The following is a 57,544-nucleotide window of genomic DNA, read 5'->3' as shown; positions in this document are numbered from 1 at the left end:
CTTCATGCCGGGCACGGCGAAGACGGTGTACATCAACCTGCTGGCGGCGCGCTCCCGTTCCCTGCTGACCTTCGACTACAACGGGCCGGTGACCCTTGGCGCCCCCATCGGCGGTGGCCGCTTCCACGACACCCTGTCCGCGCCCGGCGCGGGTGACATCGTCATCAAGGGGACGAAGGGCAACGACGTCACCTTCGCGGCCGTCCAGTACTACGACGGCTCCACGACCGTCGAGAAGGGCGCCGTGCTCCGCCTCGGCAGCGGCAAGGCGGGGGGCGACGGCGGGCTCTACACCGGGGGCGGTCTCTACAAGGTCGTGAACAACGGCTCGCTGATCCTCGGCAACACGGCCAAGCCCCTGACCCTGCCCCGGATCAGCGGCAGCGGCTCCCTCACCCAGGCGGGCAGGGCGACGACGACACTGACCGGAAGCGCGGTGACGTACACGGGGACGACGACGGTCCGCAAGGGCACGCTCGCCCTGCGGGGCGGAGCAACTCTGGCCCGCAGCAGGGGGATCCGGCTCACCTCGACGGCCGCACGGCTGGACGCGGGCACGGCAGGCCTTCGCGTGGTCTCCTCGCTGTCCGGCAAGGGCGCGGTGAAGGGAGCGGTCACCAACGAGGGTGTGGTCGCGGGCGGACTCACCGTTTCCGGCGGCTACAAGCAGACCTCGAAGGGTGAACTGGTCCTGGGAAACGGCCCGTTGAAGGTGACGGGCCCGGTACGGCTGGCCGGTGAGCTCGACTTCTCGGCAGTCGGCACCGACCCCGGCCGCGGGATCACCGTGCTGGAGAACAAGGGCACGTCGAAGACCACGGGCGCCTTCAAGGGCCTGAAGGAGGGCACGCGGCTCAAGCTCGCCGACACGACGTACCGGATCACCTATCGGGGCGGCGACGGCAACGACGTCGCACTGACCGCGGTCACGGCGAGCGCCTCGCCGAGCGTCCGTGCCGATACCGCGTCGCAGGCTCCGGCAGCGGCACCTCGCACGACGGGAGCGGAGACGGAGGGGCTGGGCTGGTGGCCGTACATCCTGGCGCTGGGTCTGCTCGGCGGGCTGGTGGTCCCGCCGACCGTGCGCAGGCGCGGCAAGCGACGTGAGAGCGGACGGCACGCGGCGCACTGATCGGCGCCGGGGCTCTGCGGCGCCCTTCAGCAGGCCCACATGCCGGTCCCGGTGTTCGCGTACCGGACGGCTGCGGCTCAGTCCCGTCCCTTCGGCTAGCGTCGAGGCATGACCAGCGACACCCCGGAAGTCCCCGACGCCCTCGCCCGCCCCCTCGCCGACATCCTCGCGGCGGGCCCTGTCGTCCTCGACGGCGGGATGTCCAACCAGCTGGAGTCCGCCGGGCACGATCTGAGCGACGAGCTGTGGTCGGCGCGGCTGCTCGCGGAGCGGCCCGAGGCGATCACCGAGGCGCATCTCGCCTACTACGAGGCGGGCGCGGACGTGGCGATCACGTCCAGCTACCAGGCCACCTTCGAGGGGTTCGCCAAGCGCGGGATCGAGCGCGAGCGGGCGGCGGAACTGCTCGCCCTCAGCGTCGGGCTGGCGCGCGAGGCGACGCGGCAGGCGTGGGCGAAGGGGGTCCGGCGGCCGCTGTATGTGGCGGCCTCGGTCGGGCCGTACGGCGCGATGCTCGCGGACGGCTCGGAGTACCGGGGCCGGTACGGCCTGAGCGTGGCCGAGCTGGAGGCCTTCCACCGGCCCCGGCTCGAGGTGCTCGCGGCGGCCGGACCCGACGTCCTGGCCCTGGAGACGATCCCCGACAGCGATGAGGCGCAGGCGCTGCTGCGCGCGATCCGTGGTCTCGGTGTCCCGGCCTGGCTCTCCTACTCCGTCGCCGGCGACCGCACCCGGGCCGGTCAGCCCCTGGAGGAGGCGTTCGCCCTGGCCGCCGAGGTGGACGAGGTCATGGCGGTCGGCGTCAACTGCTGTGTCCCGGAGGACGTGGACCACGCGGTCGAGACGGCCGCGCGGGTCACCGGCAAGCCGGTCGTGGTGTACCCCAACAGCGGCGAGTCCTGGAATGCCGGCACGCGCGCGTGGGAGGGCAGCTCGTCGTTCGCGCCGGAGGAGGTGCGCGGCTGGCAGGCGGCCGGGGCACGGCTGGTCGGAGGGTGCTGCCGGGTGGGGCCGGGGGCGATCTCGGGGATCGCGGGGGCTCTGCGTTAGCTGGTGCGGTGCGCCTTTCGCCGTAGGGGTTCAGGAATCTTGCGGGTGCGGCCGCCGTTGTGGTTGCTCGCGCAGTTCCCCGCGCCCCTAGGGCGCTGCGCGCCCACCTCTTAACCCCGCCCCTCTGCCCCTGCTAGCCTCCGCTCGGGAACCGGTTTCCGTCCGTGTTGCCGCTGTTCCCAGGGGGCGAGGCAGGGATGACCAGGAAGAGTGAGGACGCGAGCCGGAGCACGATCCGGGATGTCGCCGCGCGGGCCGGGGTGTCCGCGTCGACCGTGTCGCGGGTGCTCGGCGGGGTGTATCCGGTGAGCGCGGCGACACGCACGCGCGTGATGCGGGCCGTGCGCGAGATGGACTACGTCGCCGACGCGCGCGCGAAGGCGATCGCGGGCGTCGGCACGCCCACGCTCGCGTTCGTGCTCGAGGACATCACCGGCCCGTCGTTCGCCCTGATGGCCCACGGCGTGGAACGCGAGGCGAACCGGCTGGGCCATCTGTGTCTGGTGTGCAGCACGGAGGGCGACGTCGAGCACGAACTGGAGTTCGTGGAGATGATGCGGGCCCAGCGCGCCGCCGCCGTGATCCTGGTGGGCGGCGCCGCCGACACCGTGGAGTACCGCGAACGCACCCGCCGTATGGCCGACTCGCTCTCCTCCGCCGGCTCCCGCCTGGTGTTGTGCGGACGGCCGCCGCTCGGCCCCGGGGCCCCGGTCACGGTCATCGAGTACGACAACGAGGGCGGCGCCTACGCGCTCGTCGCCCACGTCCTGTCCCAGGGCCACCGGCGGGTCCTGTTCCTCGGCGGCAAGGCGGACCACACCACCGCACAGGGCCGTGAGCGCGGCTATCTCGCCGCCCACCGCGGGCGCGGCCTCGACCCCGATCCCGCGCTGGTCCTGAACGGCGACTTCACCCGCGACTCCGGTCACCGCCTGATGCGCCGGGCCCTGAAGGAGGGCCTGGAGTTCACAGCCGTGGTCGCCGCGACGGACATGGTCGCGGCGGGCGCCCTGACCGCCCTGCACGAAGCCGGTCTCGACGTCCCCGGTGACGTCTCCCTGGCCGGCTACGACGACATCCCCTTCGCCCGGGACCTCCACCCGGCGCTCACCACCGTCCACGTCCCCTACGAGGAACTGGGCCGACTCGCCGTACGCACCGCGCTCGGCCGTACGGCGGAGGACCCGGCCGAGCACCTTCTGCTCGGCACCCATGTGGTGGTCCGGGACTCGGTCACGGCGACCGGCACCTGAGAGAGGGGGGCCCGCGCGCTCAGTGCCGCCGCGCCAGTCCGGTGCGTCGCAGCCGCCGTACGACCGACCGGAGCTCCGCGGTCCGCGCCGGCCAGCCCTCCGCCGGTTCCTTCACAGGGGCCGTCTCCGGCGTGGTCGTGTCCGCCGTCCACACCGCGAAATCGTGGTCCCGAGGGCCGGACTCCACGTACGGATCGCCCTTGCCGAAGATCTGGACGGGGTGGGTGGCGTCCCAGGGCCGCCAGCCGGGGTCGCCGTCGGCGGCGAAGCGCACCCACGCCCCGTGCATGGCGTCGGCGAGCTCGGTCGGGGCGCCCTCGCCGGCGAGCTTGGCGGACTCGGGAGCGGCGCCGGTGTCGAAGACGAAGCCCAGTTCGAGGGCGTGGCAGGCACCGAGGTCCGGGCGGTGGGAGGGCCAGGCGAACTCGTAGACGTACGACGACCCCGGGCGGGCCTCGGCGAGGCGGTGCAGGGGGATGCGCAGCAGGTGGTCGGTGACCATCTGGCCGACGATGTCGGCGGTACCGGCGTCGGGATGCAGCGCGCGGTAGCCGCGGACCACCTCGGAGCCGCAGTGGCAGCGGGCCATGGCACCGGCGAGGGCGACCGGGCCGAGCCGGTCGACGCGCTCCAGGAGGCCGCCGGGAACGAGCCAGAGGCGGTACTCGTCGCTGGTCCAGCCCAGCATCAGCTCGACCCCGCGCGCCGCCGAGCCCTCGACCAGCGCCTCCAGCGGATCACGCGGCACGAGGTCGTCGTCGACCACGATCCCGAAGGCGGGGCCGCCCAGGACCGGGCTGCTCAGGCGGCCCACCTCGGCCTGGGTGCGCAGCAGCAGCTCACGGTCGACCTCGGCGAAGGCCGCGGCGGTGGCGGGGACCTTCAGCCGGGTGGCCATCCGGCGCACCATCCGCCGTACCTTGTCGCGGTCGCTCGCCTCGGGCGGCCCGCTCTGCAGCACCGCGCGCCGGAACAGGCCCTGGGCCTGCGGGGCGGCCAGCAGGGCACCGATGCTGATCGCACCGGCCGACTGCCCCGCCACGGTGATACGGCCGGGGTCGCCGCCGAAGGCCGCGATCGACTCGTGCACCCAGCGCAGGGCGGCGAGCTGGTCGCGCAGGCCGGGGTTGGCGGGGGCGTCCGGGAAGAGGCCGTAGCCCTCCACACCGAGCCGGTAGTTGACCGAGACGAACACGACGCCGTCCCGGGCGAAGGCGAGCCCGTCGTACACGGGCACTGCGGAGGATCCCCTGGTCAGGGCCCCACCGTGCAGCCACACCAGAACCGGGAGCCGGGCCCCCGGGCCCGGCTCCGGCGTCCACACGTTGAGGTTGAGGCAGTCGTCGCCCGGCACGAACGGGTCGGACAGGTACTGCGCGAAGGCGTCGGAGTACGGCGGTTTCGGCGCCGTCGGCCCGAAGTCGGCCGCCTCGCGCACACCGTCCCAGGGCTCGGGCGGCACGGGGGGCCGGAAGCGGCGGGGGCCGAAGGGCGGGGCCGCGTAGGGGATGCCCCGAAAGACCGCGACCCCGTGCTCGCGCCGACCGCGTACGGCTCCGTACGGCGTGCTGACCACGGGGTCTGTCTGGACTGCTGTCATACGTCCACCAGCCTCCTCACCGCGCTACTGCACCGTGAACAACAGAGCACCACATTTCGGCTCGGTATTCCGGTGCAGAGCGCGGTGAGGCCGCTACTTGGCGTACATCAGGGTGCCGAAGCCCAGCTGGTCGAAGCCGCCGCTGGTGGTGCCGTAGTCGCCGCCACCCCCCTCGGGGGCGACGAGGTCGTAGTACATCTGCGAGATGTACTTGTCGTCGAGGCCCAGGCGCCGGTTGTAGTGGAAGTGGAGCATCGCCCAGACCGGGCGGATCTGGCCCCTGGAGGCGGAGGAGACCACGGTCTGGGACGAGGCGGCGCAGTTCTGCCCGGTGCCCCAGTTGTAGGTGGTGAAGGGGACGTCCTGGCCGAGGTTGTACTTCGCGACGTACTGGGCGCCCTTCATGAAGCGGCGGCTGTCGTACGAGTAGAGGTCGTCGCCCTGGTTCCAGGCCATCTCGCAGATGGCGCCCATCTGGCCCATGCCCATGACGGTGTGCCCCTGGTCGCGGCCGGACTCCTGCCACTGGCCCAGCGCGTAGCCGGCTGAGTCGGTGTACAGGTACGGCACCGCGTGGGCGATCGAGCCGTTGCCCGCGCCGGACTTGAAGTAGGTGACCGCCTGGTCGTACTTGGCGCTGTCCTGGTTGAGGATCCCGATGGCCAGGACCGAGGCCATGTTGCACAGGTCCCAGTTGGCCCAGTAGTTGGTGATGCAGGCGTCGTTGTGGTTGGTCAGGAAGCTGTTGTTGAGCGGGTAGAAGACCTTGGCGAGCATGTCCTGGGCGGCGGCGAGGTCGAAGCCGCTGTAGCCGCGCATCAGTTCGCAGGCGTTGGCGAACTGCCAGCCGTAGATGCCGGCCGCGAGGAACCGGTCCGCGTTGCCGGTGACCGAAGTGAGCGTCTTCGACCAGGCGTTGAGGATGTTCGCGGCGCAGACTGCGTTGGCCTCGGTGCCGCCGACCTGCCAGCGCAGCGCGTTCTGGTAGGCGGCCGCGATGTCGTTGAAGAGCAGGGAGTAGTTCTCGCCGGTGCCGCCGCGGATGATGGTCGCCGTGGCCCGGTTGGTCCAGGTGGACTGGGAGTGGGAGTTGGCGACCAGCTTGTTCCAGCCGGACAGCCAGGGGTCGGTGCCCGCGGCGACCCTGACCTTGGCCCGGTTGATGTCGCCGGCGCTGTGCAGCATGCCGGGGTGGGTCCAGGTCGAGGGCGCCGCGTCGGCCGTGGTGGCCATGCTCGTGGCGAGGGCGCCGCCACCCAGGGCGAGGGCGGCGCCGAGACCGCCCGCGGTCCTCAGCAGACCGCGGCGGCTCAACTCGGTGTGCGGGAGGTGCTGGTGGGGGGAAGTGCGGCTCATTCGGTGCATCTCCGTTCCGTGGGGGGAATCAGATGGGAGTGATGCTCACCTCGTCGAACTCGGAGGTGACGAGGGCCAGCGGACTGCGGGAGCAGGCCACCAGGCCGACGTGGAAGGGGGCGTCACCGAAGCCGGGGATCTCACCGGAGGCGAGGTCGGTCCAGGTGACGCCGTCGTCGCCGGAGAAGGATGCGGTGAAGACGGTCCCGGTGCGCTTCAACCGCAGCAGTGCGGGGAGTCGGACGGCGCCGCTGCCGGAGAAGGCGGAGGCGCCGGCGACGGTTTTGCGCAGCATCAGCTGCGCAGTGGTGCCGCCGGTGACGATCACTCCGGCCGCCTGGTCGAACGGTGACAGCGACTTCGCCATCAGCAGCCCGACGCGGTCGGCGGTGGCTCCGGTGCGGGAGACCAGCCGGGCGGTGACCTCGCAGTCACCGGTGACGGGCCGCCGTACGAACTGTCCTGTCATTCCCTGGTTGTTGACGGTCAGGTCCACACCCGCGCCGCGCACCACGAAGGTCCCGTCCTCGTGGGCGGTGCTGCCGGGGGTGAGGATCGCGGCCACGCCCAGCGTTCCGAAGGCGCGGTCGTCGAGGACCACGTCGCCGAGGTCGCCGTACGTCCAGGGGGCCGGCGGGGGTGTGCCGACGGTGAGGGTGAGGGTTCCGGTGCCGTCGCCCGCCGCGTTCCCTGCGGTGGTGGTGACGGTGAACTCGCCGGTCTCGCGCGGGGTTCCGTGGATCAGGCCGGTGCGCCTGTCGACGCGAAGACCGTCGGGGAGACCGGTGGCGGTGAACCGTACGGGCTCGTGGGAGGCCCGCAGAAGGTGCCGGAAGGAGACTCCCTTGTTCGTGAACGCCTTGGTCGCGGAGGTGAGTTCGGGCTGGGAGGGGGTCGGCATCACCGCGGAGGAGGGTGCCGAGAGCGGGCCGCGCCCGGCCGTGTTCGTCTTCGCAACGGCGTAGTGGTACGCCGTCCCCGGCTTGCCGGTGGCGTCCGCGTACTGGATGCGGGTGCCGGAGCCGACCGGGCCGACGCCGGTCGCGAGGGTGACGTACGGGCCGTCGGAGTCCGTGGCGCGCAGGACCTTGTAGCGGGCGGAGAGGTCCGGGTCCGTCCAGGCCAGCTCGACGGCGTCGGCGCCGGTCGTCGCCCGCAGGTCCCCTGCCGTGCGGGCGGGCTCGGGAACGGACCAGACCTCGCCTGCGGAGGTGGAGACCACGGTGACGTTGTCGAAGGCGCCGGTGCCGGTCTCGGCGTAGTCCGCGTCGACTCCGAGGCAGGAGGTGAGGAGGAGGCCCGCGTACGCGGTGCGACCCAACTCGACCTCGGTGGAGCCGACTTCGGTCCAGCGGATGCCGTCCGGGGAGATCGCCCCGGTGCAGCGGCGGCCCTTGCGGGTCACCCGCACCCAGTAGGGCGTGCGCAGCCGGTAGCCGTCGCCCGCGCCCTCGACGTACGGGGCCTCCAGCGGTGTCGCCGACTCGGGCAGGGCACCGAGGCTGGAGATCGGGAAGGAGGCGCTCGTGGTGATCGCCGTCTGCTGCGAGGGCGGGACCGGTGTGCTGCCGGTCGCGGAGACATCCGCTCCCCGGGCGGGCCGTACGGTCCACACTCCGCTCCAGGTGTGCAGCGGCAGTCCCTGGATCACCATGGCCGCGTGGGCCGCGTCCGTGTCGAGTGAGTCGCGGAGGCTGACGCCGATCTTGGAGTACTGCGAGCTCAGCGGCCACACGATCCGCGCGGTGACCGAGCCGTCGCCGCGCAGCGGCAGATGGACGAGCCGATGGGTGTCGGCGCTGCCGCTCGCCTCGAGCACGAACCGCTCACCGTCGAAGACGGCCGAACCGGGGATCCTGACATCCCCGATGTCCTGGGTCGACCAGGGCTCGGGGAGACCGGCGGTGGCGGAGACGGGGGCCGAATCACCGCTGTGGCCCTGGGAGTTGGTGGCGCTGACGGTGTAGTGGTACGTCCGTCCCGCGCGCACCCGGTCGTCGGTGTACGCCGGCTTGCCGATGCCGGTGGCGAGCTTCTCGTACGGCCCTTCGGGGCGTGTGGCGCGACGGACGGTGTAACCGGTGGCCCAGGTGGACGGCAGCCAGTTCACGGTGACGTGGGTGCGGTCGCCCGCCGCCGTGACCCCCGCGGGTGGGGCCGGCACGCTCTGCGCGGGTGCCGTGGTTCCCGCGTAGGCGAAGGTCCCCCAGCTCGGCAGGTCGTCGTTGCTGCCCTCGACGACCCGGGCGCCGCCGGTGCCGCGGAAGACGGCCGCCTCGGTGTACGGGGTGTCGAGGCCGCGGACACCGGCGTAGTGGGCGTAGGCCATCTCGTAGACCGGCGGGAGGGTGCCGCGGCCGGTCGCTGAGACGGTCGTCTTGATGTACTTGCCGGTGCGGTCGAGGTCGGGGGTGAAGGGGACGTCGCCCCCGAGGTTGTAGCGGGCCGCGTACTCGAAGTTGGCGAGGATCCGGTTGTTGTCGTAGCCCCACAGGTCGACGCCCTGGTTCCAGGCGACCTGGGCGATGTCCCCGGTCAGGCCGACGGCGAGCTGTTCGTGGCCCTGGTCGCGGCCGGCCTCCTGGCCCTGGCCCGCGTCGGTGACGATGCGGTGGGCGATGGAGCCGTTGCCGGCGCCGGCCGCGGCGAAGCGCAGGGCGTCCTCGAAGAGGGTCGGCTCCTCGCAGAACACGCCGATGGCCAGGATGGTCTGAAGGGCCGTCAGGTCCCAGTTGCCGTTGGCGTAGAGCATGTAGCCGGAGACGGCCGGATACCAGACGTCCAGGAAGGACCGCTCGCAGCGGGCGATGTCCGCGTCCGCCCAGCCGTCGTAGCCGGTGTGGCGCAGCAGTTCGGCCGCGTTGACGAACTTGAAGGCCTGGAGCCCGGCACCGAGCGGGCCGTCGGCGCCCGTGATCGTCGTGAGGGAGGCCGACCAGGCGTTGAGGAGGTCGCGTGCCTTGTCGGCGTTGGCGCGGTTGCCCGTGACCGCCCACATGAGGGCGTTCTGGTAGGCGGCGGCCGAGTCGGCGACGGCCTGGTTCTGGAAGTTGGTGGGGCCGCGGCCCCAGGAGGTGATCTGGCCGGTGTTCTGGATCGGGTACGTCGACTGGGAGCGCGCGTGGGCGGCGAACGCCAGGTAGCCGTCGTAGACGGGGGACTGCCTGGCGGCGACCGCGGCCTTCATGCGGGCGAGGTCGTCGGCGCCGTGCAGCAGGCCCGGGTGCGTGAAGGCACGGCTGCCGGACTTCTGGTCGGCGGCCCGGGCGGTGCCGGGCGCGAGCAGTCCGCTCGCGCCCGCCACCAGCAGCAGGGCGGCCGTGCCGCCGAGGAAGCCCCGGCGGCTCGGAGCGATGGTTCTCTGGGGCACGGTGCTCATGACGCGGCGGCCGCCTCGGCCTCGGCGGTGGTGATGAACTTGAGGTTCGTCACGTGCTCGTTGGAGAACCACTGGATCGTGTCCGTGGTGTAGTACCAGCTCGGCTTCTTCATCGAGTCGGCGACGACGAGCCCGTTGATGACCAGGTTCTCGAAGGTGACGTCCTTGATGGCGTGGTGGGCGTCGTAGCCGAGGAAGAGCGACGGCTTGGCGTTCGTGCCCGTGTAGCTGAGGTTCTTGACGTAGACGTTCTCGATGCCGCGGCCGACCGAGGTGTTGTACTTCGTGTTGTACATGACCTTCATGTAGATGACCTGGCCCCAGCGGAAGTCCTCGATCCGCACGTCCTCGATGCGGACGTTCTTGATCAGGTTGGAGTCGCCGGGGTTGAGGGCGATGCAGCCCTGGTAGTTCATCTGCGGTTCGCGGTGGTCGAGGATGTCGAGGTTCTTGAAGCGCAGGTTCTTCAGTGCCTCGGGGTTGTCGGTGTTGCCGTGGGTGCCGACGTTGATGGGGTGGGCTACGTCCGCCCAGAGCGTGGAGTTGCGGACGGTGACGTCGGTGGTGTCGCCGTAGTAGTCCCAGCGGTGGGTGTAGATGGCGATGCAGTCGTCGGAGTTGCGCATGAAGACGCCGTCGATGACGACGTTGCTGGAGCAGAAGACGTCGATGCCGTCGCCCCAGCCCTTGGAGCTGAAGGAGCCGAGACCCTTGATGGTGACGCCGGTGGCCTCGCCCAGCTGGACGGCGTAGCCGTTCGGGTTGAGCACGGTGACGGCGCCGATGGAGATGTTCCGCGAACTCTCCACGAGGGCCCCGCCGCCCGCGGTCCCGGCGAGCACGCCACGGCCGGCGATCCCGGCGTGCTCCACGTTCCGGAAGATCACGGTCGCCTTGAGGACGGCGCCGCCGTCGAGGTACACGGTCTTGCCGGACGGGACGAGCAGGGTGCCGTCGGCGGTGGTGTGGACGCCGGGGCCGTAGTAGAGGACGTCCGGGTCGTCCTGCGCGGGCTTCTTCTTCTCGATCGCGCGGGCGAACAGGTGGAGACAGTCGAAGATGTCGTCGTTGATCTGCACGACGAGGTTGCGCGGCTGGTCGAGCGTGAAGCGCAGGGTGTCACCGAGCACCTCGGGCGTGATGCCGTAGGAGTCCGGCCGCACCCGGACCTTGGTGGTGCCGCCCTTGAGGTAGGTGACCTCGACCTCGACGGAGCCCTGGAAGTCGAAGTACGCCAGCGAGGAGTTGTAGGTCTTGCTGGACCCGGTGGTGGGGTTGATCTCGCCCAGCTGGGGCCGCCAGATGTCGAGGGTCTGCCACTCGCCGTCGGGGGCGGTACGGACCCGCACCTTGAAGCTGGTGTTGGTCGGCATGGCGGACGGGCGGGGGTAGGTGACCAGCTCCGGCGTGACGGCGGCGGTGTCGTCGGCCCGGGCCGCCGCGGCCGTGAGGTTGGTGAGGCCGGCGGCGAGCACGGTGGCGCCGGCCGCCTGGAGAGCCGTACGGCGGGACAACGGCGTGTTCATTCGGAACTCCTTGTGAACAGGGGTACGGGGACGGCTACTTGAGGCCGGTCGTCGACATGCCGGCGACGAAACCGCGCTGGGCGACGAGGAAGATCAGCAGGATCGGCACGACGTACATCACCGAGGCCGCGGCCTGGAGGTTGGTGACGGGGGTGCCGGCCGAGGTGACGTAGGTGGACATGACGGCGACCGCGAGGGTGGTGCGGTCCGTGGACAGCAGGAGCTGCGGGGCGATGTAGTCGCCCCAGGTCCAGGTGAAGGCGATCACGAAGCTCGCGGAGAGGACCGGCCAGGACTGCGGGAGGAAGATCCGCCAGAAGATGGCCGAGTAGCCGCAGCCGTCGACGATCGCGGCCTCCTCCAGTTCCCGGGGCAGCCCCGCGAAGAACTGCCGGAAGAGGAAGACCAGATAGGGGGCGGAGGACAGGCCCCACAGCACCCACGGCCAGTACGTGTCGACCATGCCGAGCTTGGCGAAGATCAGGTAGGTCGGCAGCAGAGTGATCATCTGGGGCAGCATCATCGAGCCGAGCAGGATGCCGAACAGGGTCTTCTTGCCGGGGGCTTCGAGGCGGGCGAAGCCGAAGCCGACCCAGGCGGAGCTGAGCGTCACGAGGGTGGCGTAGATGAGCGCGATGATCAGGGAGTTGCGGGCATAGCCCAGGAAGTCGATGAGGTTGTAGGCGTCGGCGACGTTGTGCCACTGCACATGGTCGGGCAGCCAGTGCACCGGCGAGGCCGCCAGTTCGGCCGGGGTCTTGAGGCCGGAGATGACCAGCCAGCCGAAGGGGCCCAGGAACAGGCCGGTGATCGCGACGAGGACCGTGTACAGGACGAGGCGGTTGACGCTCAGGCGCGGGCCGCGCTTCGGGGTGAGGCTGGTGGCGGTCACTTCTTCGCCTCCGGGTCGACGTTGTAGAACACCACGCCGGACGTGGCCTTGAAGATCACTCCGGTCGCGACGAGGATCAGGACGAAGAGCACCCACAGCAGCGCGGAGGCGTAGCCGTAGCGGCCGAACGCGAAGTACTCCGCGAACACGTGCATCATGTAGAGGTAGTTGGACTGCGGGAGCGCGGTGATGCCGGCCGGGGTCGGGTCGGGGGCCAGCAGCAGCGGCATGATGGTCTGCACCGAGGCGATGACCCCGGTCACGGTCTGGAAGAGCAGCACCGGCGACAGCAGCGGCACCGTGATACTGCGGAAGCTCCGCCAGGCGCTCGCGCCGTCGATACGGGCCGCTTCGAGGAGCTCGCGGGGGATGTCCTGGAGCCCGGCCAGTGAGATGATCATGATGTTTCCGGCGGTCCAGAGCACCGTCATGATCAGTACGTAGCGGGCGTAGGGGTCGGCGAGCCAGCCGAGGGCGTCGATGCCGAAGAGGTTCAGCACCCCGTTCGCGGCACCGGAGTTCTGGTCGAAGAGCTGCTTGAACGCGATCCCCGCGCCCACCGGAGGCACCACCGCCGGCAGATAGAGCAGGGTGCGGAACAGCCCACGTGCCTTGAGCGGCCGGTTCACCAGTACGGCGAGCCCGAGTCCGGCGATGATCGACAGGGGCACCGAGGTGATCGCGAACAGGCCCGTGCGACCCAGCGACTTCCAGGTCTGCGAGTCGGAGAACAGCTCGCGGTAGTTGCCGAATCCGACGTAGTGCCAGCGGGGCGAGATGCCGTCGAAGGTGGTGAAGCTCAGCCACAGCGCGTACGCCATCGGCGCGATGGTCAGCAGCGCGAAGCCGATGATCCAGGGCGAGGCGAACATGTAGAACGCCCGGTGCCTGCGGGTGGCGATGGAGGTGCGCGGCCGGGAGGTGGACGGCCCCGCCGCCGGTGCGGAACCACGCCGGTCCGTGACCGAGGCAATCTGATCGACCGTCATCCCACCTGCTCCTTACCGCGCTTGAGCTGATCGTTCATGGCCGAGTTCAGGCGCCCCGCGAGGGTGTCGACGGAGGTGTCGCCGTTCATGGCGGCCGGGGCGATCTGGTTGAAGAGGGCGAGGAGCGAGTCCGCGGTGGCGTACGGCGTGAAGGCGATCACGGAGTAGTGCTTCAGCTCGGCCTCCTGCACCGTCAACACCCGCTTCTGGTAGCCCTCTTGAGCGGGCATCAGCGGGCGCAGCGATTTCAGGGTCGGGATGCCCCAGCCGCCGGAGGCGCGCGCCTTGGCCGGTGCCTCGCCGAAGAACCACTCGAAGACCCGCCAGGCGGCGTCCTTGTGGTGGGACTTGCTCGGGATCCAGAAGCCGGTGCCGGCCTGGCAGGGACTGATCCGTCGGCCGCCCTCGAAGTATGGCGCGGGAGCGAGCCGGGAGAGCGGCGCGAGCTTCTTGTCCGCGTTGATCAGGCCGCCGAGCCAGTAGCCCGAGTTCGACATGGCGAGCCGGTTCGCCTGGAAGGTGGGCCCGTCCCAGGTGTTGGGGTCGGGCTGGATGATGCTGGGCCCGACCTTGGTCCGGCAGTAGTCGATGTACCAGCCGAGTGCCTTGCGGGCTTCGGGGGTGGTGAAGTCGACCCGGGAGTAGTCGTCGGTGAAGAGGTTCCCGCCGGCGGCCACGGTGAGGCTCGCCAGCAGGCTGGGCGTGAGCACGCCGTTGTAGCTGCCGCCGAACACGGTGGTCTGGCCGTTCTTGCGGCGGGTGAGCCGTTTGGCCTTGTCCAGCCACTCCTCGTAGGTGACCGGGTCCAGCTCGGGCGGGTAGTCGACGTCCGCCTGGTCGAACAGCGCGGTGTTGTACCAGAACATCGAGTCCTGGGAGAAGTCCTTCGCCATGCCGTAGCGCGGGCCTTTGCCCTGGGTACGGCCGTCGTAGCGCCACAGGTCGTTGACCGGGTCCAGGTCGGCCGGCCTGAGGACGCTGCTCTTCGCGAAGTACGGGTCCAGGTCCTCCATCACGCCCCGGGCCGCGTAGTACGGGGCGTCCACAGCGCCGACACCGCGCACCAGGTCGGGCGGGTTGCCGTTGGTCATCATCGCGATCAGCTTGCTGGTGCTGTACAGCACCGTGTTGATCTTGACGCCGATGTCCTTCTGGGCCTGCTTGATCAGCTCCGGCGAGATGTCGTCGGCCTTGGCCATGACCGTGACGGTCTCGCCGGAGCCGCCGACCGCGCTCGACACCCGCATCGCACAGCCGCTCAGCGCCGCCGCCCCCGCCACGGCACCGCCGGCGGAAAGGGAGAGAAAACGGCGGCGGCTCACCGCGGCACCGGCATGTGGGCGCACGGCGCACCACCTCCTGATCTGTCCGTTCATGGGGCGCGGTGGCCGGTAGACAACCGGTTGCCGCGTGGGGCAGAGCTTCGGCCCTGGCTGGAAACGGCGTCAAGAGGCTTGACGAACTTTCGAAAAGACTGTGTAACCTCGCCGACATGGACCCGGTGAAGAAACCGGTTGTCATCCAGGCCACTTCAGCGATTGACCACCCCTGGAGGCCAGACCTACGGTAGATCTGCTGTAGAAGACGTTTTCAGAAACTGTTTCCACTCAGTGCCTCAGGAGTGACATGCCCAGCCCTCAGCCACCCAGGGCCGTGTTCGCGATGGATCCCGTGCACCTTCCCCTGCTCTTCCCGCCACCCCTGATGACCCGGCTGAGCGAGGCCGCCGGCCTCGACCCCGCGCTCGTCGTCCAGGACTTCACCGACCCCGTCGCGGCGGACGCCCTGGCCGGGGCCGAGGTGTTGATCACCGGCTGGGGATGCCCCCACCTCGACGCCGGCGTCCTCACCGCCGCGCCCCGGCTGCGGACCGTCCTGCACGCCGCGGGCTCCGTCCGCTCCCTCGTCGGCGACGCCGTGTGGGAACGCGGGATCACCGTCTCCAGCGCGGTCACCGGCAACGCGCTGCCGGTCGCGGAGTACACGCTCGCGATGATCCTGCTGTGCGGGAAGGAGACCTTCGAACACCGGGAACGGTTCCGGACCACGCATGCGTACCCGCCGCCCGCCGAGACCGCGGGCATGGGGAACGTGGGGCGGCGGGTGGGGGTCATCGGGGCGTCCAGAGTGGGGCGGCGGCTGCTGGAGCTGCTGCGGCCGTTCGACTTCACGGTCCTGCTGCACGACCCGTACGTGAGTCCCGCGGAGGCCGCCGCGCTGGGAGCCGAACTCCTCTCGCTGGACGACCTGTTGAGGCACAGCGACATCGTTTCGCTGCATGCACCCGACATTCCGGACACCTATCGGATGCTCGACAGAGCCCGGCTCGGGTTGATCCGGGACGGGGGTGTGCTCATCAACACCTCCCGGGGAGCGCTGGTCGATCCCGACGCGCTGACCGACGAGCTGGTCTCCGGGCGGCTGCGTGCGGTGCTCGACGTCACCGAGCCCGAGCCGCTGCCCGCGGGGTCGCCGCTGTACCGGCTGCCCAACGTGTTTCTCACCCCGCACATCGCCGGGTCGCTCGGCAACGAGCTGGAGCGGCTCGGGCGGATCGTGGTGGAGGAGCTGGAACGGGTGGTGGCGGGGGTGGGGTTGGAGCATGAGGTGCGGTATGCGGATATGGCTCGGGTGGCTTGAGGGTGGGCCCGGGGCGCTGCAGGCACGCCGGCCTTGTGACCTGCTCCCGGGTCACTCCAGTCACCCCGGCTGTAGCACCTGCCCCCGGGTCACTGCATACGGCTCGGGCGGCTTGAGATGGCCCCGGGTCACTGCGTTCGCCCCGGCTTTATCACCTGCCCCCGGCTCACTGCATACGGCTCGGGCAGCTTGAGATGGCCCCGGTCACTTCAGTCACCCCGGCTTTATCACCTGCCCCCGGGTCACCGCACTTGCCCGCACCACCTTGGTTCGGTCGCCTCCGGGGGCGCCTCAGTCGGTGTCGAGCGACCGATCGTGCTCGGCGCTGCGCGCCTCCGCGCGTTCGGCCTCTCGACACCGACGCGCCCCCTCCGGCTCCCTCACGGCCGGTGTCCGGGGTGCAGTGCATGTTGGTGGGCACTCACCGATCGCTGGTGACCAACGCCGTCGGAATCGTGCTGGAGTAACAATGGGATACGGTTTCCGGACCCTGGGTCCGGGCCACTACCGTTAAGGAGCCGCAAGGGTGAGTCAGCGCAAGGCGTCCGGGGACGTCGGACGGGCCACCATCCGGGACGTGGCCGAGCGGGCCGGGGTGTCCGTGGCCAGTGTGTCGCGTGTGCTGTCCGGGAACTATCCGGTCTCCGAGGACCTGCGCCGCAAGGTGATGAAGGTCGTGCGCGACCTGGACTACGTCACCAACGCGCACGCCCGGTCACTCGCCGGGGGCGGCACACCCACCGTCGCGATCCTCATCAACAACATCACCGGTGCCGCGTTCGCCCATGTGGCCAAGGGGGTTGAAGGCGCCGCGACACTGCGCGGCTGGCTCTCCCTCGTGGGGACCACCGGGGACGATCCCGAGCGCGAGCTCGCCCTCGTCAACCTCATGCGCCAGCAGGGGGTCGCGGCCGTGGTGCTGCTCGGCGGCGCCTACGACTACGACGAGTACCAGCTGCGTATGGCCCGCTTCGCCCGTTCCCTGGACGCTGCCGGGTCGCATCTCGTGCTCGTGGGACGGCCCCCGCTGGAAGGTGCCGTGCCGGCCACGACCGTCGACTACGACAACGAGGGTGGCGCCTACGCCATGGCCAGCCATCTGCTGTCGGCCGGGCACCGGAAGGTGCTCGTACTACCGGGGCATGCCGAACTCACCACTGCCCAGGGGCGGTTGAACGGGGCCCGGCGCGCCTTCGAGGCGTACGGCGTGCCGTTCGAGGCCACCATGGTGCGGCACGGGCCCTACGACTACGAGCACGGGTACGCGGCCGTCGAGGAATGTCTGCGCGACGGACTCGACTTCACCGCCGTCCTCGCCGGGACCGACGTCGTCGCCGCCGGAGCCATGCAGGCCTTGCGCGCGGCCGGGCTGCGGGTGCCCGAGGACGTGTCGATCGTCGGGTACGACGACATCCCGCTCGCCTCCCAGCTCACCCCGCAGCTCACCACCGTCCACGTGCCCTACGAGGAGATGGGACGGGTCGCCCTGCGGGCCGTCGCCGATCGGCGTGAGGGGGGCGGGGCGCGACGCAAGGGGGCCGACGGGGACCATCTGGTGCTGGGCACCCATGTCGTCGTACGGCACTCCGTACGACCGCCCGCACAACCCCGCTAGCAACAGAAGAAAGAGATCGTTTCGTAAACGGTTTCCACAGATCATCAGGGTCCGGCCGGGCCGCCTCGGTGGCCCGCCGGGTCTTGCGTTCGTCGCGCCCATAGGCCTCTGAGCTGGCCCTACGTCAGGTGTCGTGCGGTCGCGTGCCCCGCACGCGGGCCTAACCCCACGGACAAACCGGCGTAACAAATTGCCGTCTACCTCTTGCTAACCACGGGACCGTCGGCCTACCGTCCCAGCAACCGGTTACTACAGCTTCTGCTGGGCCGACCCCCCGCAACCGCGAGCCGATGAAACTTCCGGCCGCCGTTTCCGGCCGACACCGAGCCGCCGATCCCCCTCTCTCCTCTCCGAGACGCCCTACTTTCCGAAGGAACACGGTCAGATGAACTTCAGCAGCCCCCGGAGAAGGTTCGCCCGCGTCGCCGTTGCGGGACTCGCGTTGTCAGGTCTGCTCACCGCGTGCGGCGGGTCGGACGATTCCGGCGACTCGCAGTCGTCGGGGCCCGTCACCCTCCCCTTCTGGGGTTGGGCCAACGGCCAGGACGCCGTCGTCAAAGCGTTCAACGCCTCGCACAAGAACATCCAGCTGAAGTACACGAAGGTCACCGACCAGCTGACCATGCAGAAGCAGCTGACCAACGCGGTCAAGGCGGGCAACGCGCCCTGTCTGGTCCAGAACACCGCCGAATACGTCACCAGTTGGGTGGCGCAGGGCGCGCTCGCCGACATCAGCCAGTACGTCGAGGGCGAGAAGGGCAAGTTCAACACCGGGTCGTGGGCGAGCGCGCAGGTGCAGGGCAAGTCGTACGGCGTGCCGACCAGTTCGTCGCCGAACTTCACCATCTACCGCACCGACATCTTCAAGAAGTACGGCATCAAGGCACCGACGACCTGGGACGAGTTCATCGCCGCGGGCAAGGAGCTGAAGAAGCACGGCATCAAGATCACCAACTACGCCGGTGAGGACCCCAGCACGCTCGAGGTGCTGGCCATGCAGGCCGGGGCGCACTGGTACTCCATCGACGGCAACTCCTGGAAGGTGGACTTCCAGGACGCGGGCACGCTGAAGGCCGCCAAGGTGATCCAGGAGATCATCGACAACGACCTCAACTCCAAGCTGTCGTTCGCCGACTACGCCGCCGTACAGCGCAACTACGACAACGGCGGGACCGCCACCCGGCAGATCTCGACGTGGCAGATGGCCGGCATGGTGCAGAACTTCACCAAGTCCTTCGGCGACTGGGGGCTGTCGCCCTGGCCGACGTTCACCGGTGAGGCCGCCAAGACCCCGGCGGGCACCAACCTGACCGGCAGTGTGACGCTGGTGACCAAGGGGTGCAAGAACCAGGAGCAGGCCGCCGAGGCCGCGCTGTGGATGTCCACGAACACCGCCGCGGTCAAGACGATGGCGAACCCGGAGACGGGCAACGGCGTGATGCCGGCGCTGGCCGACAGTGACTCGTACGTGCCCGAGGCGGTCTCGGAGAAACTGCTCGGCTCCAACTACCAGGCGGGTCAGCAGGTCGTGAAGGACAGCCTGAAGACCGTCACCACCGACTGGACCTTCGGGCCGAACTGGACCGCGATGTTCACCGAGATGCAGGCCGGCTGGGCCAAGGTGGTCAGCAAGGAGCAGACGGTGACCCAGCTCCTCGCCCACATGCAGGAGTGGACGGTCAATGACCTGAAGTCCCGCGGCATCAGCGTCAAGGGCTAGAGGCTGAGGGCTACTGCTGATGATTCGCTCTCTGCGCTGGAAGGGTGCCGCCTTCACGGTGCCCTTCCAGCTCGGCTTCGTCTTCCTGTACCTGCTGCCGATCGGGTACGCCGTCTACCAGTCGCTGTACCGGTCGCAGTCCTCCGGGCTGGGGCTCGGTGGCACGACCGACGAGTTCTCCGGTCTGGACAACTACCAACAGGGGCTGACCGACTCGGCGTTCATGGGCTCCGTGCTGCGGGTGGTGCTGTTCGCCTGCGTGCAGATCCCGATCATGCTGCTGGTCAGTCTCGTCCTCGCCCTGTTCCTGGACGCGCTCAGCTCCCGGATGGCCGGTCGGTTCCGGATTCTGCTGCTGGTGCCGTACATGATCCCCGGTGTGGTCGCCGCGATCGTGTGGCTGAACCTCTACAGCCCGGACGTGGGCCCGCTGACCCCACTCGGCGAGGTCTTCGGGTTCTCCTGGAACTTCTTCGCGCCCTCGATGGTGTGGCCGTCCATCGGCAACCTGCTGACCTGGCACGGCATCGGCTACAACATGGTCATCATCTACTCGGCGCTCCAGGGCGTGCCCCGCGACCTGTTCGAGGCGGCGCGGCTCGACGGGGCCTCCGAGCTGCGGATCGCCCGCAGCATCAAGATCCCGTTCGTGCGGGGGGCGTTGGTGCTGACGGGGATGCTCTCCATCATCCAGATGCTCCAGATCTTCAACGAGCCCGCGCTCTTCCGGAACGTCACCCCGCAGACGGTCAGCGACTCCTTCACCCCGATCATGATCATCTACAACCAGGCGTTCAACGCCGGCAACTACCACTACGCGGCGGCCCTTTCGGTGCTGCTCGCCCTGATCCTCGGCGTCGCCTCCTTCCTGTTCTACCGGTTCACCTCGAAGGAGACCGACTGATGACCCTCATCGAGGAACCCACGAAGACCCGGCCCGTCCGTCGGCTCACCGAGCCCGATCCTGCGGCCCGTTCGCGGGGCGGGCAGCGGTTTCTGCTCGTCGGGCTGTCCCTGGCGAGCGTGTACAGCCTCTTTCCGGTGTGGTGGCTGATCGTCGCCTCCACCAAGGACCGCACCGGGCTCTACCAGTCCAACGGACTGTGGTTCTCCGGCTGGCATCTGTGGGACAACCTGCATCAGCTGTTCACCTACGAGCACGGCATCTTCCTGCGCTGGACGGCGAATTCCTTCCTCTACGCCGGTGTCGGCTCGCTGGGTGGCACGTTGCTGGCGCTGGCAACCGGTTACGGTCTCGCGCGCTTCGACTTCCCGGGCCGCAACCTCGTCTTCGCGTGCGTGGTCGGTTCCTTCCTGATCCCGATCGCGCTGCTCACCCTGCCGCTGTACCTGCTGTTCTCGGAGATCGGCCTGGTGGACACGCCCTGGGCGATGCTGATCCCCTGTCTGATCAACCCGTTCAGCGTGTACCTCGCCAAGGTGTACACCGAGGCCACGATCCCCTTCGAGCTCCTGGAGGCGGCTCGTATCGACGGTGCCGGAGAGCTCAGGATCTTCTTCAGCATCGTGCTGCGGATGATGACCACGGGTGGCGCGACGGTGTTCCTGCTGGCCTTCGTGAACACCTGGAACGCCTTCTTCCTGCCACTGACCGTGCTGCGCGGCGAGAACAACTGGACGCTCAACATCGGTCTCTACAACTGGTCCGGCAAACGCCTGGAGTCCGGCGTCGACCTCACCAGCCTGGTCCTCACGGGCGCCCTGCTGTCCATCGTCCCGATGGCGATCATGATGGTCGCGATGCGCCGTTACTGGCGTTCCGGAGTCACCCTCGGAGCCCTCAAGTGACCCTGCTGCACAACCCGGTGATCCGGGGCTTCGCCCCCGACCCGTCGATGGTCCGCGTCGGCGACTGGTACTACGTGGCGACCAGCTCCTTCGAGTGGTTCCCGACGATCCCGCTGCACCGCTCGCGCGACCTCGCGCACTGGGAGTACGCGGGCCATGTCGAGGGCGCCGTCCCGGGCGGCTCCCTTGCGGGCGTGCCCGATTCGGGCGGCATCTGGGCACCCTCGCTGAGCTGGGACGGCGAGCGGTTCTGGGTGGTCTACTCGATCGTCCGCTCGGTCGGAACGCCGTACTTCGACACGGACACGTATGTCTCTACGGCGGCTTTCTCCACGGCCACGGAGGCGACCGGCGAGTGGACGGCACCGCGGCGGATCGCGAGCCATGGCTTCGACCCCGCGCTCTTCCATGACGGGGGGCGGCTTTGGCTGCTCAACCTCCAGAACGACCACCGCCCCGGCGGCCGGCGCTTCGCGGGGATCGTGCTGACGGAGCTGGACCGGGAGACGCTGGCGCCCGTCGGTGACACGCACCTGCTGCTCCAGCACGAACGGCTCGTCGAGGGACCGAAGTTGGTCCACAAGGACGGCTGGTACCACCTCGTCCTCGCCGAGGGCGGCACCGGTTTCGAGCACGGGGTACTGGTGGCCCGCAGCCGGGAGCTCACCGGCCCGTACAAGCTGGACTCCCGGCCGCTGCTGACGTCCCGGGACGACCCTTCGCTGCCCCTGCAGAAGGCCGGCCACGGCGAACTGGTCCAACTCCCCGACGGCAGCTGGGTATTGAGCCACCTCACGGCCCGCCCCCTGAACACACCGAACGGCCCGCGCTGCCCACTCGGCCGTGAGACGGCGATCCAGGCGGTGACGTGGGATGCGGAGGGCTGGCCGAGGCTGCGGCACGGGGGTCCGCATCCTGCGATCGAGGTCGACGTATCGACCCACCCGCAACGGGAGGACGAGACCGCCGCACCGGCGCACCCCCGGCCAGAGTCCCAGCCCGCCGCACCGCCCCACCCCGGGCCGCAGGCCCGGACCGGCACACCGACCCACCCCGGGCCGCAGGCCCAGACCGGCACACCGACCCACCCCGGGCCACAGGCCCAGACCGGCACACCCGCGCATCCCGGGCCGCAGGCCCAGACCGGCACACCGACCCACCCCGGGCCACAGGCCCAGACCGGCACACCGACACGCCCAAGGCCACAGACCCAGCCCGGCGCCCCAGCACGCCCCGGGGCCCCCGCCCACCCCAACACCCCGGCAGAACCAGAACCGCACCCGGCGATCCAGCCCGCCATACCACCGCACCCCCAATCGTCGGAGCAACCCGCGCCCTCGGCCGGTCGGTTGGGCTGGCCCTGGAGTACTCTCCGGGCCGCGCCCGATCCCTCCTGGGCGAACACCGCCGCCCGGCCTGGCTGGATTCGGTTGCGTGGGCGGCACGGGCCCGAGTCGTGGTGGGCGCACAGTCTGCTGGCGCAGCGGATCACCGAGCACCGGGCGGAGGCCCAGGTCACCGTGGAGGCCCGGCCGACCACGTTCACCCAGGCCGCCGGTCTGGTGCTCTGGTACAACACCGAGTCCTATCTGGCCCTCGACCTGACCTGGGCGGAGCCCGAGGGCGAGGAGCAGCGGGGCCAGCAGTGGCGGGGCGGCGGCGGACGGACCGTGCTCAGCCTGGTCGAGCGGGACGAGGGCAGCACCCGGCAGGTGGCCGTGGTCGACGTCCACATGGAAAGCGCCTTCACGATCGGCGTCACCGTGGAGGACGGGGTGGCTCGTTTCTGGTCCCTGGGCGCGCACGGCGTACGGGCCCCCGTCGGCCCGGAACTGGACTTCACCCGCCTCTCCGACGACCACGGATCCAAGCTCCGGTTCACAGGCGCGATGGCTGGAATCCACGCAGTGGACCTGGTCGGCGCGGCCTTTACGGCCGACTTCACCGGGTTCCGCCTGAGCTGCGGGTAGTGTTTCGACGTTTCGAAAGTAAGGGGACATCAAGACCCGCGAAGCCCGACCTCTTCCCGACTTCACCGGGCGAACCTAGGGTAGGAAGCGCTTACTGTTTCCGCGCTGGTCGAAAACTTTCATGGCCCTCGGGCGGGCCGGAGAGGTGGTTCCCGATGGTCCGCACGGGGAGTGCGAGCGTGGCAGCCGGTCCCACGCTGGCGGTCGTGGCCCGGGAGGCGGGCGTGTCGGTACCGACCGCCTCCAAGGTGGTCAACGGACGGGAGGACGTGGCCCCCGAGACCCGCCGCCGGGTCACCGAGGCACTGGACCGGCTCGGCTACGTCCGCAGACCGAGGTTCGACGCGGCGAAGTCGTCGGGGCTGGTCGACCTGGTCGTGCACTCGCTGGAGACGTCCTGGTCGGGGGCGGTGCTGCACGGGGTGGAGGCGGCCGCCCACGACGCGGGGCTCGAGGTGGTCGTCTCGGCCGGGCCGAACCGTACCCGGGGCGGGCGCCCGGAGCGCGGCTGGCTGGACAAGCTCACCGCGCGCGGCTCCTCCGGGGTGCTGTTCAACCTGGCCGAGCTGACGTCGTCGCAGTACAGCTGGCTGGACCAGCACCGCATCCCGTACGTCCTGATCGACCCGGTCCTGGAGCCGCCGCCGGGCGTCGTCTCGGTGGGCGCGGCGAACTGGCAGGGCGGGGTGACGGCGACCGAGCACCTGCTGGCGCTGGGGCACGAACGCATCGCGGTCGTCGCAGGCCACCAGCGCAAGATGTGCAGCAGCGCGCGCGTGGCGGGCTACCGTTCCGCGCTCGCGGCGGCGGGGATACGGCAGCGGCCCGAGTACATCCGCCACGCCGGCTTCGACGAGAGCGCGGCCCACCGCCGCACGCTGGAACTCCTGGACCTGCCCGAACCGCCCACCGCGGTCTTCGTCTGCTCCGACCGCATGGCCCTCGGCGTGTACGAGGCCCTGGCCGAACGGGGCCTGCGCGTCCCGGACGACATCAGCGTCGTGGGCTTCGACGACCTGCCCGAGGCCCGCTGGACCACCCCGGCCCTCACCACGGTCCGTCAGCCCCTGTCGGAGATGGCGGCGACGGCCCTGCGCCTGCTGGTCCGCATGATGGAGGGCGACCGCCCGGAGAGCACCCGGACCGAGCTGTCGACGCGATTGGTGGAGCGGGCGAGCACGGCCCCGCCGACCGGCTGAATCGCGTCGACCCGCCCCGTGCCCCGGCGTACGCCTCCCCCGGTCGGCCCGGACCCCCTCGTACCGGCTGCATGTGCCACTGACCACCGGTTTCGTTCACCTTCGGTCATCCGTGGGCGGCGGGAACTGACCGGGGCGGACGGGCGTCGAACGTTGCGGCGGGGAGGGGGCCGCCGCCCCGACGAGGGCGGCGGCGAGCAGTTGGGGGACGACCATGACGCGCTGGCGGCCGCTGCCGGACTCACTTCCGAGGGAGGCACGGCATCTCGTCGAGCAGCTGCGCCGGCTCAAGGACCGTACGGATCTGAGCCTCGCCGAGCTGGCCCGGCGCACGGCGTACAGCAAGTCGTCCTGGCAGCGGTATCTCAGCGGGGCCAAGCAGCCGCCGCGCGGGGCGGTGGAGGCGCTGTGCCGGGTGGCGGGCGCGGATCAGGCGCGGCTGCTGGCGCTGTGGGACCTGGCCGCCCCGGTCTGGCCGTACGGCACGGTGGTGGCCGCCGTGGCGCCGGAGGTGGTGCCCGAGGGGGCGGTGCCGGCGGGTCCCGGCCTCGAGTACCGGCGATGGCGTACGGCGGCGCTGGCCGCGTTCGCCGTCATCGTGCTGCTGGTGGCGGGGGTGCTGTGGGCGTGGCCGTCGAGGGGCGGGTGACCGTACGGCCGCCCGCTCCCCCGTCGGCGGCGGTCAGCCGACCTGGTCGTAGTACGCGATCCGCCAGGGGCCGGTGCCCTTGAGCTTCACCCGGTACTTGCCGCTGACCCGCTTGAAGTCGACGTCCCGCTTGTCGCCGTCGTAGCGGACCCCGCCGCCCGAGACCGGGCCGTGGAGCCACTGCTGGGCGAACTCCCAGGTCTGGTCGGTGACCACGCCGTCGTTGTCGGTGAGGCCGTAGCGCTCCTGCCACCACTGCGTGGCCGACTCGGTCTCCGGGCCGAAGGAGCCGTCGATCTGGCTCTTGGAGTAGTTGTGCCAGTCCCCGTCCTCGTCCTGCCACTTGGCGCCGTCCGCGTACAGGACGGACTGCCACAGGGCCGTGGCGTTGCTGTCGGCGTAGTCGTCGACGCCCAGGTTCTCCTCGTCCTGCCAGTCGTCGCTGACCACACCGTTGCCGTCGATGCCGTGGTACGAGGCCGCACTGGCCGTCGGCGCCACGGCGAGGCCGAAGCTGCCGGCGCCCAGCAACGCTGCCGTCGCCATCGCGACGGCCCGCTTGCGCATGCTCATGGAAGTCTCCCTTTCCGAACCGCCGTGGTTCCCCCCGTGGTTCCCCCTGGGGCGGCTCGATTCGCTTGGCACGGCACAGCCTCACAGCCTGAGGTGCGCACGGCGAGACCTGCCGAAGTCCCGGGACCGGCGGGGGACGGTCCGTCCCGCGTACGGCGGTGTGGTCCGGAAGCGCGGGCCGTACGGGGACCTGCTGGGACGGACCGGGACGCGCCACGGCCGGGACTGGGCGGTGTGTCGCCGTACAGGTGTTCCATCGGGCGGGTCGCGGTGCGTAGCCTCGGCGCGGTGAACGCGATTCCCGCACGGCTGGATCATCTCGTCCTCGCGACCCCGGACCTGGCGGCGACGGTCGCCGACTTCACCCGGCGCACCGGCGTGACCCCCGCGCCCGGTGGTGTGCACGTCGGTCTCGGTACCCGCAACCACCTCGTGTCGCTGGGCGGCACCGCCTATCTGGAGATCATCGGCCCGGATCCGGAGCAGCCGGAGCCGATGGGGCCGCGCCCCTTCGACGTCGATACGCTCGCCACCGCCCGCACGGTGACCTGGGCGATCGGCCCGTCCGACCTGGACGCGGCGGTCGCGACCGCCCGGGCCCGCGGTTACGACCCCGGCGAGATCCGGCCGATGAGCCGCCGCAGACCCGACGGGACCCTGCTGGAATGGCGCCTCACGGACGGCGACACCCAGCATCCCTCCGGCCTGGTCCCCTTCCTCATCGACTGGGGCACCTCCCCCCACCCGACGGCCTCGGGCCTTCCCGCCACTCCCCTGCTCTCCCTGACCGCGACCGCCCCGGCCCCGGACGAGATCCAGCCCCTCCTCGCCGCCCTCGACGCCGAGCTCCCCGTCTCCGAGGGCCCGGTCGGTCTCGCCTTCACGCTCGACACTCCGCGGGGGCAGGTGCTCTTCGGCTGACGTGTCCGATTCCTTCAAGACCAGGCGTCCGTGCGCTGCCTACGGTGGCGGCATGACTCCACGATTCGATGCCATCGGTCTGGTGGCCTCCGACATGGCCGCCTCCGTCGCCTTCTACCGTCGGCTCGGGTTCCCGTTCCCCGAAGGGTCGCAGACGCAGCCGCATGCGGAGGCCGAACTGCCGGGCGGTGTGCGGCTGATGCTCGACACCGAGGAGACGGTCCGCTCCTTCCACCCCGGATGGCGGGCACCGGCCGGCGGCAGCCGGACCGGGCTCGCGCTGCGGTGCGACAGCCCGGCCGAGGTCGACGCGGTGTACGAGGAGCTGGTGGGCGAGGGGTTCCACGGTGAGCTCAAGCCGTGGAACGCCGAGTGGGGGCAGCGGTACGCCTCGCTGCACGACCCCGACGGCAACGGCGTCGACCTGTACGCCCCGCTAGCCGGCGGCGAGTAGCCGCCCGAGCGGCACGCCCGCCAGCTCCTTCACGTCCCGCGCGAGATGGGCCTGATCCGCGAACCCGCTTCGCACCGCCGTCTCCGCGAACGGCACCCCGGCCCCGGCCAGCACGAGAGCCCGCCGCAGCCGCAGAATCCGGGCCAGCGTCTTCGGCCCGTACCCGAACGCCTCGAGCGACCATCGATGCAACTGCCGTGCCCCCAGACCGAGTTCATCGGCCGTCACGGCGACGGGGCGGCCCGCGTCGAGGGCGGTCACGAGGGCGTGCAGGACGGGGTCGGGAGGGGCGGCACGCTCCAGGGCGATCTCTTCGAGTGCCGTGGCGGGGTCGGGGGCCTTCTTCATACGGCTCCGCAGCCGCCGTACCTCTGAAGCAGGCCAGAGATCGGCCAACTCGACGCGACGGTCACGCAGTTCATGGGCGGGCACACCCAGGAAGGCGGGCGCGGTCCCCGGGTAGAAGCGCACGCCTGCCCAGTTGCTCGGGGCGCCGCCGGTGACGTACGCCTGTGTGTCCGGCCCGGCGACGAGCAGCCGTCCTTCGTTCCAGAGCAGATCCATGCATCCGTCGGGCAGCACACGTCCGGCCCCGTCACCGGTCCAGATGACGGCACCGGCAAGCCGGGACGTCCGTTCCGTGTACATATCCCCAGGCTACGATCAGCCCCCGCCGGCCCGCACCCGAAACTCCTGCGGACTGACCCCGTACCCCCTCTTGAACGCACTGGACAGCGCGAACGCGCTTCCGTACCCCACCTGTCGGGCGATCGCCTCGAGCGTCGAAGGACTCCCCCGCAGCAGATCCGCCGCCAACGCCAGCCGCCATCCGGTCAGATACGTCATCACCGGCTCGCCCACCAGCTCGGTGAAGCGCCGAGCGAGCGCGGCCCGCGAGACGCCGGCCTTGGCCGCCAGGGACGCCACCGTCCACGGATGCGCGGGATCGTCCTGCACCAGCCGCAGCACCCGCCCCACGACAGGATCCGCCAGCGCCGCGTACCAGGCGGGAGCCTCCGCCTCGGGCCGGGAGAACCAGGCCCGGAGCGCCGCGATGACCAGCAGGTCCAGCATCCGGTCCAGGACGACCTCCTGCCCCGGCTCGTCGCGCACGATCTCCTCCATGAGGAGCGGGGTCAGCGGGCACTCCCACACGTCGGTGGTGAGCGACAGCAGCGGCGGCAGCGCGTCCAGGAGCCGGTTGCTGATCTCGCCCTCCATCAGATACGTCCCGATGAGGACCACCGTCTCCCCGTCGAGCCGGTCGCCCCAGGTGCGCACCCCGAGGTCCATGGAGCCGTTCAGGGCCCGCCCGTCGGGGTAGCTGCACTCCGCGCCGGGCAGGATCAGTGCCTGCGGGGCCGTACCGGGGTCGTCGGCGCAGGTGTAGGGGTCGGGGCCGCGGGCGATGGCGAGGTCGCCGGGGCGCAGCCGGATCCGCTCGCCCGAGTCGGGCACGATCCAGGCGTCGCCACGGACCATCAGCATGACCGTCAACGGCGCCCGGTCCTCCACCCGCACCGCCCACGGCGGGTCGAAACACGCACGGATCATGAAGGCGCCACGCGCCCGCGGTCCTTCCAGCAGGCCTGCCAGAGCGTCCATACGGCCAGCGTAGACGCGCGCGCATGGGAATGAGCCGTTCAGCGATGGTCCCTTGCGGCGGACGGCAGTTGACTCGACGGCATGACACAGAACGCGCGGAACATGACGGTGGTGGTGACCGGTGCCTCCGGTCGTACGGGCAGCCGGGTGGCGCAGTCCGCGGAGGCGGCGGGGCTGACGGTCCGGGCGGCCTCGCGGGCCCAGGGCTTCGACTGGCAGGACCGGTCGACGTGGGCGCAGGTGTTGCGGGGCGCGGACGCGGCGTACCTGGTGTACCCCTCGGACATCGGCGCCCCGGGGGCCGCAGAGGCGATCGGGGCGGTCGCGCGGGAGGCGGTGGGGGTCGGCGTACGGCGGCTGGTGCTGCTGTCGTCGCGGGGGCAGGACCGGGCGCGGGACGCGGAGGAGGCGCTGCACGCGTCGGGGGCCGACTGGACGGTCGTACGGGCCGCGTGGTTCGCGCAGAACTTCAGCGAGGGGCCGTTGGTGGAAGGGCTTCGGCTGAGCGGGGAGTTGGTGTTTCCGGCGGGTGAGGTGCGGGAGCCGTTCGTGGACGTGCGGGACATCGGGGACGTGGTGGCGGCCGTGCTGGTGTCGGGAGACCGCTATGCCGGAGAGACGGTCGCCGTCTCGGGATCTCGGCTGCTGACCTTCGGCGAGGCGGTCGCGGAGATCGCGAAGGCGACGGGGCGGGAACTGACGTACCGGGCGGTGTCGCCTCAGCAGTACGGGGAGGACCTGGTCGGGTTCGGGGTGCCGGTCAAGGAGGCGGAGGCGCTGGTGGAGGCGTTCGCGCAGCTGCTGGACGGGCGCAACGCGTATCTGTCGGAGGGGGTGCGGGAGGTTCTCGGCCGGGAGGCACGGGACTTCGCCGACTTCGCTGGGGAGGCGGCGGCCGCGGGTACGTGGAAGGTCTGACCCCGGCCCCGGTCAGTGGACGCACCCCCTTCAGGAGTCCTCCGGCTTCTGCGGGGGGTGCGTCGTCTTCGCGTGCGTCCGCAGCCGCGACGTCACATCCTCCGGCGGCAGGAAGCGCGACCACCTCTCCGGGAACTCCGAGGGCATGTCGGGGTCCTCGGGGTCGGTTTCGGTGTCGTGGAGTGCGGCCGTCCGGGCGACGTACTGCGCGACCTGCGCCTCCCGCACCCGCTCGTTCGCCGCGCGCGCCGCGGCCGTCGCCGCCGCGGGCCACACGCGGTCGATCGCGGCGTTCACCGCGGCGCCCACGAGGACCGCGAAGGCCGACACCCCGATCCACAGGAGCACCGCCACGGCCGCGGCCAGCGAGCCGTAGATCGTCGCGCCCTCGATCGTGCTCTGGAGGTAGATCCGGAGCAGGAAGCTGCCCAGCACCCACATGGCGAGCGCCACCAGCGCGCCGGGGACGTCCTCGATCCATGGTGAGCGCACCGGTACCGACAGGTGGTACAGCGTGGTCAGGAAGGCGATGGACAGGATGATCACCACGGGCCAGTACAGGACCTGTACCACCGTCGCCGACCAGGGCACGATCCGCACCACCGCGTCCGGCCCCGCCACCATGAGGGGCAGTGCCACCGAGCCGATCAGCAGGGCCGCGATGAACAGCGCGAACGCCACAAGCCGGGTCTTGACGATGCCGCGGACCCCGTCGAGGCCGTACATGACGGTGATGGTGTCGATGAAGACGTTCACCGCGCGCGACCCGGACCACAGGGCGAACAGGAAGCCGACGGAGATGACGTCGGGCCTGCCGCCCTTCATCACGTCGTCGAGGATCGGCTGCGCGATCTGCCGTACGCCCTTGTCGGACAGGACCGTGCGCGCGGCGTCCAGGATGTTGGCCTCGAGGCTGCTGATGCTGTCGGTGCCGGTCCAGTCGTCGACGTAGCCGAGCAGTCCGATGAGGCTGAGCAGCAGCGGCGGCACGGACAGCAGCGAGAAGAACGCGGCCTCGGCGGCGAGCCCCAGGATGCGGTACTCGATGCACGAGTTGACGGTGTCCTTGAGCAGCAGCCAGGCGGTCCTGCGCTTCGAGACGTTCCGGTAGAGGGCACGGGCCCGGTGGAGCCGGCCGGAGGGCCGCTGAGGGGATTCGCTTGCTGCCTGCACGACCTAAAGGTATCCGCCATGGCAGCGTGCACTCATCCCCCGGTCCGGGTCCTGGGCACACCCGTGCGGAGAACGCCCGCTCGTGTTCGGTTCCGTCATACCTCGGAAAACGCCGAGCAATCCCGAGGAAATCGTCAAGGAAATCGAACCCCTTTTCTGTCATGAACCCGGTGGCCGGATTTCGCGCGCTTGAGAAGCGGAATGCCGGACGGCATATGCACCGCCCCTCGGGTGAGTTCCCCGGTGACGCCGCCGAACGGCATGAACTGCACATACCGCCGACGAACGGCCGACCAGCAAGAAACCGCCATTGACCGAAACGCGCTTGACCCGTTCATGAGCCCGTCGAAACAATTCGGATTGCATTCTCAGGGCCCTGACCAAGGCTCGAGCAGGCCACCCCGTCCCCACCGCGTGGTCACTTCAGGCACAGACCGAACCGCTCCTTCTCCTATTTCATTCCGTGCCTCACGGCACTTCTCTTTCTTCCGGCACACCGGAACCACGGGGGTTCTTCTTCATGATTTTCCGCTGTGTGGTGAACAGCGGGAGATATTCCGCCGTATCCCTCTCTGGAGAATTTCCATGCCTGTTCCGTATGCGCCGAAGCATGCCGTGCCGCGAATCGTGGGAGTCGATGTGGCACGGGGCCTCGCCCTGCTCGGTATGTTCTCCGTTCACGTGTTCGGTGCGTTCGGCGCGGCCGGCTCGGTCACACCCGCCTGGATGTTCGCGGGCGGGCGTTCCTCGGCGACGTTCGCCGTGACGGCCGGGATCGGCCTGGCCTTCACGACCGGCGGGCGACGGCCGGCGACCGGGCGGCCCGCGGCCGCCGCGGTGGCGGCACGGGCCGGCGTCATCGCGCTGATCGGGCTGCTGCTCGGCTACGCCTCGCGCGCGGCGGACCTGGACGTGGACGTGATCCTGGCGTTCTACGCCCTGTTGTTCCTGATCGCCATCCCGCTGCTGGGTCTTGCTCCGCGCGCCCTGGTGTTCCTGTCCCTGGCCCTGGCCGTGGGCGCCCCGTTCGCCGTGCACGCGCTGCGCGGCGTACTGCCGGAGCCCGCCTTCGACGGCGACCCCACCCTCCAGGACGTGGTCACCGACCCGCTCGGCCTGGTGGCGGATCTGCTGGTCCACGGCGACTACCCGGTGCTCGCCTGGACCGCCTATCTGTGCGCCGGACTCGCCCTCGGCCGGATGGACCTGACGTCACGAGCGGCCGCACCCCGGCTCTTCGGCGGCGGTCTCGCGCTGGTGGCCGGTGTCTGGCTGGTGTCGTCCCTGGTCCTGTTCCGGTACGACGGGCTCCGGCACCTGTGGCGCGCGGAGTTCCCGGGCGCCTCCCGCGCCGAGGCTCTGTGGGACAGCCCCGACGGCGAGACCTGGTGGGCGCTGCTCTCCCGTGCGCCGCACGCGACCACGCCCTTCGACATGCTCCTCACCCTGGGCTCGGCGACGGCGGTCCTCGGCGGCGCCCTGCTGCTGACCAGGAGCGCCCTCCTCGCCCGGGCGCTCACGCCGCTCGCGGCGGCGGGCAGCATGCCGCTGACCCTGTACGTCGCCCACGTGCTCCTTCTCGCCACCGGCGCACTCTCGGGCTCCCCCGGGCTCCTCTACGCCGTCATGACGACCGGAGCGCTCCTCTTCGCCCTCTCGTGGCGGCACGTCGGACGTGGCCCGCTGGAAACGGTCGTCGCAGGCGCGGCCCGGCGGTGTCGCGAGGCCGTAACACCGACGCCGTCCCAGGAACCGGTGGAGAGCCCGGCCCGACTTAGCAAGCACATCGAATAGTCCAAAAGACCAAAAGTAATGATCTAGGAGCTCAAGTGGTGGTAAATCCCGGCGAGATCACGACAGTCGCCCCGGTGGACGGCACCGCCCAGGTCTTCGCCGAGGTGCTGGCCGGGGTCGTGAAGGCGGATCAAGTGCCCCTCGACAGTCATTTCTTCGACGATCTGGGTGCCAACTCCCTGGTCATGGCGCAGTTCTGCGCCCGGGTCAGGAAGCGGGGCGATCTGCCGGCGGTGTCGATGAGGGACATCTACGGTCACCCGACGATCCGCAGTCTCGCCACGGCTCTCGCCGAGGCCCCGGACGCCGGACCGGTTCCCGCACGGCCGGCCGAACCGCCTCCGCCGCCGGGCAGCACCGCCCGCTATGTCCTGTGCGGCATCCTGCAGTTCCTCGTCTTCGCCCTGTACTGCCTCGCCGCGGGGATCGCCACCGCCGAGGGGTACGCCTGGATATCCGGCGGCGACGGCGTGCTGTCCGTCTACCTGCGCTCGCTGATCTTCGGCGGCGCGCTGTTCCTGGCCGTCTGCACCCTGCCCGTGATGGCGAAGTGGGTGCTGGTGGGCCGGTGGAAGGAGACGGAGTTCCCGGTGTGGGGCCTCGCCTACGTCCGCTTCTGGACCGTGAAGGCACTGCTGCACGCCAACCCGATGATCCTGTTCACCGGCAACCCGCTGTACGTCCTCTACCTGCGGGCCCTCGGCGCCCGCATCGGCCCGGGCGTCACGATCCTGTCCCACTCGGTGCCGGTCTGCACCGACCTGCTGACCGTCGGCGCCGGCACGGTGATCCGCAAGGACGCCCTGTTCCTCGGCTACCGGGCGCACGCGGGCCGGATCCGCACCGGACCGGTCACCCTGGGCAGGGACGTCTTCGTCGGCGAGAAGACCGTCCTCGACATCGGCACGTCCATCGGCGACGGCGGCCAGCTGGGCCACTCCTCCGCGCTGTACGACGGCGCCTCCGTCCCCGCCGGGCAGCGCTGGCACGGCTCCCCGGCCCGCCCCACCGACGTCGACCACATCCGTGTCCCGGCCACCCGCTGCGGCACCCCGCGCCGGGCCGGCTACGCCCTCGCGGCCCTGCTCCAGACACTGCTGGTGTACGTCCCGCTCGGCATCGGCGGCGCCTTCCTGGTGATGGACCTCGTGCCGGCACTGGACCCGCTGCTCGAACCGAACGCGAAGGAACGGGCGTCGGCGGCCTTCTACACCGAGGCGCTGGCCCTGTCCGTCGCCCTCTTCGTCGGTTCCGTGGTCCTCGGCCTCGTCACCGTGACGGTGCTGCCGCGGCTGCTGAACCTGACCCTGAAGGCGGACCGGATCTATCCGCTGTACGGCTTCCACTACTCGGTGCAGCGCGCGATCGCCCGCATGACCAACATCAAGTTCTTCAAGTGGCTGTGCGGCGACAGCTCGTACATCGTCCCCTACCTGCGGTCCATCGGCTACGACCTCTCGCACGTCGAGCAGACCGGCTCGAACTTCGGCACCGAGGTGTCGCACGAGACGCCGTACCTGGCCACCGTCGGCAGCGGCACGATGGTCGCCGACGGGCTTTCGATCCTCAACGCCGAGTACTCCAGCACGTCGTTCCGCATCTCACGGGTGGCGATCGGGCCGCGCAACTTCCTCGGCAACCACATCGCCTACCCGGTCGGCGGCCGTACCGGCGACAACTGCCTGCTCGCCACCAAGGTGCTGGTCCCGCTCGACGGTGAACTGCGGGAGGGCGTGGGCCTGCTGGGCTCCCCGCCGTTCGAGATCCCGCGCACGGTGGAGCGCGACACCCGCTTCGACCACCTGCGCGAGGGCGGCGAACTGCGCCGCCGGCTGTCCGGCAAGAACCGCTTCAACGCCCGCTCGATGGCGCTGTTCCTGTTCCTGCGCTGGCTGCACTGGTTCCTGCTGACGCTGCTCGGCTTCGCGGCCGTCGATCTCTACGGCGGTCAGAGCGCCCTCGGCGGCCTGCTCCTCGGCGGCTATCTGATGGCCGGTCTCGCGGTGACCGTCGGCTACTGGGCGCTGGTGGAGCGCGTGATCACCCGGTTCCGGCCGCTGACACCGCGGCTGTGCTCCATCTACGACCCGTACTTCTGGTGGCACGAGCGGCTGTGGAAGGTGCCGGACGAGCATCTCGCCGTGTTCAACGGCACTCCGTTCAAGAGCCTGATCTGGCGGCTGCTGGGCGTGCGGATCGGCCGGCGGGTCTTCGACGACGGCTGCTACATCACCGAGCGGACGCTGGTCGCGATCGGCACCGACACCACGCTCGGCCACCACTCCAAGGTGCAGGCCCACTCCCAGGAGGACGGCACCTTCAAGTCCGACCACATCGTCATCGGCGACGGCTGCACCATCGGTGCGGGCGCGCTGGTCCACTACGGCGTCTCGATGGGCGAGGGCGCCGTGCTCGGCGCCGACGCCTTCCTGATGAAGGGCGAGGAGATGCCGGCGGGGGCGCACTGGGGCGGGAACCCGGCGGTGGCACTGCGACGCGCCTGAACCGCCCGCACAAAGAAATCAGGGGGAAGAAAGTCATGGAAACAGTTCCGCACCCGACGCCCGGTCCGATACCGGACGTCACCGAGTACGCGGTCCGGTTGCCCGAGGGCACACCGACCGATCCCGCCGCGCTGCTGACGGCGCACGCCAGGGTGCTGGCCGCCCTCTCGGGCGAGGCGGAGGACACGTTCGACGACGAGCTGCGGGTCACCGTCACCGACGGCACGCTGCGGCTGAGCCACCGCACCGGTGCCTTCGACACCGAGGCAGCCGCCCGCATCGCCGGCTACCACCTCACCGCGCTCACCGACCCGGACCGCGGGAGCCTGCTGTCCGAGGAGGAACTCCGCTTCCAGCTGGAGGAGCTGGCGGGTCCGGTCCGTGAACTCCCGGACCGGCGGGTGCACGAGCTCTTCGAGGAGCGGGCCGGCAAGCACCCGGACACCGTGGCCGCCGTACAGGGCGAGCGGCAGTGGACGTACGCCGAGCTCAACTCCCGGGCCAACCAGGTCGGCCGGGCGCTGCTGGCCCGCGGCCTGGAGGCCGAGGGCGTCGTCGCCGTCGTCATGGAGCGCGACCTGGACTGGATGGCGGCCGTGCTCGGCGTGCTCAAGGCCGGCGGGGTGTATCTGCCCGTCGAGCCGCACTTCCCGGCCGAGCGGGTGGCCAGGACGCTGTCCCGGGCGGGCTGCGAACTCGTCGTCACGGAGCGGGGCAGCACCGGCTCGCTCTCCGGGACGACGGCCACGACCCTGTTCGTGGACGCCGCGTACGCCGAGAGCCACGCGGACGGCGATCTCGGGATCCCGGTCGCGGCGGACCAGCTGGCCTACATCTACTTCACGTCCGGCTCCACCGGCGAGCCCAAGGGCGCGATGTGCGAGCACGCCGGCTTCGTCAACCACGTGCTCGCCAAGGTCGAGGACCTGGGGATCGGCGAGGACGACGTGGTCGCGCAGACCGCGCCGCAGTGCTTCGACATCTCCCTGTGGCAGCTGCTCGCCGGGCCGGTCGTCGGCGGGCGGACACTGGTCATCGACCAGGAGACCGTCCTGGACGTGCCGCGGTTCGTGGACACGGTGGTCCGGGAGCGGGTCAACGTGCTCCAGGTCGTGCCGTCGTACCTGGAGGCCGTGCTCGCGGAGTTGGGGCAGCGGCCGCGCGAACTGGCCGACCTGCGCTGTGTGTCGGTGACCGGCGAGGCGGTGAAGCGGGAGCTGGTGCAGCGCTGGTTCACCACCGCGCCCGGCATCCGCCTCGCCAACGCCTACGGGCTGACCGAGACCTCCGACGACACCAACCACGAGGTCATGGACCGGGTGCCGGACGGCGACCGGGTCCCGCTCGGGCGGCCGGTGCGCAATGTGCGCGTGTACGTCGTCGACGAGGACCTGGTGCCCGTGCCGCTCGGCGCGCCGGGCGAGATCGTCTTCTCCGGGGTGTGCGTGGGGCGCGGGTACGTCAACGACCCCGAGCGCACCGCGGCCGCCTTCATGGAGGACCCGTACCGACCCGGCGAGCGGCTCTACCGCAGCGGTGACGTGGGGCGCTGGCGGTCCGACGGCCGACTGGAGTTCCTCGGCCGCCGGGACACCCAGATCAAGATCCGCGGGTTCCGCGTCGAGATCGGCGAGATCGAGAACGCGCTGCTGCGGGTGGCCGGGGTGCGTGACGGGGCCGTCGTGGTCGTACGGGGGACGCAGCTCGCCGCGTTCTGCGCCGGGCCCGAGCCGGTGGGCGCGGACGCGGTGCGGGAACGGCTGGCGGCGTCGCTGCCGGACTACATGGTGCCCACCGTCGTGCACTGGCGGGAGCACCTGCCGCTGACGGCCAACGGCAAGACCGACCGCCGGACGCTCACCGCGCTCGCCGAGGACCTCGACGCCGCTGTGGCGGGCGAGCCGGTCACGGCCGGCGAGCGGCGGCTCGCGGATGCCTGGGCCGAGGTCCTCGGTGTCCCCGCCGACCGGATCGGCCGCCTCGACCACTTCTTCGACCGCGGCGGCACCTCACTGTCCGCCGTGCGTCTCGCGATCGCTCTCGACCGGGCGATCACCCTCAAGGACGTCGTCCGCCACCCGGTCCTCGCGGACCTGGCGGGCCTGCTCGACCGGCAGCGCTGAAAGGAACCCCGAGATGTCATCCATGAATCTCCTTCCGCATCTGGACCTGGCACCGGACAGTCCGCCGATCCTGCACGCCAAGTCCGGTGACGACCCGGCGAGTTGGGCCGTCGAGCACCACGGCCCGCTGCGTGCCCTCGTCCTCGAACACGGCTGTGTCCTGGTGCGCGGTCTGGGCCTTTCGGACCCCGCGACCACCGAGGCCGTCTTCCGGCGGCTGACCAGCGCTCTGATGCCCGACCGTGAGCCCTTCGCGCCGCGGCGCAGCTACGGGGACGGCGTGTACTCGACGACCAAGTGGCCGCCGAACCAGCAGATGTGCATGCACCACGAGGTCAGCTACGGACTGGAGTTCCCGGGCCTGCTCCTGTTCGCCTGTCTGGAGGCGCCCGCGACCGGGGGCGCGACCGCGCTCGCCGACGCGTCGGCGGTGCTGCGGGACCTGCCCCGCGAGCTGGTCTCCCGCTTCGAGCGCGAGGGCTGGCTGCTGACCCGCTCGTACCACGAGGAGATCGGCGCGTCGGTCGAGGAGGCGTTCGGCACGGGCGACCGCGCCGCCGTCGAGCGCTACTGCCGCCGGCACGCCATCGAGTTCGCCTGGCGGAGCGACGGCTCCCTGCACACCCGGCAGCGGCGCGGCGCGGTGCTCCGGCACCCGGAGTCCGGCCTGCCCTGCTGGTTCAACCAGATCGCGTTCCTCAACGAGTGGACCATGGAGCCGGAAGTGCACGAATACCTGGTGGACATGTACGGCGCCGACGGGCTGCCCTTCAACACCCGCTTCGGCGACGGCGATCCGATCGACGCCGACGTCGTACGGACGATCAACGAGGTGTACGACGCCCACACCGTGCGCGAGCCGTGGCAGGACGGGGACCTGCTGCTCGTCGACAACATCCGTACGGCACACAGCCGCGAGCCCTTCGAGGGACCGCGCGAGGTGCTGGCCGCGCTCGGCAACCCGGTGTCGCGCACCGACGGCGAGGTGAGCGGCGTATGAGCACCGTCGGCGCACCGACCTTCGCGCTCGTCACCGGCGCACAGGTCCAACAGGCCCTGCACGGAAGGGAACCGGAGATCGCGGACCTCGTCGAGGCCGTCTACCGGCTGCACGGCGCGGGCGACTCGGTGAACCCCCCGTCGTACTTCCTGCGGTTCCCGGACCGCCCGTCGTCACGGATCATCGCGCTGCCCGCGTCACTGGGCGGACCGCTGAGGGTGGACGGCCTGAAGTGGGTCTCCAGTTTCCCGGAGAACATCAAGTCCGGGCTGCCGCGCGCGTCGGCCGTGCTGATCCTCAACGACCCCGGGACCGGCTACCCGTTCGCCTGCCTGGAGAGCTCCGTCATCAGCGCGACGCGCACCGCGTCGTCGGCGGCGCTGGCGGCCGGGAAGCTCAGCGCGGGCCGGAGCCGCCCCACCCGGGTGGGCTTCATCGGCACCGGGCTGATCGCCCGCTACATCCACACCCATCTCACCGCCACCGGCTGGGAGTTCGAGGAGACGGGCGTGCACGACCTGTCCGCCGAGAGCGCCGACGGGTTCCGCGGCTATCTGGAGCGGTCCGGTGCACCGGGGAAGGCCGTCGTGCACGACACGGCCGAATCCCTCATCCGCTCCAGCGACCTGGTCGTGTTCGCCACCGTCGCCGGCACACCGCATGTCCACGACCCGTCGTGGTTCGGCCATCACCCCCTGGTCCTGCATGTCTCCCTGCGCGATCTCGACCCGGAGATCCTGCTCGCGTCGGCCAACTTCGTCGACGACGTCGAGCACTGCCTCAAGGCCGAGACCTCCCCGCATCTGGCCGAACAGCTCACGGGGAGCAGGGACTTCATCGACGGCACGCTCGACGACGTGCTGACCGGACGGGTGACCGTCCCGACGGACCGGACGGTGGTGTTCTCCCCCTTCGGCCTGGGGGTGCTCGACCTCGCCGTCGGCCGGTTCGTCCACGACGAACTGGCCCGGCGCGGCGAACTGAACGTCGTCGACGGGTTCTTCAACGAGCTGCGCCGGTACGGCTGAACCACCGGTGGCGCATGAGGAGGGGGGCGTCATGCCCGTCATATCCGATCCTTCGGAGTACAACGAGTCCGACCTCTACGTCGACCTGCGAGCGGCGCTGGAGCTGCCGCTGTTCCTGAAGTGCGAGGGGTTCAACTTCGCCGGGTCCATCAAGCTGAAGGCGGCCCGCGAGATGGTGAACGCCGCCGAGCGCGACGGCACCCTGCGGCCCGGGTCGATCCTGGTCGAGTCGTCGTCGGGGAACCTGGGGGTGGCCCTGAGCGTGATCGCGGCGAGCCGGGGCTACCGGTTCCTGTGCGTGACCGACTCACGGTGCAACCTGGTGACGATCCGGCTGATGGAGGCACTCGGCACCCGGGTGCACGTGGTCAGGGAGCCGAATCTGCACGACGGTTATCTGGGCGCCCGGCTCGCCTACGTGCGGGCGCTGTGCGCCTCGGACGAGCGGTACGTGTGGCTCAACCAGTACAGCAACGAGGGGAACTGGCGGGCGCACTACCGCACCACCGCGCCGGACATCGCGCGCCGCTTCCCCGACCTGGACGTCCTGTTCGTCGGGGCCGGCACCACGGGGACCCTGATGGGCTGCGCCCGCTGGTTCTGGCAGTGGCGGCGCCCGGTGCGGATCGTCGCCGTCGACAGCGTCGGGTCGATCACCTTCGGCGGACCGCCCGGCGTGCGGATGATCCCGGGGCTCGGCACCAGCGTGCCGCCGCAGCTGCTCGACAAGTCGTACATCGACGACGTGGTGCTCGTCGAGGAACCGGACACCCTCCAGGTCTGCCGCCGGCTGGCCGCCCGCGGTTTCCTGTTCGGCGGCTCCACCGGCACGGTCGTCAGCGGCGCCGACCAGTGGCTGTCCGCGCACGGCCGCCGCGGGCTCACCGCGGTCGCCATCGCGCCGGACCTCGGCGAACGCTACCTCGACACGGTGTACCGCCCCGGCTGGCCGCACGGCCTGCCCGAGGCGGACCCGGTCCACCACCCGGCGGAGGTGATGGCCCACCTCGCCTGACCGTTCCTGGGCAGTGAGCGGGAGTAAGTCCCGCTCACTGGCACGCCCCGAACGGTCTTGGGCGCACTAGTCGTCCGCTCTCGCAACCGGGTGGCGACACGGATCCCGTCCGTGGTCCGGTCCCGGAAGGGCGGAGTCCCTCACGACCTGGCCGTATGAACGCGGCCAGAGGCGACGGGGAGGCCCTGAACCATCTCGCTGGTGGAGCAGGGGCCCCGCACGCTGGCACCGCGCTCGGCGTCCCAGATCGCGTAGCTCACGTTACTCCGGCCTGCACCGGACACCGCAAGCCCGAAAGCCGACCATCACACGATCGAGCTGCATCGCCCCCACGCACGCTCCCCGGCGAGCAGTTGCCTACCCCTCCCACCACGGCACCCGGCCCGCCCACCTGAGGCGACCGGGTGCCGCGCTGAGCCCGCGAGCCGCCCGACACGTGCCGTACCGGCGAGGTGCCCTCCCCGCGAGGCACCCGGCACCCCCCGCAGCACCCCCGTGCCGTGTCCGTGAGGTGACCCGTGCGGTACCCCGGGGTACGTTCGCAGAATGGCAGGCAGTACGCACACCGTGACCAACCAGCCCCCACCGCTGATCGGCTACGACGCCTACAGCGCCGACCGCGCCCTGCGAGCGGCCGTGGAACGGCATCTCGACCCGGACCTGCTCGACGAGGTCCACGGTGAGCTGGCGGCGCTCGGCCGGGCCTGCGGTTCGGCGCAGGTGCAGGAGTGGGGCCTGCAGGCCAACGAGAACCCGCCCCGGCTGCGCACCCACGACCGGCACGGCCACCGCATCGACGAGGTGGAGTTCCATCCGGCCTGGCACCGCGTGCTCGGCAAGGGCGTCTCGGCGGGCCTGACCGCCGCCTGGGTCCGCCCCGGGGGCCATGTACGGCGAGCGGCGGCCTTCCTCCTGTGGACGCAGGTCGACGCGGGCAACTGCTGTCCGCTGTCGATGACCCACGCCGCGGTCCCCGCCCTGCGCACCGACCCGGACCTGGCCACCGAGTGGGAGCCCCGCCTGACGTCCATGGTCTACGACCGCGAGCTGCGGCCCGCCCACCTCAAGGCGGGGGCGCTGTTCGGGATGGGCATGACGGAGAAGCAGGGCGGCAGCGACGTCCGGGCCAACACCACGTCCGCACGGCCCCTGCCCGACGGCGAGACCTACGAGCTGACCGGCCACAAGTGGTTCTGCTCCGCGCCCATGTCGGACGGCTTCCTGGTCCTCGCCCAGGCCCCGGGCGGGCTCACCTGCTTCCTCGTGCCGCGCGTCCTGGAGGACGGCACCCGCAACACGTTTCTCCTCCAGCGCCTCAAGGACAAGCTCGGCAACCGTTCCAACGCCTCCGCCGAGGTCGAGTTCGACCGGACCTGGGCGCGCCGGGTGGGCGACGAGGGGCGCGGGGTCCGCACCATCATCGAGATGGTCGCGGCGACCCGGCTCGACTGTGTGCTGGGCTCGGCGGGCCTGATGCGCCAGGCCGTCGCCCAGGCGATCCACCACTGCACCCACCGCGAGGCCTTCGGCGGCAAGCTCGTCGACAAGCCGCTGATGCGCAACGTCCTGGCCGACCTGGCCCTGGAGTCCGAGGCGGCGACCACCCTCGCCCTGCGTCTGGCGGCCGCCTACGACAAGGGCGACGAGCAGGAACGGGCCTTCCTGAGGATCGCGGTACCGGCGGCGAAGTACTGGATCACCAAGCGCTGCACCCCGCTGACGGTGGAGGCCGCCGAATGCCTGGGCGGCAACGGCTACGTGGAGGAGTCGGGCCTGCCCCGCCTGGTCCGCGAATCACCGCTGAACTCCATCTGGGAGGGTGCGGGCAACGTCCAGGCCCTGGACGTCCTGAGGGTCCTGCAGCGAGAACCCCAGGCCCTGAACGCCTACCTCCTGGAGATCGGCCAAACCCGGGGCGCCGACCACCGCCTGGACGCGGCGACAAAGAGCCTCTTCACCGAACTGGCCGATCTGGAGGGCATCGAGGGCCGGGCCCGCCACCTGACGGAACGGCTCGCGCTCGTCCTGCAGGGCTCCCTGCTCGTCCGCCACGCCCCCGCAGAGGTGGCCGACGCGTTCTGCGCGTCCCGCCTGGGCGGCGACGCGGGATCCGCCTTCGGCACCTTGCCCTCGACCCTGGACCTGGCGTCGGTGGTGGAGAGAGCCCGTCCGGTGCACTGACCTGTTCACCTGTTGAACGGGGGTGGTGCTGCGCCGACACGGCACCACCCCCGTTGCGGCCCTCGGAGGCCGAAGAACGCCGCTGCGAGACGGCGTTCGCCCAAGTTTCAAACAAGCCGGAGCCCACCACCAGGGTTGCAGGGGGTTGCAACTTCCTGGCGTCTGTGGGCGGACTGTGTTCCTGCCCGAGACACGACCGGCACTATGAGACGGACAGTCAATGGACCCGAGACCGGGAGGACCAGTGCCGCTCTCGCCGACGCATGTGACCCACCTAGCCACCGCGGACACGGCACGTGCGGCGCGGGTGCTGAACGACATCCGATCGGCCACCCTGTCCGGCCGGCCCGCGCCCATCGCTCCGCGCCCCGTGATCGAGGAGTCCTGGACCCGTATGCTGCGCGGCGGCGTCGACCCGGACCACGACTTCCGGTCAGGGCTGCTGGCGCCCGAGGAGGTGCAGCGGCGCCGGGAGAGCACCCCGCTCCGGCACGTCCTGCCGGTCCTGCGGGAGGGGCTGCTGTCGGTCGCGGACGTCGCCCACCACATCATGGTGGTCGCCGACGAGGACGGCCGGGTGCTGTGGCGGGAGGGCAGCTCCCCCGTGCTGCGCAAGGCCGACGGCACCGGCTTCGAACTCGGCGCGGACTGGCGGGAGGACGTCGTCGGCACGAACGGCATCGGCACCCCGGTGGTGGTCCGCCGCCCCGTCCAGGTCTTCGCCTCCGAGCACTTCGTCCGCTCCCAGACCTCCTGGACCTGCACCGGCGCCCCCATCAAGGACCCGCGGGACGGCCGGCTGATCGGCGTGGTCGACGTGAGCGGGCCGCTGGACACCATGCACCCGGCGACGCTCGCCTGGGTCGACTCGGTGGCCAAGCTCGCCGAGTCACGGCTGCGCGAGCTGCATCTGACCACGCTGGAGCAACTGCGGGCCGTGGCGGCGCCGGTGCTCGCCCGGCTCAGCGGCCGGGCCCTGGTGGTGGACCGGGACGGCTGGACGGCGGCCGTGACCGGAATGCCGTATCCGAACCGGATCGCGCTGCCCAAGTCCCTCTCGCCGGGCCGACGGTGGCTGCCGGCGCTCGGTCTGTGCGCGCTGGAGCCGCTGGCCGGCGGCTGGTTGATCCGGGCCGCCGACGAACCGGAGCCGCAAGGCGTCACCCGGATCGTCCTCGACCTCGCACAGCCGCGCCGCTGGACGGTGACGGTGTCGGGCGGCGCGGGCACCTGGAGCCACGAACTGAGCCCCCGGCACGCCGAATTGCTCTACCTGCTGGCCCTGCACCGCTCGGGCCGCAGTGCGGCGGGCCTGGCCGAGGACATGTTCGGCGATCCGGGCCGTACGGTGACCGTGCGCGCGGAGATGTCCCGGGTACGGCGCTATCTCGGGGCGTTTCTGGAACATCGGCCGTATCGTTTCTGCGAGGACGCCGAGGTCGAGGTGCTGCTGCCGGGCCGTCCCGGTGACCTGCTGCCCCACTCGACCGCCCCCGCCGTGCTCGGGGCCCGGGCCGGCGCCGAGACCGAGTGAAAACCCTCGATCTGGGCGCATCTTCCGCATAATTGCACGGTCTCCGCCCCCAGCGGCGCTTACTGCCGTAGCATCCTCTCCGGGCCACCCCACCTGCTCCTCGGTCAACGTACGGATCATCAGGCGCAGTTGGCCCGCCTCGGGAGGACGGTATGAAGCAACGTGGCAGACACCGCAGGCGCAAGCGGGGCCAAGCGCTGCGCGCCTTCCTGGCCGGGACCGCGCTCGCACTGACCGCCGCCGCCACCATGATCAGTGCCTCCCAGGCCACGGTCGCCGCCAATCCCGGGCCACTGAAGCCGCTCACCTCGGCCGCCGAGACCGACCCGCTGCGCCTGAAGGAATCCCGGGTACCGCAGAGCGCCCTCGACCGGCTCTCCTCCGCGATGGGACGTCCGGCCGGCGTCTCCGCCGTCCTCGACTCAGCCGACCGGAGCCTGGGCGACGCGATCGACTGCACGGCCGGCGAGCGCAGGGCGCTGCCCGTGGCCCCGGAGGCCACCGCCGCGTACTGCTGGGACACCGCCGACACCCGCTCCTGGCGGGCCGGGGCGGTCACCACCTCCGGAGACGCCGACGACGACGGCCTGTGGGGTGCCCACCGCGTGATCCTCTCCGCGTGGAGCCGCACCGGCACCGCGGCGCAGGACGGGGGCCTGGCCCGGGTCGCGTTCGTCGACGCGGACGACATGAACCGGCCCACCTACTCCTGGGTCCTCCTCGCCGTCCCGGTCGACGGCGGGCGCGACTACCGCGGCCTCGTCTCCCAGGTGTCCGGCATGGTCTGGTACCAGAACAAGCTGCTGGTCAGCGCGAACGGCGACGGCGGCGGCGACGCGCTGTACGTCTACGACATGAACCGCGTCCAGCGGGCCACCGTCGACAGCGACGCGGTCGGCAAGGTGCGCGGCGGATGGTCGGCGCACGGCGCGCAGTGGGTCCTGCCCGCGGTCGCCTCCTACCGTCTGAGCGCCGACACGGGCGCCGCCCGCCCCGACTACCTGTCCCTGGACCGCAGCACCGCCCCGGACAGCCTGGTCGCGAGCGAGTGGGTCTCCGGGGACGGCGACGCCGGGACCCGGGTGTGGCGCTACGACTTCAGCACCTCCCCCGCCCGCTCCGGCCTCCTTGCCACGGACACCGGCGGCTACGCGCGCGTGGCCGAGGCGTACGTCACCAAGGCGTCCGGCTCCGGCCCCGTCCTGTCGCACGACTCCCAGTGGTACCTGGGCCGCGCGGCCCACACCGAGGGCGACCACGGCACTCTGTGGCGCCAGAACCCGAAGGACCCCGCGAAGGCCGCCCGCTGCGGCACGGACGAGACCCGCAACTGCTGGAGCGGGGAGTCGGAGTCCCTGTCGTACTGGGAACAGACGGGCGATGTGTGGTCCCAGTCGGGCAGGGTCCTGTTCGCACTGCCACTGGCCTCGATCGACAGATCTCTGGGTTAGATGATTCCCTGACCGGCATGCCGAACATCCCCGTGACCACGTGGTCCCTGGAACAGACCGCTCCGACCGATCTCCTCCCGGCCGAACCCCCGCAGCGCGACGTCCGCATCCATCGCGCGGAAGTCCCCTCCCCCGAGTTCAGCCGGTACCTCTACGCCTCCGTGGGCGGCGACATCCACTGGACCGACCGGCTCTCGTGGACGTACGCACGGTGGCAGGAGCACCTGGAGCGCCCCGGCGTGGAGACGTGGGTGGCCTACGACCACGGCACCCCCGCCGGCTACGTCGAACTCGCCCCGCAGGACGACGGCGTAGTGGAGATCGCGTACTTCGGCCTGATCCCGGCGTTCCGCGGCAAGCGGATCGGCGGCCACCTGCTCTCCTACGGCGCCGCTCGCGCCTGGGACCTCGCGGACCGCTGGCCTGGACTGACCGACACCAAGCGGGTCTGGCTGCACACCTGCTCCAAGGACGGCGAGCACGCGATGGGCAACTACCAGCGCCGTGGCTTCCAGCTCTTCGACACCAAGGTCGAGGAGGAGACCGAGGCGCCCACACCCGGCCCCTGGCCCGGGGCCTACCCGGCCTGACCTGCGGGAACAAGACTCCCCGCGATCTTTGTGACCAACGACACCCCGGTCTCGCCTGTCGAGACAAGGGTGTCCACATGGTGGATAAAGCTGGACTGTGTCCAGATCGCCGTGACACGCTTCCGTCATGTCTGGAACTGGGATTGCCTTGGTGAGTCGGCGGCACGTCGACCTCGGCCGCATGTCCAGCGCCATCTGTCCGGTGCGCTGACGAGCCGCAGCGTCACCCGACACATCCTCTCGTTCTCCTCCCCGCGCAATGACGCGCAGGTACACCCATGCGCCCGTACGCGCAGGTAAGAGCCGCTTTCCGCCTGTCCCGAAGGACGTAGAACCATGGCCGCCACCCCGCAGAACCCTGCCGCCGCAGCGCCCCGCCGCAAGGTGAGCCGTCACCGCGGTGAGGGTCAGTGGGCCGCGGGGCACCACACCCCGCTGAACGGCAACGAGCAGTTCAAGAAGGACGACGACGGTCTCAATGTGCGGACACGCATTGAGACGATCTACTCGAAGCGCGGCTTCGACTCGATCGACCCCAACGACCTGCGCGGCCGGATGCGCTGGTGGGGCCTCTACACCCAGCGCAAGCCCGGGATCGACGGCGGCAAGACCGCGATCCTGGAGCCGGAGGAGCTGGACGACAAGTACTTCATGCTGCGGGTGCGGATCGACGGCGGACGCCTCACCACCCAGCAGCTGCGGGTGATCGGCGAGATCTCCGAGGAGTTCGCGCGCGGCAGCGCCGACGTCACCGACCGGCAGAACATCCAGCTCCACTGGATCCGCATCGAGGACGTCCCGGAGATCTGGAACCGCCTGGAGGCGGTCGGCCTTTCCACGACCGAGGCCTGCGGTGACACCCCGCGTGTGATCATCGGCTCGCCGGTCGCCGGCATCGCCGAGGACGAGATCATCGACGGCTCCCGGGCGATCGACGAGATCCACGAGCGGTACATCGGCAGCAAGGAGTTCTCCAACCTGCCCCGCAAGTTCAAGACGGCGATCTCCGGCTCCCCGCTCCTCGACGTGGTCCACGAGATCAACGACATCGCCTTCGTCGGCGTCGAGCACCCCGAGCACGGCCCCGGTTTCGACCTGTGGGTCGGCGGCGGTCTGTCCACCAACCCGAAGCTCGGCGTCCGGCTCGGCGCCTGGGTTCCGCTGGACGAGGTGCCCGAGGTGTGGGCCGGTGTGGTCGGCATCTTCCGCGACTGGGGCTACCGCCGCCTGCGCACCCGGGCCCGTCTGAAGTTCCTCGTCGCCGACTGGGGCCCGGATAAGTTCCGCCAGGTCCTGGAGGACGACTACCTCGAGCGCAAGCTGATCGACGGTCCCGCGCCCGCCGAGCCCTCGGGCCGCTGGCGCGACCACGTCGGCGTGCACCGCCAGAAGGACGGCCTGTTCTACGTCGGTTTCGCCCCGCGCGTCGGCCGTGTCGACGGCGCCACGCTGACGAAGATCGCCGAGGCCGCGGAGGCGCACGGCTCGGGCCGGGTCCGGACCACCGTCGAGCAGAAGATGATCATCCTCGATGTCGAGGAGGCGCAGGTCCAGCCGCTCGTCGAGGCTCTGGAGGCGCTCGACCTCACCGCCAAGCCCTCCCCGTTCCGGCGCGGCACCATGGCCTGCACCGGCATCGAGTACTGCAAGCTCGCCATCGTCGAGACCAAGGCGCGCGGCTCGCAGCTGATCGACGAACTGGAGCGCCGGATCCCGGACTTCGACGAGCCGCTCACCATCAACCTCAACGGCTGCCCGAACGCCTGCGCCCGTATCCAGGTGGCGGACATCGGTCTCAAGGGCCAGCTGGTCCTCAACGACCGGGGCGAGCAGGTCGAGGGCTACCAGGTGCACCTGGGCGGCGCGCTGGGCCTGGAGGCAGCCTTCGGCCGCAAGGTGCGTGGCCTGAAGGTCACCTCCGAGGAACTGCCCGACTACGTCGAGCGCGTCCTGAAGCGGTTCCAGGCCGAGCGCGAGGAGGGCGAGCGGTTCGCCGCCTGGGCCTCGCGTGCCAGCGAGGAGGCCCTGTCGTGAGCGAGCGGGCCGCCCCCTTCTACTGCCCCTACTGCGGCGACGAGGACCTCCGTCCGAGCGAGCAGTCTCACGGCGCCTGGGAATGCGCGGCATGCAACCGCGCATTCCAGTTGAAGTTCCTCGGGCTGCTCGCCCGGGGCCTTCGGCACACCGACGCAGGGGGAGATCAGATATGACCGCGATTCAGGAAGAGCGCACGACCGAGGATCTCAAGGCGCTCGCCGAGCAGGCGGGCCGCGACCTGGAGGACGCCTCGGCACTGGAGATCCTCCAGTGGGCGGTCGACACCTTCGGCAAGCGCTTCTGCGTGACCTCCTCGATGGAGGACGCGGTGGTGGCCCACCTGGCGTCCCGGGTCCTCAAGGGCGTGGACGTCGTCTTCCTCGACACCGGCTACCACTTCGAGGAGACCATCGGCACCCGGGACGCGGTCGAGGCCGTGATGGACGTCAACGTCATCACGCTGTCGCCGACGCGGACGGTCGCCGAGCAGGACGCCGAGTTCGGCCCGAAGCTGCACGACCGCGACCCCGACCTGTGCTGCAAGATGCGCAAGGTCGAGCCGCTGGAGCGGGGTCTGAAGGACTACCTGGCCTGGGCGACCGGTCTGCGCCGCGACGAGTCCCCGACCCGGGCGAACACCCCGGTGGTCGGCTGGGACGAGAAGCGGCAGAAGGTCAAGGTCTCCCCGATCGCCCGCTGGACCCAGGACGACGTGGACGCGTATGTCGCGGAACACGGCGTCCTCACCAACCCGTTGCTCATGGACGGCTACGCCTCCGTCGGCTGCGCCCCCTGCACCCGCCGTGTCCTGGAGGGCGAGGACGCGCGCGCCGGCCGCTGGGCGGGCAGCGCCAAGACCGAGTGCGGGCTGCACGGATGACGACATCTACCAAGGAGTTGCACGTGACGACCGGAGCCACCGTCTGGCTCACGGGTCTGCCGAGTGCCGGCAAGACCACCATCGCGTACGAGCTGGCCGGCCGGCTGCGCGAGGAGGGCCACCTCGTCGAGGTGCTCGACGGCGACGAGATCCGCGAGTTCATCTCGGCGGGCCTCGGCTTCAGCCGCGAGGACCGGCACACCAACGTGCAGCGCATCGGCTTCCTCGCCGAACTGCTCGCCCGCAACGGCGTGAAGGCGCTGGTCCCGGTCATCGCGCCCTACTCCGACAGCCGTGACGCGGTGCGCAAGCGTCACCAGGAGAGCGGCGCGGCCTACCTCGAGATCCACGTGGCGACTCCGGTCGAGGTGTGCTCCGTACGCGATGTGAAGGGCCTGTACGCCAAGCAGGCCGCGGGTGAGCTCTCCGGGCTGACCGGGGTCGACGACCCCTACGAGGAGCCCGAGTCGCCCGATCTGCGCATCGAGTCGCAGAACCAGACCGTCCACGAGTCCGCGGCGGCGGTCCACACGCTGCTCACCGAGAGGGGACTGGCATGACGACCACCGTTACCAAGGTGGAGGAGGGCACGGAGGCTCCGTACGCCCTGTCCCACCTGGACGCGCTGGAGTCCGAGGCGGTGCACATCTTCCGTGAGGTGGCGGGTGAGTTCGAGCGGCCGGTGATCCTGTTCTCCGGCGGCAAGGACTCCATCGTCATGCTGCACCTCGCCCTGAAGGCGTTCGCGCCGGCGTCCGTGCCCTTCTCGCTGCTGCACGTCGACACCGGGCACAACTTCCCCGAGGTGCTGGAGTACCGGGACCGTACGGTCGCCCAGCACGGTCTGCGCCTCCATGTCGCCTCCGTGCAGGACTACATCGACCGGGGTGTCCTCAAGGAGCGCCCGGACGGCACCCGCAATCCGCTCCAGACGCTGCCACTGACCGAGAAGATCCAGGCGGAGAAGTTCGACGCCGTCTTCGGCGGTGGGCGCAGGGACGAGGAGAAGGCCCGGGCCAAGGAGCGGGTGTTCTCGCTGCGGGACGAGTTCTCCCAGTGGGACCCGCGCCGCCAGCGGCCCGAACTGTGGAACCTGTACAACGGCCGCCACGCCGCGGGCGAACACGTCCGCGTCTTCCCGCTGTCCAACTGGACCGAGCTGGACGTCTGGCAGTACATCGCCCGCGAGGGCATCGAGCTCCCGGAGATCTACTTCGCCCACGAGCGTGAGGTGTTCTCGCGCAGCGGCATGTGGCTGACGGCGGGCGAGTGGGGCGGGCCCAAGGACGGCGAGACCGTCGAGAAGCGCCTGGTGCGCTACCGGACCGTCGGTGACATGTCCTGCACGGGAGCCGTCGACTCCGACGCCCTGACGCTGGAGCAGGTCATCACGGAGATCGCCGCCTCCCGGCTCACCGAGCGCGGCGCCACCCGCGCCGACGACAAGATGTCCGAGGCCGCGATGGAAGACCGTAAGCGCGAGGGGTACTTCTAAGCATGAGCACCACCACGGAACTCACCGAGACGACCCTTCTGCGGTTCGCGACCGCCGGTTCGGTCGACGACGGCAAGTCGACGCTCGTCGGCCGGCTGCTGCACGACTCCAAGTCGATCCTCACGGATCAGCTGGAGGCCGTGGAGCGTGCGTCGGCGAGCCGGGGTGCCGAGGGCCCGGACCTCGCGCTGCTGACGGACGGGCTGCGCGCCGAGCGCGAGCAGGGCATCACCATCGACGTCGCGTACCGCTACTTCGCGACGCCGAAGCGCCGGTTCATCCTCGCCGACACGCCCGGCCACGTGCAGTACACCCGCAACATGGTGACGGGTGCCTCCACCGCCGAGCTGACGGTGATCCTCATCGACGCCCGCAACGGCGTCGTCGAGCAGACCCGCCGGCACGCCGCCCTCGCGGCGCTGCTGCGGGTGCCGCACGTGGTGCTCGCGGTCAACAAGATGGACCTCGTCGACTACGCCGAGCCCGTCTTCGCCGCGATCGCCGAGGAGTTCACGGCGTACGCGCTCGAACTGGGTGTCCCGGAGGTCACCGCGATCCCGATCTCGGCGCTCGCCGGTGACAACGTGGTGGAGCCGTCCGCGAACATGGACTGGTACGGCGGCCCGACCGTCCTGGAGCACCTGGAGACGGTCCCGGTCACCCACGACCTGAGCCACTGCCACGCCCGCCTTCCCGTGCAGTACGTGATCCGGCCGCAGACCGCCGAGCACCCCGACTACCGGGGCTACGCCGGTCAGATCGCCGCCGGTTCCTTCCATGTCGGTGAGCAGATCACCGTGCTGCCGTCGGGCCGTTCCACGAAGATCGCCGGCATCGACCTGCTCGGTGAGCCGGTCGACGTCGCCTGGACGACCCAGTCGGTGACGATCCTCCTGGAGGACGACATCGACATCTCGCGCGGTGACCTGCTGGTGCCCAGCAAGGACGCCCCGCCGACCACCCAGGACATCGAGGCGACCGTGTGCCACGTCGCCGACGCCCCGCTGACCGTCGGCCACCGGGTGCTGCTCAAGCACGGCACCCGCACGGTCAAGGCGATCGTCAAGGACATCCCGTCCCGCCTCACGCTCGACGATCTGTCCCTGCACCCGCACCCGGGACAGCTCGTCGCCAACGACATCGGCCGGGTGAAGATCCGTACCGCCGAGCCGCTGCCCGTCGACTCCTACTCCGACTCGCGGCGCACCGGGTCGTTCATCCTCATCGACCCGAACGACGGCACCACGCTCACCGCGGGCATGGTCGGCGAGTCGTTCGCGTCCCCGGAGCCCGTCAAGGTCGAGTCCGAGGACGACGGGTGGGACTTCTGACATGAACTCCACCGACTACTACTCCACGTTCGCGAAGGAGGGCGGCCGCGTAGGCAGCGGCGCGCTCGGCAGCGGGCAGGGCGGAGTGGCGCGATGTGTGCGCTGACGTACGCGCACCGCTTGCGCGCCCCGTCCCCCCACAGCCGTAGACGCAGACCTGCCGACCTCCCGGCCACGACCTGAAAGACCGTGACCGCCGGGCCTCCGAGAGGAACACCTCCCGTGCCTGCTACATCCGCTCTTCGCCGCGGTCTCGCGGTCATCGCCGCGCTCCCGCTGCTCACCCTCGCCGCCTGCGGTTACGGCTCCGACGCGAAGGACGACGGCGCCGCCAAGGTCGCCGCCGGGGCCAAGAAGATCGACGGGCTCGACTCCGTCAAGATCGGCTACTTCGGCAACCTCACCCACGGCACCGCGCTCGTCGGGGTGAACAAGGGCTTCTTCCAGAAGGAGCTCGGGGCCACCAAGGCCTCGTACGCGACCTTCAACGCCGGCCCTTCCGAGATCGAGGCGCTCAACTCCAAGTCGATCGACATCGGCTGGATCGGCCCCTCCCCGTCGATCAACGGCTACGTCAAGTCGGGCGGCAAGAGCCTGAAGATCATCGGGGGTTCGGCCTCCGGCGGTGTGAAGCTGGTCGTCAACCCGGACAAGATCAAGTCCCTCAAGGACGTCAAGGGCAAGAAGATCGCCACCCCGCAGCTCGGCAACACGCAGGACGTGGCGTTCCTCAACTGGATCGCCGACCAGGGCTGGAAGGTCGACGCACAGAGCGGCAAGGGTGACGTCACCGTCGTCCGCACGGACAACAAGATCACGCCGGACGCCTACAAGGCCGGTTCCATCGACGGCGCCTGGGTGCCGGAGCCGACCGCGTCGAAGCTGGTCGCCGAGGGCGGCAAGGTGCTGCTCGACGAGGCGTCGCTGTGGCCGGACAAGAAGTTCGTGATCACGAACATCATCGTGCGGCAGGACTTCCTCAAGGAGCACCCGAAGGCGGTCGAGGCCGTCCTGAAGGCGTCGGTGGAAGCCAACAAGTGGATCAACGCCAATCCGGACGCGGCGAAGGCGGCGGCGAACAAGCAGCTGGAGGCGGACTCCGGCAAGGCGCTCAAGCCCGAGGTCCTGGACCCGGCCTGGAAGTCGATCCAGTTCACCAACGACCCACTGGCCGCCACGCTCAACACGGAGGCTGAGCACGCGGTCAAGGCCGGTCTGCTGAAGAAGCCCGACCTGAACGGGATCTACGACCTCACGATCCTCAACAAGGTCCTCAAGGCCGACGGCGAGTCGCCGGTCGACGCCGCCGGTCTCGGCACCAGCTGACCCGGTCCCCGAAGAGTTCCCAGGAGGTGACGACCATGGCCACGACCACGACGCTCGCCAAGGCCGACGAGTCCGTCGAGTACGCCGCACGCCTCGACCACGTCTCGAAGTCCTTCGCGGGACCGGGTGGACAGCAGCTCGTCCTGGACGACATCAGCATCGATGTCGCGCCGGGCGAGTTCGTCACCCTCCTGGGGGCCTCGGGCTGCGGCAAGTCCACGCTGCTGAACCTGGTGGCGGGGCTGGACCAGCCGAGCACGGGCGCCATCACGACCGACGGCCGCCCCGCCCTGATGTTCCAGGAGCACGCCCTCTTCCCGTGGCTGACCGCGGGCAAGAACATCGAACTCGCCCTGAAGCTCAGGGGAGTTCCCAAGCCCGAGCGGCGCGACAAGGCCGAGGAGCTGCTCGAACTGGTCCGGCTGAAGGGCGCGTACGGCAAGCGCGTCCACGAGCTGTCGGGCGGTATGCGCCAGCGCGTGGCACTGGCCCGCGCGCTGGGGCAGGAGAGCAATCTGATGCTGATGGACGAGCCGTTCGCGGCCCTCGACGCCATCACGCGGGACGTGCTGCACGACGAGATCACCCGGATCTGGACGGAGACCGGGCTCTCCGTCCTGTTCGTCACGCACAACGTGCGCGAGGCGGTACGGCTCGCGCAGCGCGTGATCCTGCTGTCCTCCCGCCCCGGCCGGATCGCGCGCGAGTGGACGGTCGACATCCCGCAGCCGCGCCGCATCGAGGACGCGCCCGTGGCCGAACTGGCCCGTGAGATCACCGAAGAACTGCGTGGGGAGATCCGCCGTCATGGCCAGCACTGACACGACACCGGCCCAGGACGCCGGGAGCGTAGAGGCGGGCCTCGACGCGCTGGAGACCCAGGCCACGGGCCGCCCGACCCTCCGGCAGACCCTCGTCAACAAGATCCTGCCGCCGGTCATCGCGCTCGCGGTGGTCCTCGCCGTCTGGGCGCTCCTCTACCCGGTCGTCGACGACCCGTCCAAGCTGCCGTCGCCGGCGGCCGTGGGCTCCACGTTCAAGGAGGCCTGGCTCCAGGGCGATCTGCTCGGCTACATCTGGACCAGCGTCTCGCGCGGTCTGCTGGGCTTCTTCTTCGCCCTGCTCATCGGCACCCCGCTGGGCCTGATCGTGGCCCGGGTGAAGTTCATCCGCGCGGCCATCGGCCCGATCCTGTCCGGCCTCCAGTCGCTGCCGTCGGTGGCGTGGGTGCCGCCGGCCGTGATCTGGCTGGGCCTGAACAACTCCATGATGTACGCCGTGATCCTGCTCGGCGCGGTCCCCTCCATCGCCAACGGACTGGTCTCCGGAGTCGACCAGGTGCCGCCGCTGTTCCTGCGGGCCGGCCGCACGATGGGTGCGACGGGCATCAAGGGCATCTGGCACATCACGCTGCCTGCCGCGCTGCCCGGCTATGTGGCGGGCCTCAAGCAGGGCTGGGCGTTCTCCTGGCGCTCGCTGATGGCCGCGGAGATCATCGCGCAGTTCCCCGACCTGGGCGTGGGCCTCGGCCAGCTGCTGGAGAACGGCCGCACCAACAGCGACATGGCCATGGTGTTCGAGGCGATCCTGCTCATCCTGTTCGTCGGCATCGCGATCGACCTGCTGATCTTCAGTCCGCTGGAGCGGTGGGTGCTGCGCAGCCGCGGTCTGCTGGTGAAGAGCTGAGTCCCATGAAGCCCGTTCTCCTGGTCATCGCCCACGGCAGCCGCGACCCGCGGCATGCGGCGACGGTGCACGCTCTCGTACGCCGGGTGCGCTCGCTGCGCCCGGACGTACGGGTGGAGACGGGCTTCCTGGACTTCAACATCCCTTCCGCGCAGGGGGTGCTGGAGTCCCTGGCGGCGGAGGGCGTCCGTGACGTCGTAGCGCTGCCACTGCTGTTGACGCGAGCGTTCCATGCGAAGGCGGACATCCCCGCGGTACTGCGGGACGCGCCGCGGCAGCTGCGGATCCGGCAGGCCGAGGTGCTCGGCCCGTCGCCGCTGCTGCTGTCGGCGCTCGAACGGCGGCTGTACCAGGCGGGGTTGACGCCCGCCGACAAGTCCTCGACCGGGGTCGTGCTGGCCTCGGCGGGGTCCACCGACCCGGAGGCGATCGCAGTGATCGCTGACATCGCGCGGGAGTGGCGGCACACCGGTTGGTGCGCCGTGCGGCCTGCGTTCGCCTCCGCGGCCCTGCCCCGCACCGAGGACGCGGTGCGGGAGCTGCGGGCTCTCGGCTGCGCGAAGGTGGCCGTCGCGCCGTACGTGCTCGCCCCGGGGTTCCTGCCCGACCGCATCGCGCGGGGCGCGGCCGAGGCGGACGTCCTGGCCGAGGTGCTGGGGCCCGCGCCGGAGGTGGCGCGGGTGCTGCTGCGGCGGTACGAGACCGCGTCGGCGCGGGTGCTGCTGCCGGTGAGTGCGTGAGGCGGCGCTACTTTCCGGAGCGCTGATTTCCTGAGGGCTGCTTTTTTACGGCTGTGACGGCCTCGTCGGCCAGCCGTACCAGCTCTCCCACCGGCATCGATCCGGCCTCCCTGCGTTCGCGGGCGTAGGCGTTGGCGAGCCGCTGGAGGAGGTCGTTCAGCGGGGTCGGGACACCGTGCAGGCGGCCGAGGAGGGCGATCTCGCCGTTGAGGTAGTCGGCCTCGATGGTGCCGGTGCCACGGGTGAGGGACTGCCAGGAGGAGCCGCCACCGCGTGGGGCGTCGTCGAGGGGCAGCAGGGTGATCTTGTCTCCGCGGACCTCGCGCTGTTCCTCGGGACTCGTGTGCGCGATTCCGGCGGCCTCCAGCACGGCCACGCCCTCGGCCTGTACCCGCTCGACGAGCGCCAGGGCCTCCTCGCCCTCGACTGGGCCGGCGACCGCCTCGACGGCGTTGGCGAGGTTGGACAGCAGCTTGGCGTACTGCCAGCGGGCGAGGTCCGGCACGACCGGCGCCTCGAATCTCGACTTCTCCAGGTCGGCGGCGATCCGCCGGGCGGTCTCGTCCGTGCCGTGCGGGTACACGCCCAGGTGCAGGATGCCGGTGAGCGGGCTGCCCGCGGCGGACACGAGCCCGGGTTCCACGAAGGTCGCCGGCAGCCAGACGCAGACGCCGTACACCTGCCGGAATCGCCGCAGGGCCACGCGCTGCCCCTCCACGCCGTTCTGCGCGCACAGCAGCGGCAGCCGCTCGGCCGCCGTGCCGCCGCCCTCGACCGGTGCCGGACCCCACGCGTCCAGGGCCCCTTCCGTGTCCTGGGTCTTCACGGCGAGGACGAGCACGTCGTCGGCGCGCAGTACGCCGAGTCCGGCCGGACCCTCCACGACCGGGAGCCGGTAGGTCAACTCGCCCTCCGGCACCCTCAGCCGCAGTCCGCCGTCTCTCAGCGCCGCGTACTGCGCGCCCCGCGCGACCAGAACGACCTCGTGCCCGGCCTCCGCCAGCCGCCCACCGACGGCCCCGCCGACCGCCCCTGCCCCGATGATGATGTAGCGCATGGGAGGAGCCTCGCACAGCGGTGCCGACCGCCGAGCGTCCGGTGGGTCATCCTGCGAACGGCGTCGCCTGGTGGAAGTACAGCAGCCACCCGCTCGGCGTGCGCCGCCACAGTGAACTGCGGTGTGCCCGGCCGCCGTTGTGCTCCGTGTCGAAGGTGAGATGAACGACGTCGGGCGCGAGTCGGACCCCCTTCATCCCGGACGCCGCGATCGGCCCTGCCTCCTGATCCGAGGCCCCGGCGAGGGCGGCGATGATCGACACGCGGTCCCAGTGCCGCCCGGAGGCGCCGAACTCGTGGAACTCGGGGTGCAGCAGCGCGCCCACCAGCTCGGGCGAGGCGCGTACCTCGGGGTCCAGGAGCCGCAACTCGCCCTGGACGGCGGCCTCCACGGCGGGATCGCGGTCAGTCACCCGTCATCTCCACCAGCTTGACGACCGTGTTCCAGTTGCGGCTGGTGCCGATCACGCCTTTGTTCAGTCTCGGTTTGGACAGGTGCTCGGCGAGCTTGGAGCGGCCGAGGCCGTCCGGGGCGTACAGGTACAGGGCGCGGTCGCCGAGGCGGAACTCCTCAGGGAGGTAGGCGGCCCGGTCGATCTCCGCGAAGCGGTCCGCGTCGACGGGCGCGGAGAAGTAGGTGACGTGGAGCTGTTTGGCCTCCAGCTCGGCGGCCGGGAAGGGGCAGGCCTCGGCGATGGCCTTCAGGTAGGCGTGGTCGCGGACGATCACGTCGACCGCGAAGCCGAACCGCTTCAGGATCGCGCCCGCGAGCTCGGCGGCCAGGGTCTCCTCGTCGCCGTGGTCGGCGGTGAACACGGCCTGCCCGCTCTGGAGGTAGCTGCGTACACCGCCATGTCCGAGGTCTTCCATCAGCGTGCGCAGGTCGGCCATCGGGACCTTCCTGCTGCCGCCGACGTTGATTCCGCGCAGCAGCGCCGCATACGTGGTCGTCATGCGCACACCCTAGGACGGCCTGCGCGCGGACCCCGATCATCGCCCCGCACAAGGGCCGTTAGATGTAAGGGTCACGGTCCTCCCCAGTACGGAGGGCGCGCGGTCCCTTGGGAGGAGCCGGTGCCCGGCTCACCTCACCGGGCAGCACGACGAGACGGCCTTATCCGGCCCATACCTTCGAATTGAAAGGTGGCGGCAGGGGGCTGCCACCGCTCTCAAGGGGGCAAGCCCGTCATGGGGAACGGAGACACAAGGGTGCGGGGCCTGGCCGCCCGGGCCGGTGGCTGGAGCGCGCGGCACCGATGGGCTGCCGTCGGTATCTGGGTGCTGTTCGTCGTCCTGGCGATGGGGCTCGGCTCGGCGACGGGCCGGGTCGACGTCAAGGACAGCGACCAG

General features: G+C 70.6%; 50 protein-coding genes (2 of these 50 only partly in view). 36 read left to right on the top strand and 14 right to left on the bottom strand.

The features are described from left to right. The 3 genes from RNB18_RS20655 to RNB18_RS20645 form a co-directional block, all read left to right on the top strand. Window positions 1–1,132, top strand: partial view of an autotransporter gene (locus RNB18_RS20655; protein ID WP_311715554.1) — the 3' portion only. The gene continues 962 nt to the left of window position 1, outside the view; 1,132 of the gene's 2,094 nt are visible here — the last part of the coding sequence; its start codon lies off the left edge, out of view; its stop codon occupies window positions 1,130–1,132. Window positions 1,133–1,240: 108 nt separating this feature from the next. Continuing rightward, window positions 1,241–2,182 carry a homocysteine S-methyltransferase gene (gene mmuM, locus RNB18_RS20650; RefSeq protein WP_311715553.1) on the top strand — a complete coding sequence of 314 codons (942 nt, stop codon included), beginning with the start codon at window positions 1,241–1,243 and terminating at the stop codon, window positions 2,180–2,182. A 197-nt stretch (window positions 2,183–2,379) separates the two neighbouring features. Then, complete coding sequence (locus RNB18_RS20645) at window positions 2,380–3,435, top strand: LacI family DNA-binding transcriptional regulator (protein WP_311715552.1); 1,056 nt, start codon at window positions 2,380–2,382, stop codon at window positions 3,433–3,435. 19 nt (window positions 3,436–3,454) lie between these two features. Here RNB18_RS20645 and RNB18_RS20640 read toward each other — a convergent pair whose 3' ends face one another. The 7 genes from RNB18_RS20640 to RNB18_RS20610 form a co-directional block, all read right to left on the bottom strand. Then, on the bottom strand, window positions 3,455–5,035 hold the full coding sequence (locus tag RNB18_RS20640; RefSeq protein ID WP_311715551.1) for a carboxylesterase/lipase family protein: 1,581 nt from the start codon (window positions 5,033–5,035) through the stop codon (window positions 3,455–3,457). Between the two features lie 93 nt (window positions 5,036–5,128). Further along, the gene (locus tag RNB18_RS20635) at window positions 5,129–6,391 is read right to left on the bottom strand and encodes an alginate lyase family protein (RefSeq protein WP_311715550.1); all 1,263 of its coding nucleotides are present in this window, start codon (window positions 6,389–6,391) and stop codon (window positions 5,129–5,131) included. A 28-nt stretch (window positions 6,392–6,419) separates the two neighbouring features. Beyond that, entirely contained in the window at window positions 6,420–9,770 is a 3,351-nt protein-coding gene (locus RNB18_RS20630) for an alginate lyase family protein (RefSeq protein ID WP_311715549.1), read from the bottom strand. After that, complete coding sequence (locus tag RNB18_RS20625; protein ID WP_311715548.1) at window positions 9,767–11,296, bottom strand: glycosyl hydrolase family 28 protein; 1,530 nt, start codon at window positions 11,294–11,296, stop codon at window positions 9,767–9,769. The genes RNB18_RS20630 and RNB18_RS20625 overlap by 4 nt, the downstream gene beginning before the upstream one ends. Before the next feature lie 34 nt (window positions 11,297–11,330). Continuing rightward, window positions 11,331–12,188, bottom strand: coding sequence for a carbohydrate ABC transporter permease (locus RNB18_RS20620; RefSeq protein ID WP_311715547.1), 858 nt, complete (start codon window positions 12,186–12,188; stop codon window positions 11,331–11,333). Further along, window positions 12,185–13,177 (bottom strand): carbohydrate ABC transporter permease, encoded by a 993-nt coding sequence (locus RNB18_RS20615; protein ID WP_311715546.1) that lies wholly within the window; start codon window positions 13,175–13,177, stop codon window positions 12,185–12,187. Before RNB18_RS20615 ends, RNB18_RS20620 begins: the two co-directional genes overlap by 4 nt. After that, on the bottom strand, window positions 13,174–14,523 hold the full coding sequence (locus RNB18_RS20610; protein WP_311715545.1) for an extracellular solute-binding protein: 1,350 nt from the start codon (window positions 14,521–14,523) through the stop codon (window positions 13,174–13,176). Before RNB18_RS20610 ends, RNB18_RS20615 begins: the two co-directional genes overlap by 4 nt. 280 nt (window positions 14,524–14,803) lie before the next feature. Between RNB18_RS20610 and RNB18_RS20605 the strand changes: the two genes are divergently transcribed. From RNB18_RS20605 to RNB18_RS20570, 8 genes are all read left to right on the top strand, one after another. Further along, on the top strand, window positions 14,804–15,817 hold the full coding sequence (locus tag RNB18_RS20605) for a hydroxyacid dehydrogenase (protein ID WP_311715544.1): 1,014 nt from the start codon (window positions 14,804–14,806) through the stop codon (window positions 15,815–15,817). A 526-nt stretch (window positions 15,818–16,343) separates the two neighbouring features. Then, window positions 16,344–17,432, top strand: a complete 1,089-nt coding sequence (locus tag RNB18_RS20600; RefSeq protein ID WP_057611019.1) for a LacI family DNA-binding transcriptional regulator — start codon at window positions 16,344–16,346, stop codon at window positions 17,430–17,432. A gap of 385 nt (window positions 17,433–17,817) precedes the next feature. Beyond that, window positions 17,818–19,152, top strand: a complete 1,335-nt coding sequence (locus RNB18_RS20595; RefSeq protein ID WP_311715543.1) for an ABC transporter substrate-binding protein — start codon at window positions 17,818–17,820, stop codon at window positions 19,150–19,152. Between the two features lie 19 nt (window positions 19,153–19,171). Beyond that, the gene (locus RNB18_RS20590; protein WP_311715542.1) at window positions 19,172–20,056 is read left to right on the top strand and encodes a carbohydrate ABC transporter permease; all 885 of its coding nucleotides are present in this window, start codon (window positions 19,172–19,174) and stop codon (window positions 20,054–20,056) included. Then, window positions 20,056–20,961 carry a carbohydrate ABC transporter permease gene (locus tag RNB18_RS20585; RefSeq protein ID WP_057611022.1) on the top strand — a complete coding sequence of 302 codons (906 nt, stop codon included), beginning with the start codon at window positions 20,056–20,058 and terminating at the stop codon, window positions 20,959–20,961. Before RNB18_RS20590 ends, RNB18_RS20585 begins: the two co-directional genes overlap by 1 nt. Further along, window positions 20,958–22,931 carry a family 43 glycosylhydrolase gene (locus tag RNB18_RS20580; RefSeq protein WP_311715541.1) on the top strand — a complete coding sequence of 658 codons (1,974 nt, stop codon included), beginning with the start codon at window positions 20,958–20,960 and terminating at the stop codon, window positions 22,929–22,931. Before RNB18_RS20585 ends, RNB18_RS20580 begins: the two co-directional genes overlap by 4 nt. Window positions 22,932–23,086: 155 nt before the next feature. After that, window positions 23,087–24,130: a LacI family DNA-binding transcriptional regulator gene (locus tag RNB18_RS20575; RefSeq protein WP_311715540.1), complete on the top strand. Its 1,044-nt coding sequence runs from the start codon at window positions 23,087–23,089 to the stop codon at window positions 24,128–24,130. Window positions 24,131–24,344: 214 nt separating this feature from the next. After that, window positions 24,345–24,779, top strand: coding sequence for a helix-turn-helix domain-containing protein (locus RNB18_RS20570; RefSeq protein WP_311715539.1), 435 nt, complete (start codon window positions 24,345–24,347; stop codon window positions 24,777–24,779). A gap of 33 nt (window positions 24,780–24,812) precedes the next feature. On the opposite strand, the gene RNB18_RS20565 is transcribed toward RNB18_RS20570, so the two are convergent. Further along, window positions 24,813–25,352: a peptidoglycan-binding domain-containing protein gene (locus tag RNB18_RS20565; protein ID WP_311715538.1), complete on the bottom strand. Its 540-nt coding sequence runs from the start codon at window positions 25,350–25,352 to the stop codon at window positions 24,813–24,815. 288 nt (window positions 25,353–25,640) lie between these two features. Here RNB18_RS20565 and RNB18_RS20560 point away from each other — a divergent pair, with 288 nt between their 5' ends. After that, window positions 25,641–26,273 carry a VOC family protein gene (locus tag RNB18_RS20560; protein WP_311715537.1) on the top strand — a complete coding sequence of 211 codons (633 nt, stop codon included), beginning with the start codon at window positions 25,641–25,643 and terminating at the stop codon, window positions 26,271–26,273. Window positions 26,274–26,325: 52 nt separating this feature from the next. After that, on the top strand, window positions 26,326–26,727 hold the full coding sequence (locus RNB18_RS20555; RefSeq protein ID WP_311715536.1) for a VOC family protein: 402 nt from the start codon (window positions 26,326–26,328) through the stop codon (window positions 26,725–26,727). On the opposite strand, the gene RNB18_RS20550 is transcribed toward RNB18_RS20555, so the two are convergent. Both RNB18_RS20550 and RNB18_RS20545 read right to left on the bottom strand, forming a co-directional pair. Continuing rightward, window positions 26,710–27,375 (bottom strand): helix-turn-helix domain-containing protein, encoded by a 666-nt coding sequence (locus RNB18_RS20550; RefSeq protein ID WP_311715535.1) that lies wholly within the window; start codon window positions 27,373–27,375, stop codon window positions 26,710–26,712. The two genes, RNB18_RS20555 and RNB18_RS20550, sit on opposite strands and share 18 nt — an antisense overlap. A gap of 15 nt (window positions 27,376–27,390) precedes the next feature. Beyond that, window positions 27,391–28,332, bottom strand: coding sequence for an AraC family transcriptional regulator (locus RNB18_RS20545; RefSeq protein ID WP_311715534.1), 942 nt, complete (start codon window positions 28,330–28,332; stop codon window positions 27,391–27,393). 81 nt (window positions 28,333–28,413) lie between these two features. Between RNB18_RS20545 and RNB18_RS20540 the strand changes: the two genes are divergently transcribed. After that, on the top strand, window positions 28,414–29,250 hold the full coding sequence (locus RNB18_RS20540) for an NmrA family NAD(P)-binding protein (RefSeq protein ID WP_311715533.1): 837 nt from the start codon (window positions 28,414–28,416) through the stop codon (window positions 29,248–29,250). 30 nt (window positions 29,251–29,280) lie between these two features. On the opposite strand, the gene RNB18_RS20535 is transcribed toward RNB18_RS20540, so the two are convergent. Further along, entirely contained in the window at window positions 29,281–30,423 is a 1,143-nt protein-coding gene (locus tag RNB18_RS20535) for a YihY/virulence factor BrkB family protein (RefSeq protein WP_311715532.1), read from the bottom strand. 585 nt (window positions 30,424–31,008) lie between these two features. On the opposite strand from RNB18_RS20535, the gene RNB18_RS20530 reads away from it, so the two are divergent. The 21 genes from RNB18_RS20530 (at window position 31,009) to RNB18_RS20435 (ending at window position 55,138) form a co-directional block, all read left to right on the top strand. After that, window positions 31,009–32,217 (top strand): heparan-alpha-glucosaminide N-acetyltransferase domain-containing protein, encoded by a 1,209-nt coding sequence (locus RNB18_RS20530; RefSeq protein ID WP_311715531.1) that lies wholly within the window; start codon window positions 31,009–31,011, stop codon window positions 32,215–32,217. Between the two features lie 35 nt (window positions 32,218–32,252). Beyond that, the gene (locus tag RNB18_RS20525) at window positions 32,253–34,721 is read left to right on the top strand and encodes a Pls/PosA family non-ribosomal peptide synthetase (RefSeq protein WP_311715530.1); all 2,469 of its coding nucleotides are present in this window, start codon (window positions 32,253–32,255) and stop codon (window positions 34,719–34,721) included. A gap of 35 nt (window positions 34,722–34,756) precedes the next feature. Next, a complete protein-coding gene (locus tag RNB18_RS20520; RefSeq protein WP_311715529.1) occupies window positions 34,757–36,844 on the top strand; it encodes a non-ribosomal peptide synthetase in 2,088 nt (695 codons plus the stop codon). Between the two features lie 13 nt (window positions 36,845–36,857). Next, complete coding sequence (locus RNB18_RS20515) at window positions 36,858–37,844, top strand: TauD/TfdA family dioxygenase (RefSeq protein ID WP_311715528.1); 987 nt, start codon at window positions 36,858–36,860, stop codon at window positions 37,842–37,844. Then, window positions 37,841–38,872: a 2,3-diaminopropionate biosynthesis protein SbnB gene (gene sbnB / locus RNB18_RS20510; RefSeq protein WP_311715527.1), complete on the top strand. Its 1,032-nt coding sequence runs from the start codon at window positions 37,841–37,843 to the stop codon at window positions 38,870–38,872. The genes RNB18_RS20515 and sbnB overlap by 4 nt, the downstream gene beginning before the upstream one ends. 31 nt (window positions 38,873–38,903) lie before the next feature. Further along, window positions 38,904–39,887, top strand: a complete 984-nt coding sequence (gene sbnA, locus RNB18_RS20505; protein WP_311715526.1) for a 2,3-diaminopropionate biosynthesis protein SbnA — start codon at window positions 38,904–38,906, stop codon at window positions 39,885–39,887. Window positions 39,888–40,433: 546 nt separating this feature from the next. Continuing rightward, window positions 40,434–42,068 carry an acyl-CoA dehydrogenase family protein gene (locus RNB18_RS20500; RefSeq protein WP_311715525.1) on the top strand — a complete coding sequence of 545 codons (1,635 nt, stop codon included), beginning with the start codon at window positions 40,434–40,436 and terminating at the stop codon, window positions 42,066–42,068. Window positions 42,069–42,288: 220 nt separating this feature from the next. Continuing rightward, complete coding sequence (locus tag RNB18_RS20495; RefSeq protein WP_394817645.1) at window positions 42,289–43,602, top strand: GAF domain-containing protein; 1,314 nt, start codon at window positions 42,289–42,291, stop codon at window positions 43,600–43,602. A 152-nt stretch (window positions 43,603–43,754) separates the two neighbouring features. Then, complete coding sequence (locus tag RNB18_RS20490) at window positions 43,755–45,053, top strand: hypothetical protein (RefSeq protein ID WP_311715523.1); 1,299 nt, start codon at window positions 43,755–43,757, stop codon at window positions 45,051–45,053. 17 nt (window positions 45,054–45,070) lie between these two features. Then, the gene (locus RNB18_RS20485) at window positions 45,071–45,643 is read left to right on the top strand and encodes a GNAT family N-acetyltransferase (protein ID WP_311715522.1); all 573 of its coding nucleotides are present in this window, start codon (window positions 45,071–45,073) and stop codon (window positions 45,641–45,643) included. Between the two features lie 127 nt (window positions 45,644–45,770). Further along, window positions 45,771–45,854, top strand: coding sequence for a putative leader peptide (locus RNB18_RS53720; protein ID WP_349817346.1), 84 nt, complete (start codon window positions 45,771–45,773; stop codon window positions 45,852–45,854). A gap of 125 nt (window positions 45,855–45,979) precedes the next feature. After that, on the top strand, window positions 45,980–47,677 hold the full coding sequence (locus RNB18_RS20480) for a nitrite/sulfite reductase (protein ID WP_311715521.1): 1,698 nt from the start codon (window positions 45,980–45,982) through the stop codon (window positions 47,675–47,677). Then, a complete protein-coding gene (locus tag RNB18_RS20475) occupies window positions 47,674–47,853 on the top strand; it encodes a hypothetical protein (RefSeq protein WP_266557900.1) in 180 nt (59 codons plus the stop codon). Before RNB18_RS20480 ends, RNB18_RS20475 begins: the two co-directional genes overlap by 4 nt. Beyond that, the gene (locus RNB18_RS20470; protein ID WP_311715520.1) at window positions 47,850–48,560 is read left to right on the top strand and encodes a phosphoadenylyl-sulfate reductase; all 711 of its coding nucleotides are present in this window, start codon (window positions 47,850–47,852) and stop codon (window positions 48,558–48,560) included. Before RNB18_RS20475 ends, RNB18_RS20470 begins: the two co-directional genes overlap by 4 nt. Next, the gene (gene cysC / locus RNB18_RS20465) at window positions 48,557–49,120 is read left to right on the top strand and encodes an adenylyl-sulfate kinase (protein WP_311715519.1); all 564 of its coding nucleotides are present in this window, start codon (window positions 48,557–48,559) and stop codon (window positions 49,118–49,120) included. The genes RNB18_RS20470 and cysC overlap by 4 nt, the downstream gene beginning before the upstream one ends. Further along, window positions 49,117–50,055: a sulfate adenylyltransferase subunit CysD gene (gene cysD / locus RNB18_RS20460; RefSeq protein ID WP_311715518.1), complete on the top strand. Its 939-nt coding sequence runs from the start codon at window positions 49,117–49,119 to the stop codon at window positions 50,053–50,055. Before cysC ends, cysD begins: the two co-directional genes overlap by 4 nt. 2 nt (window positions 50,056–50,057) lie before the next feature. Further along, window positions 50,058–51,386, top strand: coding sequence for a sulfate adenylyltransferase subunit 1 (locus RNB18_RS20455; protein WP_311715517.1), 1,329 nt, complete (start codon window positions 50,058–50,060; stop codon window positions 51,384–51,386). Between the two features lie 222 nt (window positions 51,387–51,608). After that, window positions 51,609–52,712 (top strand): aliphatic sulfonate ABC transporter substrate-binding protein, encoded by a 1,104-nt coding sequence (locus RNB18_RS20450; RefSeq protein WP_311715516.1) that lies wholly within the window; start codon window positions 51,609–51,611, stop codon window positions 52,710–52,712. Window positions 52,713–52,747: 35 nt separating this feature from the next. Next, complete coding sequence (locus RNB18_RS20445; RefSeq protein ID WP_030681639.1) at window positions 52,748–53,533, top strand: ABC transporter ATP-binding protein; 786 nt, start codon at window positions 52,748–52,750, stop codon at window positions 53,531–53,533. Further along, a complete protein-coding gene (locus RNB18_RS20440) occupies window positions 53,520–54,398 on the top strand; it encodes an ABC transporter permease (RefSeq protein WP_057611049.1) in 879 nt (292 codons plus the stop codon). Before RNB18_RS20445 ends, RNB18_RS20440 begins: the two co-directional genes overlap by 14 nt. 5 nt (window positions 54,399–54,403) lie before the next feature. After that, on the top strand, window positions 54,404–55,138 hold the full coding sequence (locus RNB18_RS20435) for a sirohydrochlorin chelatase (RefSeq protein ID WP_311715515.1): 735 nt from the start codon (window positions 54,404–54,406) through the stop codon (window positions 55,136–55,138). A 7-nt stretch (window positions 55,139–55,145) separates the two neighbouring features. Here the strand turns inward: RNB18_RS20435 and RNB18_RS20430 are convergent, their stop codons facing one another. From RNB18_RS20430 to RNB18_RS20420, 3 genes are read right to left on the bottom strand one after another with little or no spacing between them, the layout of a single operon-like run. Next, complete coding sequence (locus RNB18_RS20430; protein WP_311715514.1) at window positions 55,146–56,195, bottom strand: ketopantoate reductase family protein; 1,050 nt, start codon at window positions 56,193–56,195, stop codon at window positions 55,146–55,148. A gap of 46 nt (window positions 56,196–56,241) precedes the next feature. After that, on the bottom strand, window positions 56,242–56,607 hold the full coding sequence (locus RNB18_RS20425; RefSeq protein WP_311715513.1) for a nuclear transport factor 2 family protein: 366 nt from the start codon (window positions 56,605–56,607) through the stop codon (window positions 56,242–56,244). Further along, window positions 56,600–57,148, bottom strand: a complete 549-nt coding sequence (locus tag RNB18_RS20420; RefSeq protein ID WP_311715512.1) for a DUF1697 domain-containing protein — start codon at window positions 57,146–57,148, stop codon at window positions 56,600–56,602. The genes RNB18_RS20425 and RNB18_RS20420 overlap by 8 nt, the downstream gene beginning before the upstream one ends. A gap of 234 nt (window positions 57,149–57,382) precedes the next feature. Between RNB18_RS20420 and RNB18_RS20415 the strand changes: the two genes are divergently transcribed. Beyond that, a protein-coding gene (locus RNB18_RS20415) for an MMPL family transporter (RefSeq protein WP_311715511.1) crosses the window boundary here: on the top strand, window positions 57,383–57,544 show its start. The gene runs 2,103 nt beyond the window's last position; only the first 162 of its 2,265 coding nucleotides appear in the window; the start codon lies at window positions 57,383–57,385; its stop codon lies off the right edge, out of view.

The sequence above is a fragment of the Streptomyces doebereineriae genome (assembly GCF_031845645.1).
Lineage (GTDB): Bacteria > Actinomycetota > Actinomycetes > Streptomycetales > Streptomycetaceae > Streptomyces > Streptomyces canus.
The sequence above is the reverse complement of the archived record's forward strand: the minus strand, read 5'-3'. Positions and strand labels throughout refer to the sequence as shown.

Coding starts and splice junctions, on each gene's coding strand:
- RNB18_RS53720 (WP_349817346.1), top strand. CDS start 45,771: ATGTCTGGAACTGGGATTGCCTTGGTGAGTCGGCGGCACGTCGACCTC.
- RNB18_RS20455 (WP_311715517.1), top strand. CDS start 50,058: ATGAGCACCACCACGGAACTCACCGAGACGACCCTTCTGCGGTTCGCG.
- RNB18_RS20435 (WP_311715515.1), top strand. CDS start 54,404: ATGAAGCCCGTTCTCCTGGTCATCGCCCACGGCAGCCGCGACCCGCGG.
- RNB18_RS20595 (WP_311715543.1), top strand. CDS start 17,818: ATGAACTTCAGCAGCCCCCGGAGAAGGTTCGCCCGCGTCGCCGTTGCG.
- RNB18_RS20440 (WP_057611049.1), top strand. CDS start 53,520: ATGGCCAGCACTGACACGACACCGGCCCAGGACGCCGGGAGCGTAGAG.
- RNB18_RS20615 (WP_311715546.1), bottom strand. CDS start 13,177: ATGACGGTCGATCAGATTGCCTCGGTCACGGACCGGCGTGGTTCCGCA.
- RNB18_RS20490 (WP_311715523.1), top strand. CDS start 43,755: ATGAAGCAACGTGGCAGACACCGCAGGCGCAAGCGGGGCCAAGCGCTG.
- RNB18_RS20515 (WP_311715528.1), top strand. CDS start 36,858: ATGTCATCCATGAATCTCCTTCCGCATCTGGACCTGGCACCGGACAGT.
- mmuM (WP_311715553.1), top strand. CDS start 1,241: ATGACCAGCGACACCCCGGAAGTCCCCGACGCCCTCGCCCGCCCCCTC.
- RNB18_RS20470 (WP_311715520.1), top strand. CDS start 47,850: ATGACCGCGATTCAGGAAGAGCGCACGACCGAGGATCTCAAGGCGCTC.
- RNB18_RS20590 (WP_311715542.1), top strand. CDS start 19,172: ATGATTCGCTCTCTGCGCTGGAAGGGTGCCGCCTTCACGGTGCCCTTC.
- RNB18_RS20575 (WP_311715540.1), top strand. CDS start 23,087: ATGGTCCGCACGGGGAGTGCGAGCGTGGCAGCCGGTCCCACGCTGGCG.
- RNB18_RS20630 (WP_311715549.1), bottom strand. CDS start 9,770: ATGAGCACCGTGCCCCAGAGAACCATCGCTCCGAGCCGCCGGGGCTTC.
- RNB18_RS20640 (WP_311715551.1), bottom strand. CDS start 5,035: ATGACAGCAGTCCAGACAGACCCCGTGGTCAGCACGCCGTACGGAGCC.
- RNB18_RS20555 (WP_311715536.1), top strand. CDS start 26,326: ATGACTCCACGATTCGATGCCATCGGTCTGGTGGCCTCCGACATGGCC.
- RNB18_RS20545 (WP_311715534.1), bottom strand. CDS start 28,332: ATGGACGCTCTGGCAGGCCTGCTGGAAGGACCGCGGGCGCGTGGCGCC.
- RNB18_RS20625 (WP_311715548.1), bottom strand. CDS start 11,296: ATGAACACGCCGTTGTCCCGCCGTACGGCTCTCCAGGCGGCCGGCGCC.
- sbnB (WP_311715527.1), top strand. CDS start 37,841: ATGAGCACCGTCGGCGCACCGACCTTCGCGCTCGTCACCGGCGCACAG.
- RNB18_RS20480 (WP_311715521.1), top strand. CDS start 45,980: ATGGCCGCCACCCCGCAGAACCCTGCCGCCGCAGCGCCCCGCCGCAAG.
- RNB18_RS20530 (WP_311715531.1), top strand. CDS start 31,009: ATGCCTGTTCCGTATGCGCCGAAGCATGCCGTGCCGCGAATCGTGGGA.
- cysD (WP_311715518.1), top strand. CDS start 49,117: ATGACGACCACCGTTACCAAGGTGGAGGAGGGCACGGAGGCTCCGTAC.
- RNB18_RS20570 (WP_311715539.1), top strand. CDS start 24,345: ATGACGCGCTGGCGGCCGCTGCCGGACTCACTTCCGAGGGAGGCACGG.
- RNB18_RS20485 (WP_311715522.1), top strand. CDS start 45,071: ATGCCGAACATCCCCGTGACCACGTGGTCCCTGGAACAGACCGCTCCG.
- RNB18_RS20605 (WP_311715544.1), top strand. CDS start 14,804: ATGCCCAGCCCTCAGCCACCCAGGGCCGTGTTCGCGATGGATCCCGTG.
- RNB18_RS20635 (WP_311715550.1), bottom strand. CDS start 6,391: ATGAGCCGCACTTCCCCCCACCAGCACCTCCCGCACACCGAGTTGAGC.
- RNB18_RS20520 (WP_311715529.1), top strand. CDS start 34,757: ATGGAAACAGTTCCGCACCCGACGCCCGGTCCGATACCGGACGTCACC.
- RNB18_RS20430 (WP_311715514.1), bottom strand. CDS start 56,195: ATGCGCTACATCATCATCGGGGCAGGGGCGGTCGGCGGGGCCGTCGGT.
- RNB18_RS20645 (WP_311715552.1), top strand. CDS start 2,380: ATGACCAGGAAGAGTGAGGACGCGAGCCGGAGCACGATCCGGGATGTC.
- RNB18_RS20420 (WP_311715512.1), bottom strand. CDS start 57,148: ATGACGACCACGTATGCGGCGCTGCTGCGCGGAATCAACGTCGGCGGC.
- RNB18_RS20500 (WP_311715525.1), top strand. CDS start 40,434: ATGGCAGGCAGTACGCACACCGTGACCAACCAGCCCCCACCGCTGATC.
- RNB18_RS20495 (WP_394817645.1), top strand. CDS start 42,289: ATGGACCCGAGACCGGGAGGACCAGTGCCGCTCTCGCCGACGCATGTG.
- RNB18_RS20550 (WP_311715535.1), bottom strand. CDS start 27,375: ATGTACACGGAACGGACGTCCCGGCTTGCCGGTGCCGTCATCTGGACC.
- cysC (WP_311715519.1), top strand. CDS start 48,557: ATGACGACATCTACCAAGGAGTTGCACGTGACGACCGGAGCCACCGTC.
- RNB18_RS20540 (WP_311715533.1), top strand. CDS start 28,414: ATGACACAGAACGCGCGGAACATGACGGTGGTGGTGACCGGTGCCTCC.
- RNB18_RS20585 (WP_057611022.1), top strand. CDS start 20,056: ATGACCCTCATCGAGGAACCCACGAAGACCCGGCCCGTCCGTCGGCTC.
- sbnA (WP_311715526.1), top strand. CDS start 38,904: ATGCCCGTCATATCCGATCCTTCGGAGTACAACGAGTCCGACCTCTAC.
- RNB18_RS20445 (WP_030681639.1), top strand. CDS start 52,748: ATGGCCACGACCACGACGCTCGCCAAGGCCGACGAGTCCGTCGAGTAC.
- RNB18_RS20565 (WP_311715538.1), bottom strand. CDS start 25,352: ATGAGCATGCGCAAGCGGGCCGTCGCGATGGCGACGGCAGCGTTGCTG.